Below are 57,671 nucleotides of genomic sequence, written 5' to 3' on the forward strand. Positions count from 1 at the left end.
GCTGATGTACATGATATTGGTTTGTATATCAACCGCGGCGCCACCCCACTCACCTCCGCCGTCAAAACCAGGAAATATCCAGCCGCCTTGTTTGCTTGGCGGTGTAAACATAATGCGGTTTTTAACCTGGTTATATTTATCCAGCATTTCTTTGTGCGCCTCGGGTGTGCGGTCGGTAACATCTTCGGGATTAAATATTTGCCGGGCAAAAGGCTGCGGCAACGTCGGAATTGGCTGTGTTGGCCATGGTGCCTCGCCGGGCAATCCCTTGGTTGGCACAGGGGTTTCCACTATCGGGAAAACTGGCTTTCCGTTTGTCCTGTCGAACATAAAAATATAGCCATGTTTGGTTATCTGGGCTACCGCGTCAATCTTTTTACCATCGTGCGTAATAGTCACCAAATTGGGGTTGGCCGGCAAGTCCCTGTCCCACAGGTCATGATGTACCACCTGGAAATGCCACTTAAGCTTGCCGGTAGCAGCATCTAAAGCCAATAGCGAGTTGGCAAACAGATTTTGCCCTTTACGGAAACCGCCATAAAAATCGCCGCCGACGGAACCTGTGGGGATATAAACCAGCCCCCGCTTTTCATCCAGCGCCATTCCCGACCAGCTATTAGCCCCACCGAACTTTTTATATGCGGCTGTATCCATCCACGTTTCGTAACCAGCCTCGCCGGGATGGGGTATGGTATGAAAAATCCAGCGTAATTTCCCTGTCCGCACATCGTAAGCCCTAACGTGACCCGGCGCGGCATCTGCCGATTCGGCTACACGCGTACCAACTATCAGCAAATCTTTATAAACTACACCCGGCGTTGTACCGGCCACAAATGATTTGGTATCCCTGTCGAGATTTTTCGTCAGGTCCAGGTAACCGTTTTTTCCAAAGGTCATAATGGGGCTGCCGGTTTCGGCGTCGATGGCAAAAGTTTTGGCACCAACGCTGTAAAACAGCCGTTTTTCGCCGCCACTCTTGTTTTGCCAGTAAATAACTCCCCTGCTCACTTTGTAGTAAGCCATCGGGTCGCCGTTGTTGGTGGTGTCGGCCTTGGCCGGGTCAAAAAGCCATTTTTGTTCGCCCGTTGCCGCATCCAATGCAAACAACTTTAATTTGGGGCTGGTGCCATATAAAATACCATCAACCATAATGGGGTTACACTGATTTTGGCTGCGGTTGGCCGAGTCTTTATCGTTAGTGCTGTATCGCCAAATCTCTTTTAGCTTGCTTACATTAGCTAAATTAATTTCTTCATTTGATGAATACCTGTTGCCTTCTTTTGATCCCGCGTAGGTGCCCCAGCCACTATTTGGCCGCCCTGGTTTTACGTTATGGCTGGGCTTTGGATTTTTACACGACACATAAGTGCAGGTTGCAATTAAAAGGGCTATCAAAAATCGGGACTTCATTGCTATAATGGGTTAATGGTATTATTATAATGGGCATGCTGAGCTGTAAAACTTTGCGAAGCACTGAAGGGTGTTACGTGAATCGCAGGGCAGCGAAGACTCAACCGAATGTTTTTGTCCTTACTTCCCTGCCATTCTATTCCAAAAATCGGCCTGCATTTTAGTCGCATCAACGGTTTTGTAAACCGATATCTCGCGTGCGTCGTTTTCTGGCGGCACGGGTGCGCTTATCTTTTCGGCCTTGGCAGGATCAAGGTAGGCCATTACCAGGGCAAGGTCCCACATAATCCAGGTTTGGCCGGCTTCTACAAAATCCCAGCGGTTATACAACAGCTGCCCTAATTTGCCCTTATTTTTTAAATTATCGCGGCAAACCGTACGGTCGAATTTTAAGGCAATAGCGGTATTAATGGGCATAATTGTTAAGTCCAAGCCTTTGCAGTTCAGCAGCAGATCGAAGGCGTTCAGATCGTTACGCACATTAAATTCGCTTTTGTCCCAAACCTTGCGGTCGCTAAAATAGCGGGCAGCCAGCAGGTACACTCTTATGTGCGGGATAATGGAGGTATCGGCCTGTATAGCCGATGCCAGGTTTGATGCCGCGCCTATGCACAAAACATCCAGCTTTTCGCCCGCTTTAAGCTGATGTACGGTAGCTATAATACCCTTTTCGGCTGCCGAAAGCACCAGTTCTTTGCCGCCCCAGGCGTGGCCTATGGTTCCGCGGCCGCCCAACGGGTGCGGTATATCGGTGCGGCCCATAAGTTTCAACATCTCCTCGTTTAAATCCTGGCTTAGCTGTACCGTATTGATGTTTTTGGTAGGGTAATAATGCCATTTTTCGCCAACAAGCATATCAGCATTATTAAAATGGGCCGAACTTAGGCCAACTACGTTTACACCTGCATCTTTAAGCAGGTAAGTAAGGGCGTACAAATCGTCCATCTCATTGGCCGTATCAGAATCAAGCCAAACTATTCGTTTTTGCGCATAGCAGCAACTGGCTAATAATATAGCCGCAAGGCAAACAGGGACAACTTTTTTAAACATAGCGGTTTACTTTTGGAGCAACTGGTCGGGGCCGACCTCATTGCTCAGCAAGTTACCAAAAAGCTCCCATCGTTTTGCAGGATTTTTAGCAGTACCGCCATTTTTTTCGATATAATTTTTTACCAGGTCTTGTCCGTAGTTATAGTTGATAACATAGCTGCGGTATTTTTTTATAAAGCTGATGGATTTGGCCGCTGTCTCGTCATTCATCAGGCAATATTTAGTGAGGTAAGTGGTGGCTTTATCTCTCGACATCGTATTGTTTACCAAACCTCTTGCCGCCTCATTGCGGGCATAATTCAAATTGCCTTTAATGGCCAGTGCTTTAAAATACAGGTCAATACCGGCGGTGTCTAAACCGGCCAGGGGCAGCAATACATTTTTGGCGAATTTCACTTTATCCTCGCCGGGGAATGCCACCTCAATACCATAATTGGCGCTCCCTTCGGCTATTAAACTTTGCGGACTAAACAATGGGTAAAGCGAAATCTCTACCCAGCCTTTATCATGATACAGGTGTTTCTCCAACAGCATATTGTATACATGATGGCCCGGATAACTTTCGTGGCTCCCTACATCAATGGCGCGGTCAATAAAAATCTTCAGGTCGGTATTAATTTGCACCGTGCTTTTATAATTACCTTTATACCAGTTGTAGCCGCTCCAGGGCTTATCGGTTACATATTCCAGCGTAAAAGCCTCGCCGGCCGGTAAGCCATAATGCGCCAGTGTACGTTTGCGGGCTTCGGCAATTGCGGCCTTAATAACGGGGTCTAATTTGTCCCTTGGGATAATGAATTTATTGGCCAGTTTTTGAAAACGCTCGCTTACCCTGCCTTTGCCCGGCAAAATACTATCCAGCAAAGCTATCTGCGCTTTAAAATGATCCTCGTCATATACAGGCGCCGATACGCCGAAAAGTTCTTTCGACTCTTCATCAAAGGGCCGCTCCTCACCCGAGTAGATCCTGATGCGCCGGCCAAATGCCACCAGTTGATTGATCATCCAATCTGCCCGCATTTTATTACTGTCAACTTGCGCATTGGTCGAAATTATTTTCAACTCGTTCATCAAAATATTAGTATTGGCCAGCAAACTATCCTTCGGAAACTCTTTTGCAGGCGGCAATTTTGGCTTTAACGAGTCGGGGCCGTAATAGGCATCCACAAAATCAGTATCATACTGTCCAATGTTAAGGCCAAGCCTAACATATTCAGTAGCAAGGGTGTTAAGTTTCTTATTCTCGTCCAGCTGTGCCGGTCCATGTCCGCATGATAACATAAAAAACAGGGGTAAATAGAGCAGTATTTTCTTCATAGTCAAGTATCCGGTTCGATGTAAATGTGGAACAAGATAATAATTACATTGTTTACAGAAGGAATGTTTGTCTGAATCAGAATTTACAGGATTTTTGAATTAGCAGAATGAAGATAGTGTATTTCGGCAACCTATATGTTATCGACTGTCCTTTCAAAAGTCTTAATTCTTGAGTCTTGACTCTCTTTTTAGCGTTGCCTGCGGCCCGGGCCAACCGCTCATACTGCACAGGCCTTATCCGCGAAGCGGGTATCCGCTTTTGTCCCTAACGCATTTTTCTGAACTCGAATTAAACGAATTTTTAGAATTTCCCGAATTTGCTTTTAAATTCTGTTAATTCTTTAATTCGTTTAATTCGAGTTCAGACAACTCCGCCCCGTCCAAAATCGAAAAACCTGTCCGATACCGAACACTTTTTCAAAATAAAAATTACATAAAATACTAATAACGAGCACTTTAATATTGGTATACCTCTTGCAAAACCCTGTGCAAATTATAGCACAATGGATAAGGAAATTACGCTCGAGGTAACATCGCAAAAAAGAAGAAAAGGCGCGGTGATTGTAGTGATCAGTATCACGGTATTAGTACTGCTGATTGTTGCTCTTCGGGGATTCATCAAATCATCGGTAAAAAAAGCAGAGATTACTACCGCCACCGTAGAAGTTGGCAATATAGAAAATACCCTTAACGCTACCGGCGAGGTTTTGCCCGAGTTTGAGGAGATCATCACCAGCCCGATAAATGCATCTATCAAAAGTGCGCTGATGGACGCGGGAAATAAAATTACTCCGGGCCAGTCTATATTAACCTTAGATAAATCGGCCACCCAAACAGAATTTGATAAGCTAAACTTCACCCTCGAATCAAAACGGAATGAGATTGCTAAACTAAAACTTGACCTTGCTAAAAGCTTTTACGATATCCAGTCCAACAACGACATTAAGCAACTGCGTATCAGCAGCCTGGCCGATGCCGTTGAAAATGCCAAACGCCTGTTTAAAGCGGGCGGCGGCACCCGCGAGGGGATTGAACAGGCCGAACTTAATCTTAAAGTTGCCCAACTGGAAAAAAAGCAGCTGGAAAACGAGATTAAAAACAAGCAGCAAACCATGCAGATAGAGATTAAAGAGGCCCAGATTGCTGCCGCCATACAGGAAAACGATTTGAAGGCCCTGCAACGCAAGCTTGCACTGGCCAATGTGGTGGCTACCCGCACAGGTGTTATTACCTATGTAAACAAAAACATAGGCGCCAACGTGCATGAGGGCGAAACCCTTGCCCGTATTGCCAACCTGGGCAGCTTTAAAGTATCGGGCAGTATATCGGATAATTCGATGGACCAACTGCACAGCGGAATTCCGGTAATTATCCGTATTAACGATACGCAACTGCGCGGGCATGTTACCAATGTTTCGCCATCGATACAAAACAGCATAATATCCTTCGATATCCAGCTGGATGACCGTGCCAACAAACAACTTCGCCCAAATATGAAAGTGGATGTGTTTTTGGTAACTGCCACCCACAGCAAGATAATGCGGGTAGCCAACGGCCCGGCATTTAAAGGCCCGACCGTACAGGACATTTTTGTAATTAACAATGGCAAAGCCGAACGGCGCACCGTTCACATTGGCCTTACCAATTTTGACTATGTGGAGATTGAGGATGGTGTTAAACCCGGGGATGTGGTCATTACATCAGATATGACCGAGTTTAAGAACTCAAAGGAAGTAACGATAAGCCCCCTCTAAATCTCCCCCTGAAGGGGGAGACTTTTAAAGCCCCGTCCAACCAGAGACTTAGCAGTAGCCCTTTGTCGACTATTAACAATTGAAGCAAATGAAATTTTTATACACCATATTATTACTAACCATTGTTTCACGGGCATTTGCCGCGGGCAGTAGCGATACGCTTCGGCTAACCCTGCAGCAGGTGGTTGAGATGGCTAAGGCCAACTCCATAGCTGCCAAGCAGGCTGCTACGGTGCGCGAAACAAAATACTGGGAATACCGCACCTATAAATCAAATTACCAGCCGCAGCTATCACTCAGCGGCATTTTACCGGGATATACCAAAACGTTTACCCAGGTACAACAACCCGACGGCACCATACAGTTTCAGCCGATACATAACGATAACTCGTCGCTGGCGCTTAATTTTAGCCAGAGCATTACCGCCACCGGCGGAACGATTTACGGAACCACGCAATTGCAGCGTTTTGATGATTTCGACAGGCATAACGTGCTTTACAATGGCATCCCCTATGGCATCGGGTATACCCAGCCCCTATTTCAGTTTAATAGTTTAAAGTGGGATAAACGCATTGAGCCTTTAAAATATAACGAGAGTAAGCAGGCCTACATTGAAGCACAGGAAAAAATAGCCATAGATGTAGAAGGTTTCTTTTTCGATTTACTACTGGCCCAGGTTAACCTTAAAATAGCCGAAACCAATTATGCTAATACCCAAAAAATCATGAGCATTGCCAATACAAAATTTGAACTGGGCAAAGTTTCAAAAAACGAAATACTGCAATTGCAACTGGAACAAATAAACGCCAAAAAGGCCGTAGGCACCGCCAAACGCGACATGGAAATTGCCACCCTTAACCTGCGCAGCTATACCGGGCAGGAAGGCGAAGAGAAAATTGTACTGGTAGTTCCCGAACAGATAAGCCAGATGCAGGTATCGGCAGATAAAGTTTTGGCCGAGGCGTTCTCCAACCGATCGGATGCCATTGCGTTTTTACGCCGCGTGGCCGAGGCTAAGCGGGATGTGGCAAAAGCAAAAGGCCAGAATGGTTTAACCGCTACATTGAATGCCAATTTGGGTTACTCAAATACATCAAGCAGTATACCGGGGGTTTATAAAAACCCGCAAAACCAGCAGGTGTTACAGGTTCAGTTAGCAGTGCCGATTTTGGATTGGGGTCGCTCTAAATCCCGCACCAAAACGGCCCTGGCCAACCAGCAGTTTACCGAGTATGCGGTTGAACAAGACAAGCAAACTTTTAAACAGCAAATTATAACCCAGGTATCGCTTTTTAATGTAATGAAAGAACAGCTGGTATACACCGCCGAGGCCGACAGTATAGCCTCTGAAAAGTACCAGATAGCCCGCGAACGCTACGTTTTAGGCGACCTGAGCATCACCGACCTTGGCATAGCCTTCCGCGAAAATGACCAGGCCAAACGGGACTATGTGGCATCGCTCCGCGATTTCTGGGGCGCTTACTACCAGTTACGCTACCTATCGTTATATGATTTTGAAACCAACAGGAAAATCAACTACCAGTAGAGAAAGTCAAAAGTAAAAATTCAAAAAACTCGTCGCTTCAATAATTAAAAAATACAAATTCAATAATTCAGTCATTCAATAATTCAATAATTAACCAACCACTCACTATTCACCATTCACAACTCACCAATATGATCCGTTTACAAAACATCGAAAAAGTGTATCGTACCGACACTATAGAAACCCTGGCCCTGAACAGCATAAGCCTTGACGTTGCCAAGGGCGAATTTTTATCAATCATGGGGCCATCGGGCTGCGGCAAAAGCACGTTGCTTAACATTATGGGCCTGCTGGATGCGCCATCAAAAGGAGATATTAAAATTGCCGATAAAACAACTGCCAACCTAAACGATAAACAGCTGGCGCAGTTTCGCAATAAAACGCTGGGCTTTATTTTTCAAAGCTATCACCTGATTAACGATTTGCAGGTGCTTGACAACGTAGAGCTACCCCTACTGTACCGCGATACCACGGCAAAAGAACGCCGCACATTGGCAACCGAAGCATTGGAAAAAGTTGGTTTGGCCAACCGCATCAAACACTTCCCTACCCAGCTATCGGGCGGGCAACGCCAACGTGTAGCCATAGCCAGGGCGATTGTGGGCAGGCCTGATATTATTTTGGCCGATGAGCCAACCGGTAACCTGGATAGCGCCATGGGTAACGAGATTATGGACATCCTCATTAACCTTAACCGTAACGAGGGTACCACCATTGTAATGGTTACACATGATGAAAATATGGCCCACAAAACGCACCGTTTGGTACGCCTGTTTGATGGTTCGCAAGTTCAGTAATTAACCGCTTAAACAATCAATCATGCTTAAAAATTATTTTAAAATAGCCATTGCGGTGTTAAGACGAAGGAAGTTTTTCACCTTCATCAGCTTGTTTGGTATCAGCTTTACCCTTACCATACTGCTTGTACTTACCGCCTTTATAGATAAAATTGCCGGCGACAGCTATCCCGACAGAAAACGCGACCGCTCACTATACGTTTCAAGAATGCAGGAGGTAAACAAAACCGGCGGGCAAAGCTCGGGTCCTTTATCGTACTATTTTTTGAGCCATTATGCGGGTAGTTTAAAAACGCCGGTTAAGGTGGGGATTTCCTCCATATTCAGCGGGACAAATACCTATGTTAACAATAAAAAGATTGCTGTAAACTATAAATACACCAACGATGCCTACTGGGATATTATGGAATACGATTTTATTGAGGGCAAGGCTTTCAATAAACAACAGGTTGATAATGCCGATAAAGTAGTGATCATATCAGAGGATATGAAACAGCAATACTTCGGCGATGTACCCTCGGTTGTAGGCAAGTACTTCGAGGCCGATAACGTAAAATACAGGGTAACCGGCGTGGTAAAAAATGTACCTATAACCAGCTACATGACCTATGGCGACATCTATCTGCCTTATACCGTATCAAAATCTGATGTGCGTAAAGACAAAAGTTACCGCGGTGGTTTCTTTGGCGTACTGCTGGCAAAATCAACCGCCGATGTAGCCCGTATGCATGATGAATATCAAAGTATGGTTGCCCGGTTACCAATGGAAAGCAAGGAATTTGATAAAATATTCAGCCATGCCGATCCTTATATTGTAAGCTACGTTGATACCGGCAACGAAAATACATCGGGGGTTATGATCGTATTAACAACCATTGGCATATTTGCCTTACTGGTAATGTTGCTGCCAACGCTTAACCTGGTCAACATCAATATCACCCGTATTATGGAGCGCTCGTCAGAGATTGGCGTACGCAAGGCCTTCGGGGCGTCATCGGTCACGTTGGTTTACCAGTTCATCGTCGAAAATATTATCCTTACGCTATTAGGAGGTTTCATCGGGGTAATATTATCCTTCATAGCCATCCAGGTATTAAATGGCATGAACCTTATCCCTAACCTGGTATTATCCATCAATTTTACTGTTTTGGCAATTGGTCTGCTTATTTGTTTCCTGTTTGGCTTACTATCGGGTGTTTACCCTGCCTGGCGCATGTCAAAACTAAATGTGGTAACGGCACTAAAAGCTTCATAACAATTATTCACCCTTTAAATTAAGATATTATGTTTAAGCATTTATTTAAACTCATCTGGAATAAAAAGAAGCAAAACTTTTTACTGATGTCCGAGATGCTATTCTCGTTCCTGGTGCTATTCGCGGTATTTAGCCTGTTGGTTTATTACTATAACAATTATAAGAAGCCAATGGGGATGAATTACCAAAACGTATGGGTTGTTAGTTACAATAACGCCCTGCAAACAAAAAACACCGATTCGCTGGATACTTATTACGAAACATTGCGTAATTCCATCAAGGCGATGCCCGAGATAAGCGAAATCAGCTTTTGCAGCGACAATGTCCCGTTTTCGGCAAACACCTGGACAGGACTGGCGGGTTATAACAAACACAACTACAGCAATGTAAATATGTATAATGCCGAGGATAGCTATCTGAAAACTTTAAACGGGCAGTTACTGGAAGGCCGTTGGTTTAATAAAAACGATATGGCTACCAAAATACCATCCGTAGTTATCAATAACGAATTGCGTGAGAAGCTGTTTGGCAAAGGCGAAGCGATAGGAAAAATCATTGATGAGAGTGAAGATGGCAAAAATAAGAAAAGAGTTGTGGGCGTAATACAGGCCATTAAAGCCAAAGGCGACTATGCGGCTGCGGGCGATGCCGTATACCACAGAATTGATACCGGTACGTTTAGGTGGCTTGGTAAAATAATGATACAGGTTACGCCTGCCGCTAACGCGGCCTTTGAAGCCCGATTGTATAAAACCCTGGCCAACTACATGAAAAATTCAAACGTGGAGATTGAGCACCTGGTAAACAAACGGAAGGATATCAATTATTTTACTTTAGTACCCATGATCGTGCTAAGTATTGTAGGCTGTTTTTTAGTTATTAATGTGGCGCTTGGGCTGTTTGGAGTGCTTTGGTACAACATTAATAAACGCCGTGGCGAAATTGGTTTACGCCGGGCGGTTGGCGCCACCGGTAGCTCGGTATCTAACCAACTCATTATGGAATCAATGATACTGGCTACCTTCTCACTTATCATTGGGTCGTTTTTTGCTATACAATTCCCGTTGCTCAACGTGTTTGATCTTTCGGCAGGGATTTACCTGGTGGCTATCCTGTTTTCAATCATATTTATTTACCTGCTGGTATTTTTATGTTCGTTATACCCGGGCAGGCAGGCGGCGGCCATTTATCCCGCTGTTGCTTTACACGAAGAATAGCATATGGGCATCATAAAAATAACTCAAAACTCACCACTCAATACCTTTAACTAATTACGATATTGACCTGCAATTATGATACTGGTTATTGATGATGATATTGCTGTACGCACCTCGCTTTTGCTATTACTCAAAAGCGAGGGTTATGATGCTGTGAGCGCCGAAGAGCCCGCCGAGGCTATAAAGATCATAAAGAAAAAAAATCCTGAACTGATTATTCTCGACCTTAATTTTTCTATTGATACATCGGGCCGTGAAGGGATGAGCCTGCTTGAAAACATAAAGCAGCTTAACAGCGCTATACCAGTAATATTAATTACAGGTTGGGGCAGCATCCAACTTGCCGTACAAGGCATGAAACTGGGCGCCAACGATTTTATCAATAAACCCTGGAATAACGAACACCTTATACAAACCGTTAAAACACTGTTAGATTTAAAGGATAAAAAAACAGAGCACCATACCCGTAAACAATTAGATAAAAGCTACCATTTTCAAAGCATTATTGGCCAGGACCCTCAAATGTTGGATATCCTGGAAACCATAGGCCGGGTGGCAACCACAGATGCATCGATACTGATTATGGGCGAAAGCGGCACCGGCAAGGAGCTGATAGCCGAAGCCATCCATCAAAACAGCCTGCGCCGCAATAAACCATTTATCAAAGTTAATCTTGGTGGTATCTCTACTTCGTTGTTTGAAAGCGAAATGTTTGGCCATATCCGGGGGGCTTTTACTGATGCCCGTTTTGACCGCATTGGTCGTTTTGAAATGGCGCACAAGGGAACCATATTTTTAGACGAAATTGGCGACCTGGACGCCAGCAGCCAGGTAAAGCTGTTAAGGGTATTGCAGGACCGTACTTACGAAATGCTGGGAAGCAGCCGTACCAAAACATTAGATACGCGGGTGGTTTGCGCCACCAATAAAAACCTTAACGAAATGGTATCGCGCGGTACTTTTCGTGAGGATTTGTTATACCGCATCAACCTGATCACCGTTTACCTGCCCGCCCTGCGCGAGCGGCCGAAGGATATACCCCTACTGGTCGATTTTTTTATTAATAACCTAAAAGATATCTACAACCGGCCCCAATTATCGGTATCTGCCGCCGCCATGAAGTGGTTGCAGCAACTGCCATTGCCCGGCAATATCAGGCAGCTTAAAAACCTGGTAGAGCGATCAATACTGGTAAGCCGGAAAGACGAGCTGGGTATTGACGATTTCCGGTCGCAGTTGGAATTATCGCCTGTAAAAAAAGGAAACATGCAATTACCCGGCGTAGGTACCCTAACTTTGGAAGAGGTGGAGGTGGAGATGATAAAACGTGCCATGGACCACCACAAAAACAAAATAAGCCGGGCAGCGGCAGCCCTTGGGCTCACGCGGAGTGCGCTTTACCGCCGGCTTGATAAATACCAGATACCATACGATGAAGCTGAGGACTAAATATGTTTTATTTGTTGTAACACTGCACCTGGTAACACTGGTGCTCACTTATTTCATTTTTGAGCAAAACAAGGTTTACTTCATCGCCTCTGAGGTATTTGTACTAATTTCTGTAATAGTATCGGTACAGCTTTACCGCCAACTCATAAACCCTTTAAAATTATTGATGCAGGGGCTTGATGCTATAAAAGACAAGGATTTTAACGTGAAATTTTTATCAACCGGCAGGCACGAGGTTGATACATTAATTGATGTATATAATCATATGATGGACGAGTTAAGAACAGAACGTACAAGGCAGGAACAGCAACATTTCTTTTTGGAAAAACTGATTTATACCTCGCCTACCGGCATCGTTATATTGGATTTTGATGATCGCATTCAGCAAATAAACCCAAAAGCCCTGCAATTATTGGCGATACCGGATGATAAGTTACAAGGTAATTCCATTTATGAGCTGGATCATCCGCTATTTGTGCAGATGAGATTGCTTAAATCCGGCGAAACCGCAGTGGTAAAACCAGACGGGATAAATTCCTTCAAACTTCAGAAATCGCACTTTGTTGACCGCGGTTTTTCCCGCCATTTTATTATGATAGAGGATTTAACTGCCGAGATATTGGCGGCCGAGAAAAAGGTATACGGCAAAGTTATCCGGATGATGGCACACGAAGTGAACAACACCATCGGGCCGGTAAATTCCATCATGCAATCGGCCATGAAAACAGACCAGTTATGGGCCGGCCACGAGTTTGATAGCCTGAAAGATGCCTTACAGATAGCCATGGACCGCAACCAAAACCTCAACCTGTTTATGCGCAACTTTGCCGACTTAGTGAAGCTTCCGCCTGCCAATAAACAGCCTGTTTTACTTCAAAAACTTGTTCGGTCGGTAACCGTCCTTATGCAGGCAAAAGCCAAAGGAAAAGGCGTCGAATTTGAATTTAACCTGCCTGATGAAGCCTTAAGCATCATGGCTGATGAGCAACAGTTAGAGCAGGCGCTTATAAATATCGTTAAAAATGCCATTGAAGCTATTGAAGATGAAGGCCTGGTAAAATTCGCACTCATTTCCAAGGAGCGGAAACTCATCGTTACCGATACGGGCAAGGGCATCACCGCCGAACAAAACAACAATCTGTTTTCGCCATTCTTCAGCACAAAAAAAGACGGACAAGGTATAGGGCTTACTTTAACACGCGAGATACTCCTGAACCATGGTTTTGAATTTAGTTTAAAAACTGTGGCTGCGGGGCAAACCGAGTTTTCCATTTGGTTTTAGCGCTCATAAAAACTGGCTTTAGTCGTTTTAGTATCAATAAATTGCAACATTTCATTTTAAATCACTAAATGCTTTTAGTAATGTTGTACATCCAATTCAGAACATTATTATGCAAAGACGAAATTTCCTGAAACTGACGGCAACAACCGGCGCCGCCGTATTGTTTAGCCGCCTAACTTATGCTACATCAGCCCAAACAGCAACTATGAATGCACCTGACGAGGTTTGGGCGCAATCCGGTGAAGAATGGGTTAAGCTAAAAGGCATCAACGGTACAAAATTCACTTATAAGGATATCGAGGTAATCATTAAAACTAACGGCAATGCTAAAGCCACCTACGTACAGTCGCCAACACAACAGTTAAACGCCATTAGGTTGCGCTGGAAACACAATACGCCATCATCGGCAAAATACCTTGGCGACCATTGGGAACGCTCCTATGGCGACTTAAAATGGAAATCTGGCTTTGACGGAAGTAAAAGCCCATGGTATATATTAATAAATGACGGGAAACAAACTGCCTGCTTTGGTGTAAAAACCGGTGCGGGCAGTATTTGCTGGTGGGGATTGGACCAAAACAACCTTGACCTTAACCTGGATACACACTCGGGCGGCAATGGTGTATTGCTGGGTAACAGAACCCTGCATGCGGCTGATATTGTAACCACACACAGCAAACCGGGCGAAAACGCTTTTCATACCGATCATCGCTTTTGTGGTATGATGTGCGAAAAACCGCGACTACCCAAACAACCTATTTATGGCATCAACGATTGGTATTTTGCCTATGGCAACAACAATTTCGACCTGATAAAACAAACCACCGCCATGATGAGCGAGCTGGTTACCGATACCAATAACAAACCATTTTCGGTAATTGACGCGGGCTGGGCAACATATTCGCCCCTATTGCCGGGAGATGGCGGCTGGAACGATGATTTTAGCAAGCCAAACGATAAATTTAAGGACATGCACCTGTTAGGTGACGAGATTAAGAAACTGGGCATGCGTCCGGGTTTATGGATGCGTCCGTTATGTGCCCGCCATGATGAAAAGACGAGCTTGCTTGCACCAAAAATTCCCGGCCGGGACGATCCTAAAAACCCTACGCTCGACCCTACCATCCCCGAAAACCGGGAGCGTATTAAGCGCAATTTTACCTTTTACAAGCAATGGGGATACGAGATGGTTAAACACGACTTTACCACTTACGATATCACAGGCCGTTGGGGGTTTGACATGAAAGACAGCATTACGGCGCCCAACTGGAATTATCACGACCGGAGTAAAACTACAGCCGAAATCATTCTTGATTTGTACCGCGATATTCGCGAAGCAGCAGGCGATGGAATATATGTAATAGGCTGTAACACCATGAGCCATTTAAGCGCGGGCATTTTCGAGATGTGCCGCATAGGCGATGACACCAGCGGTAACGAATGGGAGCGCACTCGCAAAATGGGCGTAAACACACTTGCTTTCCGCCTGCCGCAGCACAATAAATTCTATGCTGTAGATGGTGATTGCGTAGGTATAACTACTAAAATAGCATGGGGCCGCAATAAGCAATGGCTGGAATTATTGGCCGGTAGTGGTGCGCCCCTATTTGTATCTGGCCAACCGGAAGCTATGGGCGCCGAACAAAAGGCTGCCGTTAAAAATGCTTTTTCCAGTGCAGCCAAAGTGCTCCCATTGGGTGAACCTATAGATTGGATGGAAACGATGCTACCTCAAAAATGGAAACTCGACGGAAAAGTAGTGGATTTTGATTGGACTTAACCAATAATATTGCAGATACCTGTATCCTCTGTTAATAGTACGATGTACCGCCTGTTAATAGAGGAATTTTTACTTATAACAGTCGCTTTATTTTCCCCAAAAGGTCATCAATTTCAAAGGGTTTGGCCAGGAAATCATCGGCACCTGCTTCGTACGCAGAACGTTCGATATCGCGGCTGGCAGATATCATAATAATGGGAATTGCCCTGGTATCCAACCGGTGTTTAAGTTCGCGGCAAATATCGCGGCCATCTGAGCCAGACATCCATATATCAAGCAAAAGTAAGTCGGGAAATTCTGTTTTCATATCCAACACCGTAGCACCATTAACGGTCGACGAAACCTCGTATCCTTCAAAATCCAGTATAATCTCTACCGCGTCCACAATAGCCGGATCATCGTCCGCTATCATGATTTTTTTTAAATTTCCCACTTATACAATTTTCATAGCAAAAATCAAGCCTACGTTAGCAGTTTTAGGAATATTTCTTATTAAATTTCACTTACAATCATTTTAACTTTTTTGCACCGGAAGGGCAAAATAAAAAGTAGAGCCTTTACCCTCTGCACTATTAACCCAAATACGACCACCCTCACGTTTTATAATTTCTGAAGATATGTATAAACCAAGCCCCAAACCGGGGAAAGTATGCTGTTTTACGCCGCTAACGCGATAAAATTGCTCAAAAACCCGCTCTTGTTTTTCTTTGGAGATACCAATGCCAAAATCCTGTACGCCCACTAACACCTCGTCATTTTCTTTTCGTGTACTAATAATAATTTCCTTAGTGTGAGGCGAGTATTTGATAGCATTGGTAATTAAATTGACCAATACCTGGCTTACCCTTTCACGATCGGCATACACTTTTCCTGTTTGCTGCATATCTTCAATAAGTGTATGTTTTTGTGTAGTGCGTTGTAAATCCTCTACAACTTCGGCTATCAATTGATTAAAATCAAACCAGGTATAGTTAAATTGCAGCCTGCCCGAGTTTATTTTGGTAACATCAAGCAAATCGGCAATAAGGCTGGTGAGACGGTTTAACTGGGCGTCCATTTTACCAATCATCGCGGCTTCACGCGTATCACCTTTTTGAGTCAGCATGCGCTCAAGCACCTGCGTATAAGCTTTAATACTGGTTACCGGCGTTTTGAGTTCATGACTGGCAATGCCAATAAATTCGTCTTTTTGCTGTTGCAGCAGTTTTTGCTCAGTAATGTCAAAAGTAACCCCTACCATAATTGTAGCACGGCCAACTTCGTCATACCTGGCCTTGCCCGATGCATTTATCCAATGAGTTGATCCATCGGGCCATTGCACCTGGTATTCTATATTGTATACATTATGATTTGTAATGGCATCATCCATCTTTTGTTTAACGCCATCGCGGTATTGAGGCAGAATTAAAGTAATAAGATCTTCAAACTCAAACTCAGCTTCGTTATTTAAACCATAATTGGCTTTAAATTGTGCTGTGCAGGTCATTAAACCTGTATCTATAACCAGTTCATATGACCCCAACCTACCAGCTTCCAAAGCAATCTCCAGGCGCTGGTTAATTTTCAACAACTCCTCGCTATATTCTTTTTCCTGGGTTACATCAAGCACTGTACCCAGCAAACGCACTGGCTTGTTATCTTCATCAAAATAAACCTTGCCTTCCGTTTGAATCCAGCGAACGCTGCCGTCATCCCAAATTAGCCTGCTTTCATAATACAGGTGGCMTGTTTTTAAGGCTTCTTCAAATGCCCTAAGCCTTACCTGTTGATCATCTGCTTTAAGCTTTCTCAAATAATCCTCATGCTCAGGAACTCCTTGCAACCCAAATATCGCATTAAGGCGATCCGACCCTATAATTTGCTTTGTGACCAGGTTATAGTCAAAACTGCCCATCTCGGCCGCATCAAGGGCAAGCCGGGCCCGCTCCTCGGCGTCTTCAATCTTACGCTTGGCAATTACCTGTTCTGTAACTTCCGAAGCCACACCAATTACACCAGTTATACCGTTGTTATCGCGCAATGGCTCATAAAAAAAATTAATGTAGGTTACCTCAACCTTTCCATTACGCGGCAGCATTACCAGGTGTTCCCGGGCCTCAAATCTTTCGCCCTTGAGGTATACGTTTTCCAATAGTATTTCTAAACCTTGTCCCTGCGCTTCCGGCAGACTCTCAAATATGGGCTTCCCCATAATTTGGTCGCGTCCCCTGCCCCAAAGCTGGTACATGGGCTCGTTTGCTACCTCAACAACAAAATGCGGCCCTTTAAATACGGCTATTGCTACCGGCGCCTGCAATATCAAAGCCCGAAATTGCTGCTCGCTTCGTGTAAGTTCTATCCGGGCCACTACCTCTTCCGTTATATCCTGCAGCGTGCCGTTTAAACGTACGGCCGTACCATTTTCATCAAAAAGTGCTTTTCCTTTGGCCCTTACTATCCGTTCTGTTTTTGTTTCGGGGTGGATAATGGTATATTCTGTATCATATTTGCCGCCTGACGATGGTTGCAAAGCTTCCTCAATAGCGCTTGCTACCCTGTAGCGGTCTTTATCGGCTATTACCTTCAAGGCCAGGGATAGGTCTATTTCGGCTTCGGGCTTAATCCCAAACCAGCTTTTAAGCCGGTTATTGCCTATAAACTTATTGTTATATGGGTTAAGGTCCCAGGTACCTAATTCGGCTGCATCTATTGCAAACTCCAATTCCTGTTTGCTTTCGCGAATCTGGTTTAGGCCAAGCACCTTTTCGGTTGTTTCGGTACATGCTACTATAATGCCGCCCGGATTACCGGTTTCATCTAAAACAGGGCTGTAGCTAAATGTCCAATAAATATCTTCGGTGGTACCGTTACGGTAAAACGGTATCAATTGATCTTCATGCCAGGTTGCCCCGCCGCCCGATAATACCTGCTGAATAAGCGGTTCGAGAACATGCCATATATCAGACCAGAATACTTTTGCAGGCTGACCTAAAAATTGTGGATGTTTGCCATTTACACCTAAACTGGGGCGATAGGCATCATTATAAAAACAAACCAATTCCGGCCCCCAGTACATGAACATCGGGAACCGGGAATTTAAAACTATACCAATGGTTGTTAGCAGGCTAACCGGCCATTTATCAGGCGTACCTATGGATGTTTGCGACCAATCATGCTCCCTGATCAGGGTAGCCATTTCGCCACTGCCTTCTAAAAATTTGTAATTATGGTGTAGCATCAACCGGAATTGCTGTAAATTTTTACCAACAACTAATATAATTTTTTATAACAAAAAATATATTAGCAATTAAATTCCATTTACAACCATATAGTGCACCTTTTGTTTGCCGGATGGATATTAATAATCTGAGTAGTCTGTCGGAAAAAGAAAGAAAATATCGGCTTTCGATACATTGTGCTGGTACTCGGCTTTTGCCGAAAGGGTTTTCCAGTACGCATCGCTGCCAAACGCCGCCCAGTGCTTTTCTCTTTCTTCTTTATTTTCAAAAGTAGTCATGTACATCAGGTTGGGCATATGCGAGCCCGATACTACCTCCGAGTAAAAAACCGCGTTAAAACCAAGGCGTTTAAACAGCCCGATTTCGTCGCCGTCATTAAACATGCGTACTTTATTGTAGTTATATTTTTCTGTAGGACTTTCATAGCTTCTGAGTTCGTAAACCCTGTCTGCTTTATTACCTGTAAGCAGGGGAACAGAGGGCGCCGGCATACCGGGGAACGCGTGCAGTATCATAATTTCGATATGTGAATAAGGGGCATCTTTATAATCGGCGTTCATGTACTCCTCGCCATCGGTAAAATATTGGGTATCGCCCTGTAATTTTTTATCAATACCTGTAAGTTTATCTAAGCTGGTAAACGGGGTGTAAACATAAATACGCCTATCCGCAGTGTCCTGTTTTACGGGTTTAAATACACCAACATTGGGTATACCTGCCCTGTGCAGCGCCGGCAAATAAGCATCCTTTAAATAATGCTCAATTTTAGCCTCCTGATCCACTGTTTTATAGTGGTAAACTTTAAGCTCATAATAATACCTTTTTGGAGAGGCAGATAAGCTAAAAGCCAAAAGCAGGAAGCCAAAAGCCAAGGTAAGTGTACGGGTAAGTTGTGTTTTCATGAATACTTAAAATTTCGTAAATATAGATTCAAACTTTTAATTTCCGGGCATTTTATTGATGTATTTACCCCATTTTTCCAGCATATCCATAATATCCAAAAGCTTCATAGGTTTGCTCAAATAATCATCCATACCTGCCTCAAGGCAGGCAGCCCTGTCTTCGGGCAGTGCATTTGCCGTCATGGCTATAATAAGTGGTTGTGTGGCCATATTCTGCCGTATGAAGCGGGTGGTCTCAAGCCCATCCATGCCGGGCATTTGCACATCCATCAGTATCACATCATAATCTTTAGCCATTAACGCGTTAACTGCCTCATGTCCATTCTCGGCCAGGTCCGGGGTAAATCCCATTTTGTTTAAAATATGGATTGCCAGCCGTTGGTTAATAACATTATCCTCGGCAATTAAAATACGCATGGGGTACCGCTTTGCAAACTCTTCCGAAAACTGGGAGTGGGTAAGTTGTGCATCTTTTTTTTGAGGCGTAAGCTTCTTTAATTGTTCTGTAACCAATTTGTGCAGCACATGGTGTTTTACGGGTTTGGTCAATACGGCGTCAAATAGGTTTGCTTCGTTTTTTTGATGCTCGCCACCTACCGAGCTTACCAGGATTACAGGTAATACCGGCCATTGCTTTTTAATTTCTTTTGCTACCTGTGCGCCATCCATGCCCGGCATCTTCATATCTGTTATTACCAGGTCGACAGCGGCAGCATGCGTCAATAGTTTAATAGCTTCGGCACCCGATGATGCCATCACTGGCTCATATTTCCATTGGCGCAGCAGCGTTTCCATAATCTCGCGATTGGTTAAATTATCATCAATAACCATGATGCGCTTATTCTCCAGTTCGGCAAGATTCTGGTACACATAATTGCGTTTGGCCTTGTTACCTATTTTTGTTTTAATGCTGAAGGCAAAGGTTGTGCCTATACCAACCTCGCTTTTTACAGTGATCTCGCCACCCATTATTTTAACAAGCTTTTCGCTAATGGCCAGCCCCAGTCCCGAACCGCCATATTTTCGGGTGGTGCTTGAATCAACCTGGGAAAAGGCTTTAAACAGGCGCTCCATCTTATCCTCGGGAATACCGATACCCGTATCGCGTACTTTAAACAGCAATTCTAGTACGTCGTCCTGGTTGCTTTTAATTGATACGCTGATGAATACTTCGCCCTGCGTGGTGAATTTAATAGCGTTACCCACCAGGTTTATCAATATCTGCCGCAAGCGTAACGAATCGGAAACTATTTGAGCCGGTACATCGTGCTGCACCTGGTATACCAAATCGAGATTCGAGCGCGATGATTTCTCGGCAAAAACGTCCAATACGCTTTCTATACATTCGCGCAAATCAAAATCTTCCTCCTCAATTTCCATGTTTCCGGATTCGATTTTAGAAAAATCCAGGATGTCGTTAATCACCGTCAACAGGGCATCGCCGCTTGTTTTTATTGTTTCGGTATATTCTTCCTGCTCTGGAGTAAGGCTCGTGCTGGCCAGCAGCGATGCCATGCCAATTACGCCATTCATAGGCGTACGGATTTCATGGCTCATAGTAGCCAGAAAAACGCTTTTTGCCTTGTTGGCAGCTTCAGCATCCTCTTTTGCTTTTTCAGCCTCCTCGCGGGCATTTTCGGCGGCCTCGCGCGAAATCCGTTCGTCGATGGTCATTTTGGTCAGGCTATCGGTTCGTTCTTCAACCAAACGTTCCAATACCACTTTTTGCTTTTTTTCGAACATAATACGATACCTGAAAAAGACATCAACCAGGCCGATGATACCTAAAAGTCCCAGTAGCTTAAACCACCAGGTTAACCAGAAAGGGGGCACTATGGTAATCTGCAAACCAAGTGTAACCGGCGACCAGTTACCCGCCGTGTTTTTGTATTTTAATTTAAACTGATAGTGCCCGGGAGGTAAATTGGTATATGAGGCTGTATTGCGGCTGCCCACATTATTCCATTCCTTATCAAAATTTTCCAGGATATAACTGTACTGATTTTTATCGGCCGATGCATAATCAAGCGCAGCATAACGCATAGTTATTACCGACTGACGATAGGATAATGTAATGGATTTAGTATCCACAATTTCCTGCTTAAGCGGCGAGGGATCCTGGGCATTGCGCGCTATCGTCAACGATTTATTAAACAGCTGAAAATCGGTAATTACGAGGGGCGAAAAGCCCGCGGGCTTTAAAATTTGCCCTGGCTTAAATCCGTTAAACCCGTTAATGCCGCCAAAGTATAATTTACCATCGTTGGTTTGCAATGCCGAATGCGATTTAAACTCATCTTCCTGCAACCCATCCTCCACAGTATAATTTTTAAAGGTGCGTTTAACAGGGTCAAAATTAGAAAGGCCATTGTTGGTACTCACCCACAGCGTCCCTTTTTTATCCTCCCTCACCGCATAAATAATATCGCTGGGCAGGCCATCTTTGGTATTGAAAACGGTAAAGCGCCCGGTTACAGGGTCAAAAAGGTCTAAGCCTAACAGGGTGCTTATCCATAGCCGCCCCTTGCTATCTTCAAAAATATCCGGGACACCGTTATTGCTGATGCTGTTTGTTTTTTCATCGTGTATAAACCGCGTGAAGGAGTTTGTTGCAGGGTTATATTTATTCAGGCCGCCATCAAAGGTACCAATCCAGAGGTTTCCTTTGCTGTCTTCAAATAGCGAGTATATCCGGTCGCTGCTCACGCTACCGGCATCATGGGCGTCAAACCTAAAGGTTTTAAACAATTTCGTTTTGCTGTCAAACCTGTTAAGCCCGCCATTATAGGTACCTATCCAGGCATTGCCGTCGCCGGTATGTATTAGCGCGTATATATTGTTATTGCTTAAGCTATTGGGGTTAGCAGGATCATTTAAATAATGCCTGAACTTCCCTGTGCCTTTATTAAAAACAGAAATGCCCCCCGACCATGTGCCTATCCAATAGTCGCCCTGGTGGTCCTGGTTGATGGTGAGCACATAATTGGCCGAAATACTATTTTCATCGCCGGGTTGCTTGATGTATTGTTTTACGCTGCCATTTTTGTTAAAAACGGTGATCCCCCCGCCATCGCTGCCTACCCAAAGATTTTTATCATTATCCTCATAAAGCGACAGCACAAAATTATTTGACAAACTCGCCGGCGATGCTGTGTGGCGGTAATGATCAAAGCTTTGTGTACTGCGCTTAAACAAGTTAACACCTCCGCTAAAAGCGCCAAGCCACATATTGCCTAATCTATCACGGCAGATGCTGTAAATGGTATTGCCATTGATGCTGTTTTTATCAATATCATCATGAGCGTGGGTGTTGATTGCCCCCATTTGAAAGTTGAAGATGCTAAGCCCCGCATTTTCAGATCCTACCCAAAGGTTGTTGTTCAAATCCATCCCGATGCTCAGGATTGTATTGCCGGCTATTGTACCAGCCTGTTTATCGCTATGCAGATAGTGCTTAAACGTACCTCCATCGCTGTCAAATAAATTAAGACCGGCATCCATAGTACCTACCCAAATTCTTTGGCTATTATCTTCAAAAATAGCGGTGACGTTATTTTGGGAAATCGAAGTGTTATCCGTATCTGAATGCCGGTATGATTTGAACGAATTACGCTTTCTATCAAACAGGTTTAATCCCCCGGCTGATGTAGCTACCCAAAGTTTGTGTTTTGAATCTTCCAGTACAATAGCCACATTATCATTACTCAATGATGTGCTATCGGTTTCTGAATGGCGATAATGTGTAAATTTATTTTTTTTAATATCGAAGAAGTCGAGGCCCCCCTTTTGCATCCCTATCCACAAATTGCCTTCATGATCAATGGCCAGGTCATTGATGGTATTATATGATAAGCTGTTAACGTTTTTATTATCGTACTGATAACGTGAAAACCGCCCGGATTTGAAATCGTACTTATTTAACCCGATAGAAGTGCCTATCCAAAGATTGCCTTGTTTATCTTCAACCACATCGGTTACAACATTACTGCTTAAGCTGTTGTTATCGATGGCGCTATATTTGTAATTTATAAAGCTGTAGCCATCGTAACGGTTAAGGCCATCGCGTGTGCCTATCCACATAAAACCGCGACTATCCTGCATAATACAACTCACGTTAACCTGCGACAAGCCCTCGCGGGTTCCAAAGTGCTCAAATTTAAGGTTGGCCTGCTGCGAAAAACTTTCTAAAACAAAAAGCTGCAGCAGTACACTTAAAAATAAATACTTGTAAATATTCAAATCGATAGCGTATTGATAATTAATTGGTTAGATTAAATCAATTAAGGTGAGGGGGCACCATAACTGGTTTTTAGCTTTTTATTTAGATACTAATAAGTCAGTATGGAATAAAAAGTTCAATATAAGTATTTTTATGAGAATAAAGCGGAGAGATTTTTACCGAGGCCTTGAATGGTAAAATGACTTTTTGCGTGGAAGGATTTTGTGCGCGATTATAAACTTAAAAAGCCCATCCAAATAAATCTGGATGAGCTTTTTAAATAATAAAATATCAGTTACTTATAACTCTCTTACCCAGATATTGCGGAAACTAAGTGGCTCGCTTTTATCGCCATGAGCTTGCAGCTTTATTGGCGACGCGCCATGGGCTTTACCTTCGTAAGATGGCTTGCCAATGTATTGGGTTGGGCCAAGTAATTCAAAGTTATTTTCAACAAGTACGCCGTTAAAGAAAACAGTTGCCCTTGCGGCAGATTTTAGTGTACCATCCTGGTTAAATACAGGGGCTGTCCAAACAACGTCATACACGTTCCACTCACCCGGTTTGCGGCCTGGGTTTGCCAGTGGGATCACCTGTTTGTACAAGCTGCCTGCCATGCCGTTTACATAGGTTTTGTTGTTGTATGAATCTAAAACCTGTAATTCGTAACCGGCATCGCCTTTACCTAATGAAGCTAAAAACACGCCGCTATTGCCGCGGGCCTGGCCGCTGCCGGTAATGCTTGCAGGCACACGCCACTCAATATGTAATTGATAATTAGTAAATTTTTTCTTGGTTTCGATATTACCGGTGGCTTTGTTCACCGTAAGGATATCGCCTTTTACTGTCCATTTAGCGGGTGTTTGGGTTTCTACATCTACCCATTCATCAAGGCCTTTGCCATCAAATAAAATAACGGCATCAGATGGTGCATCGCCTAAAACTTTGCCAGGTACTACGGCTTTTGGAATTGGTTCCCAAATTTCGGTATCCTCGGGTTTAGCATTTTGCGCGTTGGCCATAAAAAAACTTCCGGCTAAAATGGTTGTTAATATTATTGAATATCTCATGTTATAATTGGTTTATTATATGTGAAGCGTGTTTTTCAGGTAGGCAGCGCTTTGGGCAATGCTTACATAAGGATCAATATTGGTGTAGTTTTCCTGCTCAACAATAAAGTGTTTTACACCGCCCTGTTTTGCTTTGCTCAATATTTTTACAAAATCAATATCGCCCGTACCTATTTCTGTATTCAGGTTGCCATTGGTTTTATCCCTGTCTTTAATGTGCACAAAAGTAAAACGTCCGGGATGTTTCTCAAAAATGGCCAAAGGATCCTGCCCTGCACGTACCACCCAGTATAAATCCATTTCCATGTTAACCAGTTTGGGGTCGGTATTGTTTAGTACTACATCGTAAAATGTGGTATCGCCAACAGGTGCCCATTCAAAGTTATGGTTGTGGTAACCTAATTTTAAACCCGAAGCCTTGCATATCTCGGCGGCTTTATTCATTTTTTCGGCCACGCCTTTGCAGTCGTCAACCGTTTTTATGAAATTATGGTTTAATGAGGGTACTATGATATAAGTTTGACCAATGGTGTTGGCCACTTCCATATACATTTTTAAATCGTCGGTTTTTCCTTCGCCAAAAAACGAATCTAAACCGTAGTGACCGCTTGGGCTGCTCAGTCCGTTATCTTTTAATAGCGTTCCAAAATCTTTGCTTGGCAGTCCCCAATAGCCTTTTTCCTTGTTGTATCCAAAGGTTTCAACTTCTTTGTAACCAGCTTTGGCCACTTTACCTATAACACCTTTTACATCGGCAGGTAACTCATTGCGCAGGCTATATAATTGCAGCCCTGCACCATTCTTCTCTTTTGCCGATAATAAAGACGGCGCTAACATTGCACCTGCCGAAAGTAGACCGGCCTGTGCTAAAAATGTTCTTCTGGTTGTCATGTATTTCTGTTTGGTTAATGTACAGTTGGAGTGTGTTTACACCATAAGGTTTAAACGTCGCAAATGTGTACCGCTTTACGCAGTGAAGCCACCTTGTCTTTTTGTTTCGGAATAAATTCCTGCGCAACAAAACCTTTATGGCCGGTTTCTACAATAGCTTTCATTATTGCAGGGTAGTAAAGTTCCTGTGTTTCGTCAATCTCGTTACGGCCGGGTACGCCGCCGGTATGGTAATGATTGATATATGGATGGTATTGACGGATGTTACGAATCACGTCGCCTTCATCAATTTGCATGTGGTAAATATCAAACAACAATTTAAAATGCTCTGATCCCAACCTTTTGGCAAGTTCGGCACCCCACTCTACCCTATCGCATTGGTAATCTTTGTGGTCAATTTTGCTGTTTAGTAGTTCCATTACCAGCACGATATTGTGCTTTTCAGCCAGCTCAACCATTGGTTTCAAACCCTCAACACAATTATTCCAACCTGTTTCATTGTCTTTTCCGCGACGGCTGCCACTAAAACAAATCAGGTTTTTATAACCGGCAGCAGCAACCTTGGGTATCATTTCGCTGTAGTTTTTATGCAGCTGGGCATGAAATTGCGTATCGCCAAAACCATCGGTCAGGTTAATTTCGGCACCATTACACATGGACGAGTACAGGCCATACTTTTGAAGTGTAGGCCAGTCTGCCGGGCCAACCAGGTCGATGCCCTTTATGCCAATATCTTTGGCGGCGGCGCAAAGTTGTTCAACTGTCATGTCGCCATAGCACCAGCGGCATACGGCGTGGTTAATATTACCTTTTAACGCAGTATCAACTACCATTTCTTTTTCTCCGGGTTTAAATGACGATAACATACCCGCCGCGGTAATGGCTGCGGTACCGGTAACTATATTTTTTATAGCCGACCGCCTGTTTTGATTTGATTCCATGGTTGTATATCGGTTTGTTCCAGGAAGTATTAATCCCGGATTATAATTGGTTACGCGCGGTTAATAATTTATAAAACAGAACAAAAGTTACCGGCAATTGCTTGCCGGCTTATTAAATGATCAGCCTGATTTTTTAAAACTTATTGCCCTGATAAATTATCCGGGTTATTTTTTTTGTGCAAGAATATATTTTACTATTTCTTTTGCATCGCTTTCGGCAAGTGCGGCATGCGGCGTCATGGCCATTGTACCCCAGTTACCGCTACCTCCGGAAATTACTTTTTTGGCCAGCATATCAATGTTGGCTTCAGAAGCATCATATTTTTTTGCGATATCCTGGAAGGATGGGCCAATAACTTTTGTGTCAACTTTATGACAAGTTCCGCAATCATTAGCTGCTAACAGTTTCTCGCCTGCGCTTGAGCCTGCCGAGCCACCTGCACCTTCGGTACCGGTTTTTGTAGCATTGGTATCAGCGTCAGAATTAGTTGCCTTAGCAGTTTGATTTGCAGCAGCGGTGCTATCGCTACCACCTTTACTTGCCGAATTGCCACCACAGGCAGATACTACCGCACAGATACCAAGAATAAAAAAAGCCTTTTTCATTGAGTTAGTTTGTTTTTTTAGGGTAACGGGGTTTTAACCCCATTGATTTTGTTTTTTAATTAAATATAAAGCATCAACACCGGGTAGGTTTTACCTATAATTTTGATGCTTTATACTGTTTTTAATTTTATTTATTAATTGTGCCGAAAAATACAATTTTTATCCTAAAAATATGGTTTGTTAAACAGTTACCTGGCTTAAAGGAGCTGTTTTTTTCTTTGTACGCATATAAAACACCAAACCGGTAAAGGCTACAATTAAAACCAGGGGTATGGCAAGCGTAAAATGTAACACATCGGGCCCGGCAAGGCTTTTTGCAGTTTCCAGAGCCTTTGCAGGATCGGTACCGGCGGGCAATGCGGCCATTTTTGAAGCTACGATATTATCATAGTATTTACCCATGATTATAGTCCAGATAGAAACCGCGAACATTCCGGCCCCACCCATAAGATTTAAACCAAGCGCACCTGATTTTGGAATGTTTTCTGAAACAAAACCCAGCATTGTTGGCCAAAAGAAACAAACTCCCATACCAAATATAATTGCCGCCAGGAATATGATATCCCCCGTCATAGTGCTCAACATAAAAAGACCGATTGATGCTACTATTGTCGACATCAGGATTACTACCTGGGGCGAGAATAACTTTAGCACCGGCTTAGCAAAAGCCCGACCCAATACCATTACACCTGTTTCTAAAGTCAGCAAAAGCAATGCATTGTCGGTTACGTTTTTCAATAATACATCAATCCATTGCCCTGTAAACAACTCGGTTATTGCTGTACCAAACATGCAGATAAACATAAAAATAAACAGCGGCGATGCCACAGCTTTGTACATACCGGCTGTTGAAACACCTGATGCAACCCGTTCTGTTACCGGGAAATCGAGTTTTGAAAACAAGTATCCGTAAATAGCTGTAGGTATAAGCATTACACCTACCTGCACCTGCCAATTAAGGCCGATAAGCTTAAACAGCGTAACTATTAATGTACCTATTACGATACCACCTGGAAACCATAAGTGAAAGTGGCTGAGCTTAGTTGTTTTGTTTTCGGTATATAACGAGGTTACCAAAGGATTACAGGCAGCCTCAACAGTGCCATTGGCAATACCAATAACTAATGTAGAGAAAAATAGTGTCCAGTAACCAGTGGCAAAAATGGTAAGTAAAATACCGGCAAGGTGAAATATAAATGCCAGTAACAGCAAACGTTTCATACCAATGATATCTACCACAATACCTCCAATAACTACAGCAAGAGGAAAGCCCCAGAATGCAGTGGCTGTTATAGTTCCTAATTGCGAGGCATTGAGCGCGAATTTTGTTCCGAGTTCGCCAAGGATACCGGCACGGATACCGAATGATAGTGATGTTACCAACAGGGATAAGCAACTGGCCCTGAATAGTTGTGTGCGGTTAATGGTTTGCATTTAAATATATTAAGTTTAATTAATTGGTTAATTGGCTATTTCAAATGTACTGATTTTTATATTCCCAACGTCTTCCTGTTCAGCGCATCGTCGGTGCCTGATGCAGCAAAATCATCAAACGCGCGTTCGGTTACTCGAATGATATGATTTTTGATGAACTCTGCACCTTCACGGGCACCGTCTTCGGGATGTTTAAGCGCGCATTCCCATTCCAGCACGGCCCATCCGGGGAAATCGTATTGCGTCAGCTTACTAAATATCGCTTTAAAATCAACCTGGCCATCGCCCAGTGAGCGGAAACGGCCTGCACGATCTACCCAGTTTTGGTAACCTCCATACACGCCTTGTCTACCTGTAGGATTAAACTCGGCATCCTTAACGTGAAACATTTTTATACGGTCGTGATACAGGTCGATATATTCTAAATAATCCAGGCATTGTAAAACAAAATGCGACGGATCATACAATAAATTGGCACGTTTGTGTCCTTTTACCTTATCTAAAAACATCTCGAAGGTAATACCATCGTGCAGGTCTTCGCCCGGATGCACTTCGTAACATAGATCGATGCCATTATCCTCGTAAACATCAAGAATAGGTGTCCAGCGTTTTGCTAATTCTTCAAAAGCGGTTTCTACAATACCTGCAGGGCGTTGCGGCCATGGGTATACCATAGGCCAAAGCAGCGCACCGCTGAAAGTAACAGATGCCTGCAAACCTAAATTTTTTGAAGCCTGCGCAGCATATTTAAGTTGCTGTACGGCCCATTTTTGCCTTTCAGCAGGATTTTTACGGTATTGCTCGGGAGCAAACCCATCAAACAGTTCGTCGTAAACGGGGTTTACCGCTACCAGCTGCCCTTGCAGGTGGGTTGATAATTCAGTAATCTCCAATCCGTGGCTGTTTACTACACCTTTTACTTCCTCGGCATAAGTTTTGCTTTCGGCAGCCTTTTGCAGGTCAATGAAACGGGCATCCAGCGTTGGCAGTTGTACGCCTTTGTAGCCAAGCCCGGCTGCCCATTGGCAAATAGAATCAAGGCTGTTAAAAGGGGCATTGTCGCCTATAAATTGAGCTATAAATATTGCAGGTCCTTTAATGGTTTTCATAGTTTTTTGTTAGATCGTAAACTCAGTCCACTTTTTATCTGATTTGCCCGAAGCAATCACATTTTCGATGAATGCCATACCGCGTACACCTTCATCAATACCGGGATAATCCAGCTCTTCAGGAGTCGCTTCCCTGCCCTCCAAACCTGCTTTCACCGTTAAAGCAAAATTGCGGTACAAATTGGCAAAAGCTTCCAGGTAACCTTCCGGGTGGCCGGCCGGTGTGCGGGTGTTATGTTGCGCAAACGAGCTGGTGTACCCACCTCCTGTGCGCCATACTTCCATCGGTTTATCGGTATACATCAGGGTTAATGAGTTAGCATCGCTCTGGTGCCATTCAAGGCCGCCTTTTTCGCCGTAAACCCTAATCTTTATGTTATTTTCTTCACCGGCAGCGATTTGAGTTGCCGTAAGCACACCGCTTGCGCCGTTATCAAATTTTAATAGTGCTGCTCCGTCATCGTCAAGCTTGCGGCCCGGTACAACAACGTTAATATCGGCACATATTTTTGTTACCTGCAGCCCGGTTACGTATTCAGCAAGGTTAAAAGCATGAGTACCAATATCACCCATGGCACCGGCTATCCCGCTTTTACCAGGATCGGTACGCCATGAAGCTTGTTTGTTGTCGTCCCCTTCTAAAAAGCTGCTTAGCCACCCTTGCGGATACTCAACATAAATTTTTCGGATTGTGCCCAGTTTACCGGCTTTTATCAGTTGCCTGGCTTCCTTTACCATAGGATAGCCGGTGTAAGTATGTGTTAAGCAAAATAACTTGCCGCTTGATTTCACTACTTTTTCCAGTTCTTTAGCCTCGGCCAATGAAAATGTCATTGGCTTATCTAACACAACATGGAAGCCATTTTCCAATGCAGCTTTAGATGGATCAAAGTGTACATGGTTGGGCGTAACTATGCTAATTACCTGAACACGTTGGTCTTCAGGCAGTTGTTTTTCTTTTTCAATAAGTTCTGTATATGAACTGTAAACACGGTCTTCGGGCAAACCCAGCAAAACGCCGCTTGCTTTTGATTTTTCGGCATTGCTGCTAAATGCACCGCAAACAAGCTCGTATTCGCCATCAATGCGGGCGGCAATCCTGTGCACGGCGCCAATAAACGCACCTTGCCCGCCGCCAATCATTCCTAATCTTAGTTTCATTGTTTATGTTTTGTTGAGTTGGATTCAGTTGATTAAGGTAGTTTGAGTTGATTAATTAAATTAGAATACAATCGATTGAATGGGGTAAATTTGGTTAATTGAGTTGATTTTTCAAAACATTGCTGTTCATATATTTCCAACTTAGTAAACCATTTACTTAACTCAATCAATCCAACCTAATCAACTCAGTCCAACTTAATCAACCACAAACCAATTATCATTAAGTGAGTGGTTGATTGGGTTGATTAGGTTGGATTGTATTGATTGAGTTAGATTATGTTAGCCAGGTTGATAGGATTAAAACCCATTAACTCAATCAACCGTCGTCTTATTCAACTCAATCAACCACTCACCTAATCAACCCAATCAACTACAAACCAACCCCTTAGGTAGCCCAGGCTTTATCGCCTTTTTTGTATGGGAAATTACCATCGTATTTGCCTGGYACAGCTATGTAACGCAAAGCCTCGGTTGCACCAGGTTTTGAAGTAAAGAAACCTAACAAGGTTAATTCCTTCATCATCCTGAAATAATGGTTAGGGTCTTCAGGTTTTTTAGTTTTAGTGTAGGATTTTTGCTCGGCATCAAGTTCGGTAAGCAATTCTGTGCGTTGTTTGGCATCTGCTTCCATGAATTTTTTACCAAACTTTTTATCGCTTGCACTGTCAATATCAGAAATACCTTTTAAAAATATTTTCTGATCATCTGCTGTATAGCAATCGGTTACCATTACGCCCATAAACTTACCTATTTCGGCTGCTTTAGCGCCGGGAGAAGTTGTAGCCGGTAAAATGGTTTCACCAACCTCATCAAGGAAGGCAATAATTTCTGGTTTAGACAGGTCGGCTACGCCCGATGCGGATGTAGACGATTTACAGCCCGAAATGAAAAACTCGGCTCCTATAACCGCTCCTCCAAGTAACAAGCCCACCCTGCCAATTGCGTCTCTTCTATTCATTGGTTTTATAATTATTTATTTATCGAATTAATGAATTATTGAATTATTGAATTATTGAATTATTGAATTATTGAATTATTGAATTATTGAATTATTGAATTATTAAGTTTTTACTTTCCTAATTGATCGAATTAATGAATATGCGACTATTTATTGGCGAATTCATTCATTCTTCAATCAATAATTCAGTAAATCAATAATTCAATAATTAAACTAAGCTTTCAGCTCAAAACCTTCGCGGTAAGTGCGCTTAATGTATTGGTTAACCGGGTCAAAGTTTGTAACCTTCATAGCCTCGTTATCCCAAACCAGTTTTACACGGCCACCTTGTAATTCATGACCACGTACTGCAAGGTTTGCCATTAACAAAGCCTCGGTAAGCGGACCTGCCTTATCAAAAGATGAACTTAACTCTGTTTTACCATAACCGGCCAAACATCCCTCTACCCATTGTGCGTAGTGACCATTTGCCCCACCCTGTACACGTGCCCATTTCTGAGGTGCTTTTGCATCCTTGGTAAGCGCGGTCGGCAACAGCGTTGGCGCGTCGGAATAGGTACTTGCGTACATTTTTCCTTTTGTACCTATGAATAGTGTTCCGTTACCTTCTTCGCCGCCAAATTTTTCGCTTGGCAATAACTCTTCAGGTCTTTCGGGTTGTATACCACCGTCCATCCAGTGCAGTTTAACATCGCCCTTAGTTTTATCAGTTTTAGGGAATGTTAACGTAATGTGGCTTGACGGAGGGCAGCTTTCAGGGAAATGGCCTTCTTTAAACTCATCTACATACACACTGCCAACACTGGCCTGTACATCTTTTGCATACTGGATACCCAATACCCTGAAAGGAGCCTCAACAAGGTGGCAGCCCATATCGCCCAGGGCGCCTGTGCCGTAATCCCACCATCCGCGCCAGTTAAACGGCACCAATTTATCAACGTAATCTTTTTTAGGCGCAGTACCCAGCCACAGATCCCAATCCAATTCTTTTGGGATATTAGGATTGGCTGCCGGCCATTGAATACCTTGCGGCCATACGGGGCGGTTTGTCCAGCAGTAAACGGTATGTACATCGCCAATCAAATCGGCATCATACCATTCAGATAATAAACGGGTGCCATCATTTGATGATCCCTGGTTACCCATCTGGGTTACAACTTTATATTTTTTTGCAGCTTCGGTTAGTAAACGGGCTTCCCAAATATCATGTGTCATTGGCTTTTGCACGTAAACGTGTTTACCCATTTGCATGGCCTTATAAGTTATAATGGCATGATTATGATCCGGGGTGGATATTGATACAGCATCAAAGTGTTTGTGCTCCTTATCATACATCTCGCGCCAGTCTTTATAATACTTGGCTTTAGGGAAATCGGCGCGTGATCTTGCCGCACGCCTGTCATCTACATCGCAAAGGAAAGCAATCTCGGCTTTTCCGCTTTTGTAAAAATTGGCAATGTCGCTTTGGCCTTTACCGCCCGCACCAACGCCGGCTATCAAAAGCTTGTCGCTTGGCGCTATATAACCCTTTCCGCCCAATACAAAGCGCGGAACGATCATGAAGCTTGCGGCAGCTACGGTAGTAGATTTAATAAAATCCCGCCTCGATGGATTGGGAGTAACTTTCTCTTTTTCTTCAGACATAGGTATTGTATTATGATGTTTTTGTTAGATCTCGTTTTTCTTTAATGCTTCAACTGCGTAGTTGGCTGCACGGGCTGTCAGCGCCATGTAAGTAAGCGATGGATTTTGGCATGCGGCAGATGTCATACAAGAACCATCGGTAACAAATACGTTTTTTGCATCCCAAACCTGGTTCCACTGGTTAAGTACGGATGTTTTAGGATCGCGGCCCATACGTGCGGTACCCATTTCGTGAATACCACGGCCCAGGAATGGGTTTGTGCTATGAGTTTGCACGTCTTTAACACCTGCGGCTTCCAACATTGCCTTGCCTTCGGCTTCCATGGCAATACGCATCTTTTTCTCGTTATCTTTCAGCTCGGCATCAATAGCAACCACATTGAGGCCCCATTTATCTTTTTTGGTTTTATCAAGGGTTACTTTATTTTCATGATATGGAAGCGTTTCGCCAAAGCCTCCCATACCTACCTGCCATGTACCTGGTTCGGTAATAGCATTTTTATAAGCGCTGCCAATGTTCATTTCTGCAATATCCCTGCTCCAGCCTTCGCGGCTCGCGCTGCCCTGGTAACCAAAACCGCGAATAAAATCGCGTTTATCGCCGCCAAGGTTTGCAAAGCGAGGAATATAAAATCCGTTTGCACGGCGGCCAAAGTAATATTTATCTTCAAAACCTTCATATCTGCCAGATGCACCAACACCTAAGTGATGATCCATCAGGTTGTGGCCAAGTTCGCCGCTGCTGCTGCCCAAACCGCCATCCCAAACGTCAGTTGCCGAATTCATCAAAATCCAGGCTGAGTTAATTGTTGATGCATTTACAAAAACAATTTTTGCAAAATACTCATAGGTTTGGTTGGTTTCGGCATCCAGTACTTCAACACCTTTGGCTTTTTTGCTATCCTTATCGTACAGAATTTTTGTAACAATAGACCATGGCCTTACAGTTAAATTACCTGTAGCCATAGCGGCCGGTAACGTAGCCGATTGTGTGCTAAAGTAGGCACCAAACGGGCAACCCAACCAGCATTTGTTACGGTACTGGCAATTAGTACGGGCATTATGCGGTACAGTGATATTGGCGGTACGGCCAATGATCATATCCCGGGCCTCTTTATAATGATCTTTTAATCTTTTAGCAACGTCTTTTTCAACCACATTTAGCTCCATTGGCGGCATAAAATCGCCATCCGGAAGAATTGCAAGGCCATCTTTGTTACCAGATATACCTGCAAATTGCTCGGCATAGCTATACCATGGCGCTATATCTTTATAACGGATAGGCCAGTCAACAGCAATACCATCTTTCAAGTTGGCTTCAAAATCAACATCGGCCCAGCGGTATGATTGCCTGCCCCACATTAATGAACGGCCGCCTACATGATAGCCACGAAACCAGTCGAATCTTTTGGTTTCTGTGTAAGGGCTGTCTTTATCGCTGGCCCAATAATCAAGGTTAACCTCGTTTAGTGGATAATCGCGTTTTAAAACAGGGTAATCGTCAATCATTTTTTGTGTACGGCCACCACGGTGGGTAAACTCCCATGGGTCTTTAGTAGCGTTCACATAATCTTTTATATGTTTGATATCGCGCCCGCGTTCAAGCATAATGGTTTTTAAACCCTTTTGTGTCAGTTCTTTGGCAGCCCACCCACCAGATATCCCCGAGCCGATGACAATAGCGTCATAAGTATTTGCAGACATACAATTATATTAGGTTGTTAAATTTTGTTTATTACTTGGTTATTCCGTTTAAATGTATGAATAAAAATTATTTTACAAATAAATTTTCATTGTGTTTTTTTTACACATTGAGGCCTCACCCTGCCCTCTCCAAAGGAGAGGGTTCTGAAACGCCTAAATAAAGATCATCAAAACACTTACCTAGATAATCAAAAGTCCTCTCCTTTGGAGAGGACTTAGGTGAGGCTTCTTATATGTTCCCCTTTTTCATTTCACTCACTGCATAATCAGCTGCCCGTGCGGTAAAGGCCATGTAGGTAAGCGATGGATTTTGGCATGAGGTTGAGGTCATGCAGGCTCCATCGGTTACAAATACGTTTTTTACCGCATGCATTTGGTTCCATTTATTAAGCACCGATGTTTTGGGGTCGTTACCCATCCTGGCGCCGCCCATTTCGTGAATATCAAGTCCTGGCGCGCGGTTATCGGTACTGGCTTTTATATTGGTAAAACCTGCAGAGGTAAACATTTCTGTCAACTGCTCTACATAGTCTTTCTTCATCTTCTCGTCGTTATCATCATAGTCAACCGATATTTTCAGTTGCGGTATCCCCCATTGGTCTTTTAACGTTTTATCAAGAGCTACATAGTTGCTTTCTTTGGGTATAGTTTCGCCCATCATATGCGATCCTACTTTCCAGCCGCTCAGGTTATCCTTAACCAGGTTATCCTTCAGGCCGTTACCAACACCGTCCCATGGGCGCTGCTGGTAACGGTACGCGCTGAAGCCAGAAGCATACCCGCGTAAAAAATTAGTTTCCTGCTTATAAACGTTACGGAAACGTGGAATATAACCACCACCGGCCGGGTTACGACCATCGGTTGTCCATTCCTTTTCGCCATCATACTCGGCCCCAATGTGTGCCGAATAATTGTGGAAGGCAACGTATTTGCCCAATACCCCACTATCATTACCCAAGCCGTTAGGGAACCGATGCGAAGTTGAATTTAATAATACCAGGTTGGTATTTAAAGCCGCTGCATTTACAAAAATGATATCTGCAAAATATTCAATCGCTTCTTTTGTATTGGTATCGATTATGCGAACGCCACTTGCCTTACCTTTTTTCTCGTCGTAAATAATCTCCTGCACAACAGAAAATGGACGTAAAGTAGCATGACCTGATTTTAATGCCCATGGAATAGTAGAAGCATTTGCGCTAAAGTAACCGCCAAACGGGCAGCCACGCTGGCACAAAATGCGCTCCTGGCATTGCACCCGGCCCTGATCTAAATGAATTTGGTTTGGCTTAGATAAATGGGCGCAACGTGCACTTATTACATGCCGGTTACTGTATTTACTTTTCACATGCTTGCTAAAGTAAGTTTCAACCGCATTTAAGGGGAAAGCAGGCAAAAACTCGCCATCGGGCAATTCTGCAAGGCCATCCATGTTACCAGAAATACCTGCAAATTTTTCAACGTAACTATACCATGGGGCAATATCCTTATACCGGATGGGCCAATCAACAGCAAAACCATCACGGGCCGGGCCCTCAAAATCAAATTCGCTCCAGCGCTGTGTCTGGCGGGCCCAAAGCAGCGATTTACCGCCTACCTGGTAACCACGGATCCAATCAAACGGTTTCTCCTGTACATAAGGGTGATCGTTATCCTTTACAAAAAAGTGAGCGGCATCTTCGCCAAAAGCATAACAGCGGTTTACTATAGGGTTGGCTTCTTTTATGGCCACCGGCAGTTCGCCGCGGTGCTCAAACTCCCAGGGGTACATATTGGTAGTGGGGTAATCTTTAATATGCTTTACATCGCGGCCCCGTTCCAGTATCAGCGTTTTAAGGCCCTTGTCTGTAAGTTCTTTAGCAGCCCAGCCACCACTCATCCCCGAGCCAATCACTATTGCATCAAATGTTCTGTCTTTAACGCTATCTATATTTAAATTAGCCATTATTTATGCTGATTGCTTTTGTTTGTATGGAAAACGGGCATTATAACGACCCGGTACAAGTTCATACACTACTTGTTTGGTCATGAAATATTTAGACGTTACATAACCATTTACAGTTTGCCTTTTTATGATCCCGTAAAATGATTTGAGCTCTTTTGAATTTGCCGTACTTTTCTCGTCCTTATCATTTTCGATGCTCAATAACACGTCTTCGCGCTGTTTTTGGCTTAAATCCGAAAAAGGTTTATCATATTTATTTTTGACAGCATCCGTAAACTGCCCCATACCAGTCACGAATGCCTGCTGATCTTCTTTTTTGTAGCAATCATCCAGCATCTTGAATACGAATAAATGCAGATTCAGATCCCTTGCACCAGGTGTTGTTGTTTTTGGTATAATAGTTTCAGCAATGCCGCCCACCAGCTTTTCCTGATCGGCGCTGATTTCAACATTTTTAAGCGTTAAAGAGGCCTTTCCTTCCGTTCGGCGGCATGCAGGAAGCAGTACAGCGCCGCCTATTACCAAAGCCAAATTTTTTATTACAGTACGCCTGTGCATGTTAAGTAAATTGTTTTAGCAGTCTCAATTTATTCACCTTAAGTATGGTGGGCAATCAAAACTCATCTGTGTATTTATTTATAAACGGTTGTCAAACTTAATAATTTTAGCATCTAAAATTAACCGCCTCAAAAATTAAATCCGTTGGTGGTGGTAAGTTACCCTTATACTATCAATAACCCCATTTTTTCATGATTTGTAAATCAATTTTTACACTCTCTACCGGATCTTTGCCCTGATAGGCCTCCTGCTCGATAATAAAAAGCGAAGTGCCACCTTTTTTGCTGCCAGCCTTTACAATCTCTTTTACCGGCATAATACCCTGGCCTAAAATACAGCTCTCGGTATCGTCGCCGCCATGTGGGGCTACCTTTATTTCATCTTTAACGTGCATCGACTCAAACCTGCCGGGATATTTATTAATAAAATCAAGAGCGTGCCCGCCCGTAGTTAACATATTGCCGATATCTATTTGTTGCGCAACCAGGGCGGCATCGGTATTTTGAATGATATAATCATACAGGGTAATATCACCAACTTTGGTGCTGATCTCGAAATTATGGTTATGATAACCAAATTTCATCGACGATTTTTGGCACAGCTCACCGCATTTGTTAAACTGCTCCATGGCGCGTTTCAGGGCATCCATATCCGTACGCACTTTTTCATCAAGCCATGGACTTATTACAAATTTTTGTCCCATCGTGGCTGCATCTTCTACTGTATATTTCCAGGCATCGGTAAAATCTTTTTTTGATTCGTCCCAGTGTTGCGCTGTCATTACGGTATGGCCGCTTGGCATTTTTAGCGTTAAATCTTCCAATATCTTTTTAAACTCCTTTGCCGGGAAGCCATAAAACTTTCGGTCGATGTAATTAGCATGCTCTACATGATGATATCCCGCATCTGCAATCTTCTTCAACGTCCCCTTGGGGTCAAGCTTCATAGCGTCACGTACACTGTAAAGCTGCACACCTACCCTTTCGAGTTTTTTGGGTGCGGCAAATAAACTTTCGGGTAAAAGGGTAGCGCCGGCAACTGCCAGGGCGCCTGTTTTTAAAAATAATCTGCGTGTAGTCATAGTTTTTGGGTTAGAATCAAGAGACAAGAATCAAGAGTCAAGATAGAAGTAATTCGGTCTAAATTGAAATCTCTTTCTATATTCTAATCTCCGGGTTCAAATTAATAATTTATAATTTCTTGAATCTTAACTCTTGATTCTTCTTATTTACCTATCGGGAATACGGGGAACAATAAATCTGAATTGCTTACAAAAGCAAGATGTTTGCTATCCGGCGCCCATGATGGGGTGTTGATAGTACCTTGCCCGCCGTATAAGTATGCTACAACTTTTGACGGACCACCAGCTGCCGGCATTACCCTTAAAAATACATGCTTATAAAAGGGATGATCACCGGGGGCTACCTCGTTTTTAAGGAAAGTTATATACACAATCCACTTGCCATCGGGCGAAATATGCGGAAACCAATTGTTGTAATCGTCATTGGTAATTTGCGTTTGTTCGCTACCGTCGGCTTTCATACGCCAAACCTGCATCAGCCCGCTGCGTACCGAATTAAAGTAGATGTATTTTCCATCCGGGGTATACTCGGGGCCATCATCCAAACCGGGGGTATTAGTCAACCGTTCTTCGGGGCCTCCGGCCGACGGGATGCGGTACACATCGTACTCTTTGTTTCTTTCGCCGCAAAACACGATATACTTACCATCGGGCGACCAGCCATGCATATAGCTTGCGCCAACGCCGGTAGCAGTAATCCGTTTTGCCTGGCCTCCTGTTACAGGTACGGTATACCCTATAGAAGGGCCGCCATCGCCACTGCTTATCACCAATTGCCTGCCATCAAATGAAAGTACGTGATCATTATTGTTGTTTTTTGCCGGCGCAGTATTTAATGCAATTGGCATATTGGTTTTAAGATCATATTTATAAAGCGAGCCTTCACTGTTGTAGATTAACGATTTGCCATCCTTCATCCAGTTGGGTGCCTGCAATGAGCGCGGCGACTGGTAAATGATGGTACTATTTTGCGTATCCAAATCCAGCAGCTCTATACTGCTGCCAAGGTATTGTTTGTAAGGCACCAATGTTGCCGGCGCCGGAACTACAATCCGCACGTTACTAAAAGTGGCTTTTTCGGTAACATCTGCATTGTGCGAGCAAATGAAAATGCCTACATAAACATCGTCGCCCAGGTCAAGATCGCTTACTTCTTCGGTGACAAATAAGTCGCCTTTACGGGCTACCGACATGGTGTATGTATGGCCCTTACGCTCTAACTGGATAACATCTGCCGCAGTGATACTTGCTTTTTTCTCCTCGGTAATGCCGCTAACCGTTTTGCGATACTGCAACGAGGTAAGGCCATCGCCGTGAACAACCGCATTAATGTGCTTTGAGTTACTATCGAGCGTGCTACGTACCATAAGGCCCACCTTACGGTGCAGTTCAACACCTTTACCAATGAAGGCAGCATTGGTGCGCAGTATAAAATCGCCTTTCAGACGTTTCCATACAAAATGAAAATCATCATGCTTGGCCCAGATGTTTTGGCCCGATCCGCTAAGCTGATATTGCTGGGTTTTAACATCATATTGCGCGCCGCCGGGATGTTTAATGGTACCTACATCGGTTTGATTATCGAATATGCCGAGCCCCTGAGCCTGAACTTTTTGATTGAAAAAGGCAAGGCACAACAAAAACGCTGCGGAACAGAAGATCTTACTTAGCATTAGTTTGGTGTTTAAGTTACACTATTAATTGGCTTTACTAAGGTATGAAAATCGTTTGCATTTTCAATAATGCTATTTTACCATTAAGGTATTTTTTTAGTATCGGGAAATAAGAAAGGGATTACCACTATTGTTGCCCGCTCGCAGCATTATACGAGCGCCCGGACATACGGCGGCTCATTATACATTGACAGTTTCCGACTGGGTTGTAATGTCTTTCAGAATCACGGATTCTATTGCAAAATCCGACAAGCAAATTTACTTTGAATCACTGTTAACATAAGTTTACACATTCCCCCACCCCAACGCCAGCACATCGGCCAGGTGAATTGTACGGATAGGTAAGCTGTTTTTATCGATGTAGGTTTGCAGCTGCATCAGGCATGAAGCATCTGTCGAGATGATATATTCCGCACCGGCCGCTAAAGCATTGTCTACTTTTTGTTGCGCCATAGCTGTAGATATAGCTTCAAACTTAACGGCAAATGTGCCGCCGAAGCCACAACAGGTTTCGTTATCTTTTAGTTCGAGCAGCTCCAGGCCTAACACTTTGGAGAGTAATTGCCGCGGCTCGGTCCTGATCTTGCACTCGCGCAGGGCTGCACAACTATCGTGGTATACGGCTTTGCCATCCAGCTCGGCGCCGAAGTAGTCAAACTGGAGGATGTTTACCAGGAAATCCGACAGCTCGTAAATATTCCCCTGTATGGCCCGGCATTTGTTGTGCAGGGCCGTATTGGTAAATAAATCGTTATAGTAATTTTTTACCATGCCCGTGCACGATGCGGATGGTGTAACGATGACGCTATCTTCCGAAAAATCATTCAGGAATTTACTGCCTACTGCTTTGGCATCGTCCCAAAAACCGGCGTTAAATGCAGGTTGCCCACAGCAGGTTTGGTTAGGGTTAAAACTCACCTTACAGCCTGCCTTTTCCAGCACTTTTATAGTATTAAAAGCAGTATCAGGAAATAATTGATCTACAAAACATGGTACAAACAGCTCTATCTTCATCGGCACAAATTATTCGGCGCTAAATTCCGCATTTTTTTGAATGCTTTTTTCGGCTTTCAGCAAAGAAAACAATAAAATCAATCCAACTATAAAAAATATAGCTAATACCAACACCGAATTGCGCGGACTGCCCGTTATTTCTTCAAAAAAACCGAAGCTGAATAAACCACCAACTATAGCCAACTTCTCAGTAACATCATAAAAGCTAAAGAAAGATGCGGTATCTGGAATATTTTCGGGCAGGTATTTGGAATACGTTGACCGCGACATGGATTGAATGCCCCCCATTACCAGACCTACAATTACTGCAATAACATAAAACTGGCTATGGGTTTTGGTGTAATAAGCGGCAATACAAACCATTATCCAAATGATAACCGTACCAATCAAAACCCTGACGTTGCCATATTTACCAGATAATCTTGACATTAGCGTTGCGCCGGCAATGGCAACAAGCTGGATAATGAGGATAATGGTAATTAAAGCTGATGTATCCATTTTTAATTCCTTGGCTGCAAAGCCTGTTGCCACCAGCATAATTGTTTGTACCCCCATCGAGTAAAAGAAAAATGCCGGCAAAAACCTTTTGAGTAACGGCATCTCTTTTACTTTTTTCCAAACGTTGCCTAACTCAATAAAGCCGCCTTTGATTATATTATGATTATGTGGCACCGCATTGGGGCTTCCTTTGGGTAACACCACAAACGGTATAATGGCAAAGCCCATCCACCATAAACCAACCAGCAAAAACGATAAGCGGGGCGCAAAACTACCATCGGTAATCCCAAACCATTCTGGCTTTTTCACAAATACAAAACAAACTATCTGAAGCAATACACTACCGATATAGCCATAAGTAAAACCCTTTGCGCTTACTTTATCCTGCATATCAACGGTTGCAATTTCGGGCAGATATGAATTGTAAAATACAAAGCCTCCGCTATAACCAATTGCCGCAAGGGCAAATGCAATAATACTTGCTTCAATAGGCTCATGAGGTTTAAAATAAAACAAATAACAGCACGACAACGAACCTAGAGCTGTAAAAAATTGCATAAAAAGTTTTTTATTACCCTTGTAATCGGCTATCGACGACAATATAGGTAATAATAAAACCATGATCATGTAGGCCGTTGCCAAAGCATAATCTGATAATGCCGTGTTTATAAAACTTTTGCCAAAAAAGGTAACCCTGTTTCCGTTGGCCGGATTGGCGGTTATAGCCACATAATACGCCGGAAAAATTGTTGAGGTGATGACCAGGTTATAGGCCGAATTGGCCCAATCAAAAAATGCCCAGGCCCGGATGGTTTTCTTGTTATTCTTGGTTTCCATTGATACTTTAAAAGTAGGAAAAAGATTCAAGAGTCAAGAATCAAGAGTCAAGACAGGATTTTATTGTAGCAAATGCAAGTAAACATGTCATTGCGGGCTTAACGTCCACAATGACATGCAAAAATGGTTTTGGTCTTGATTCTTGACTCTTGGCTCTTAACTCTATTTCACCGTCGGTTTCCACTTTTCCTGTAGCTCTTTGATAAAGTATCCGCCTACAACGCTGCGTGCCTGGAAACCTACCTGTTTACCATCAGTAGTTTCGTGCCAATCGCTTAGCGGTACGCGGGTTGGGGTTTCCATAGCGTATTTGTAAACAGGGGCAACAAGGGTTTTAAAATCATCGTTGCTTTTGGCCAGGGTGGCTGTCCATATGATCCAATCGCTTTTGGTATAAGTTTTACGGCTATCCAGTGGTAAGCCAAATTCGTTTTGTTTGGTAAGATAAAATTTAACCTCGCGGTCATAAACCGATTGCGGGAACAGGTTTAAGCCCAGGATTTTATCCCATACAATATTATATTTCTGGCTCCAGGTTTCCGGCTTTTCAAAAACCAGCGAGTAATGATCACCGGCATCGGCAAGTTTCATCCATTTGGCAACCATTTCTTTGGCTATAACCCTGTATTTGGCGCCTGTGGCTTTATCGCCCATTAAATCGGCAAGGTGAGCGTAACAGCCTACTCCTACTATGGCTTTGGCAGATAAGTTTGCATTGCGTGCCAGGTGACCGGCAAAATCATCGGTACACAACTGGTTGGCCGGATCGCCGCCTTCACGAACCAGGTAGTTAGTCCATGCGGTTAAAGTTTTCCAATGTTTTTTAGCATAAGCCGGGTTATTGCCATTTGCTTTGACAATGGCCGCTGTAAGCGCCAGCATATTGCCCGACTCTTCAACCGGCATACCTTCGCCATAAGTTTGGCCATTTGCCAGCGGATAAGTACCTAAGTCATGCGCCGCAAAATCATGCGGAAACTTCCCGGTTTCGCTGAAATAGAAAATCCCATTCAGCATGCCTTCCATCAGTTTTGGATTGTAGATGAGGAATAATGGCGCCGATGGATAAGTTACGTCAACTGTGTTAATAGATCCGTTGCTGAAATTCTCTTTCGATAAAAATAAGATTTCGCCCTGCGGGCTTTTTACCAATATATGAGCGCTTATTGCCTGGCGATAAGCCAACACACAAAGTTTAGCATATTTATCGCCACCTGCTTTTAAAGCATCGTGATACATCAGTGCGTTAAAAGCCGCGCAGTTTTTAGTAATCACGGGGTAATCGGTAGCTGCTTTGGCCAGTAACTGATCAATAGTTTTGATTTGCTCGTTTTGCCAGTATGGTTTTAAGTTTACATGAAAGTACTGAACGGGCGTAATATCATCGTAGCCCAATTCAACAAAATGTTCAACCGCTGTTTTACCTACTTTACCAAAAGGCACCACCGTATTCAGTACTACGTCTGTACCTTCTTTAACGGTTGATTTACTATCGTTTTTAAAAAACGAGGTCACGGCTTCGTCACCTGTGCTGATGTACTGTGTGRCAGCAGCCGATTTTGGCGCCGCAACATACATGTATCCCCAGTCTATCCGTAAATCGTCGCCGCGTTTTTGTAAAATGGGCTGCTCAACAGTTCCTGCTTTTAACACCGTCAAAGTGCTTGTTTCATACTTTTGAGTTGTAACCGGCTGTGATGGTTTGTTACGGGCAATATCCGCAGATGCGCCTAAATAAACTTGTACGTTATGTGCCTGGCCGTTATTTGATTTTACACTGTAAGTAATGTACGATATTGGCCGTGCCATCAAATCAAGGTTATTCATTAACAAAGGTGATGTAAACGTTACCTGCAAATCAATTTTGCCGCATTTAAATGCGTACATGGTTTGGGTTGCCGTAACCTCAACATGGGTTTGTTTAGCTATCTGAATATCGGCATGTTGTGTAGGTTTTAGTTCATCTGCAAAACCGGCATCAAGGGCAGCACCGCCACCGGTATTGGTGCAATGTAAAGCCAATATGTTTTCGCCCTCTTTCAGTTTACCGGCTACATCATTCTTAAGCGCCATCATTTGCAAATCGCCATTGGCGCCGCTGCTTACGTTTATTTTTTCGCCGTTAAGGTATACTTCGGCTTCATCATCATGGTGAAGTTTCAGGAACAGTTTATTAATGTCTGCTTTATGGAAGGTAAACACGCGGCGCACCCAAATATCGCGGCTTGTCCATACTGTTTTACCTTGTTTGGGGTCGTCGCTAAAAGGGGCTGTACCTATTTTCCATGCTGCATCGTCAAATTTTTCATCGGCCCAGTTATCTGACGGTTTCGTTTCGGTATACTTTACTTCGTAAGGTTTTTCATCGCCGCCGGCTACCAGGGTTTTGTAGTGTACCGGCTCTTTACCCATAAAACGGTAAACCTCGCCATCCACCTTTATCAGGCCCAATAGTGATTGATCTTTTCCTGTCCAGTGGTGAGTTGTTGATTCATTTAAATCATCAGTAGACGACCAGATGCTGAAGTACGGATTGTGCGTAATAAGCGGATAAGCCGGTGCCTTAACATCCTGCGCCCGGGCAAACAGCCCCAAAATTGAAATACAAACGGTTAATGGAAACCTCTTCATGTGTTTTAGTAGTGTTATTATATAGATTGATAAGTACCAACGGTAAATATTTGGTTTTCTTTTCAATTAATAACCGCTTTTAAAAAAAAGCGTCAAATAGACGATTAATTGATACGAATTGTAGAAAGTGGGCTTCGGATGGGCTTCGGATGTGCAGATGGGCTACGGATGTGCAGATTTCAAATTCCAGATGTGCAGATGAAAGATTGTCAGAGTCAGAATTTTCAGAATTTAAGAATTAACAGAATTTAATCCGTCATTTAATATCATCCCCTCATCTGAAATTTGAAATCTGCACATTTGAAATCTGAAATCTGCCCTACCACCTACTTAAACAAATCGAAGCTATAACTTGCGGTGCTCCAGAAATCATCTAAGGCGATGATCCTGGGCTTAAAAAAGGAGATTAGGGCGGGCCAGTCGTTTTGATTAAATACGCTTACGTTGGGCAGCGTTTTGATGATGCGGCTTACCGTTTTGTTATTATCGTCGGTAGTGTGCAGCAGCCAGTCCCATTCCTCGCCTATGCTGGCGTCAAATACTAATTTAAGTTCTTTAAACTGATCAAAAACCAGTTCTTGTATGCCCAAATCGGGGTTCGAAATTTCGATACCTATAAATGCCGACCTTTTATCGGCCTGCATTTTAAAATGCAGGTGCTTGATGCCGGTTTTATAATTAACCCAGTTAATGCGTAAACCATCGGCCGATGGTTGCGGCGCAATATACTGGCCAAAAGCCGTCCAGAATGCCTGTTTAATTTGTGATGCCTGATCGCGCGAGTACAATAGTTGTTATATTTATTACGCAGCGAATTTATAGATTATTTTGTGCTTTGTATAAACGCTACCACCTGCGCCTGTTCATTTGCCGAAAGGGGCCCGCCGGTATAATCCCACTTTAATTTGTTGTTATCGTAGGTCAGTCTCCCTAAAAAAGCCGGGTTAAGTACATCTTCTACCAGCGGAAGGCTGTCCCCTATTTCGGGCGCTATCTCCTGCAGCTCCAGTAAGTGGGCCACGCCATGGCTGTCGCCTTTATACAAGGCATAAACGCCCGTAAAATCAAGGCTGTTGTTTGATGACTGGGTTTGTACCGGTTCAATGATAATGTTTACTTGATTTCCGTTGTCTTTATTAATTTGATAGCTTACTGTGCGTGGCATAGTTTAGTTTTTTTTATAGTTGTATTACAAGTTAGCGCGGAAATTGTTCGTGCCGGTAACTCATCAAAAGAAACTAAATTGGGGTACCTGCCGCTTTTTTTATTGGTGATATTAATTTAACAACAAAGTAATGAGGCAGATAAACAAAAAACTGAAATTATGTTTTATAATTTAGCTTAAAACACTATCTTTGCGACCTGTTAAAAATCCTAATGCGGAAGTGGCGTAATTGGTAGCCGCACCAGACTTAGGATCTGGCGCCGCGAGGCGTGGGGGTTCGAGTCCCTTCTTCCGCACAACAGTTAAAAGCCCGATCAATTTGATCGGGTTTTTTGTTTAAATATTAAAAACCCACCGCCCTATAATCTGTTAACTCACAAGCTATTCAACATTGAACAGCCTTAATACAGATTATGAAATTGTTTAAATGTACCAACTGTAGTCAGCTATTATATTTTGAAAACAGTATATGCGAATGTTGCAAAAGTCCTCTGGGTTTTATTGCCGGCGATCTGAACCTGGCCACGCTTGTTCAGGATAACAATGCTGTTTACCGTTTGCACAGCAATAAAAAGCCGTTATTGGGCGGCCTAATGAGCAATAAAAAGCAATTGTTTAAATATTGCAAAAACCATGAGTTTGATGTTTGCAACTGGCTGATACCGGCTGATAGCCCCAATATATTTTGCCGCGCATGTGAATTAAACCACATTGTGCCCAATTTGGCCGACCCCGATCATTTAAGACAGTGGCGATTGATAGAATTTGCCAAGCACAGGCTTATTTATACCTTACTGCAAATGAAACTTCCCCTGGTAAGTAAAATTCAGGATGCAGTAAAAGGCCTGAGTTTTGATTTCCTTACAGAGGCCGATGCCGCTCAACAGGTTTTAACAGGGCATGAAGATGGCCTAATTACGCTGAATGTTGATGAAGCTGATGATGATAAACGCGAGTTATCGCGCAAACAAATGAACGAGCCTTATCGTACTTTATTGGGCCATTTCAGGCACGAAGTGGGGCATTACTACTGGGACAGGCTAATAGATAACAGTGCATTTATTGACGAATACCGCCAATTATTTGGCGATGAACGCCAGGATTACGCCCAGGCACTTGAACGGAATTACAGCCAGGGCCCACCCGCTGATTGGAACTTAAACTTCATTAGTACGTACGCAAGTTCGCACCCATGGGAAGACTGGGCCGAAACCTGGGCACATTACCTGCACATTATGGATACGCTTGAAACCGCCGATGCCTTCGGGATGACGGTATCTCCCCGCCTTGCCGATAAAAAAAGCAATTTAAAGGCTATCATCAATGTGAGCCCCTATCAGCAACAAAGTTTTGAAACCTTGCTTAATTTATGGCTACCATTAACCTTTGCCATGAACAGCATGAACCGCAGCATGGGCAACAAGGATTTGTACCCTTTTGTAATTCCGCCAAAGGTTGTAGAAAAACTAAGTTTTATACATAAGATTTGCTATGCATCAAAGGTAAGTTATTAAAGGAGATCACTTTAAAACACTGCTGAATCAAATCAACTTACAAGATAAAAGCTTAATTTTGAAGGATTTGAAGTAATTAGATTTTCCATCGACACCAATGGGTTGGCAAATATTCAAGCCATGGTGTCGATGGTTTGCGTATTTTTGCTCATTGCATCAATAAACGGCAAACGCGGTTCTTTCTCAAACTTCTATTTAAACATGCTAAAGAGTACCCAAATTAAAAGTTGTACCGTGAGCCCCATAAGTAAAGTAGCCACGCTGTATACCTTCAATGTGGAAGCAGTGTCCAGGTTAGAAAAACGGCTGATTACCCAGAAATAGGCGTCGTTGGCATGACTTATCACCATGCTTCCTGCCCCCATGCTCAATATAGTTAGTGTAAGCCCCATTGGCGACGATAAACCTAAATTTGAAAGTAACGGTGTAACCAGCGAAGATGCGGTAATAACAGCAACTGTTGACGATCCCTGGGCTGTTTTTAAAATGGCAGCAATCAGGAATGGAAAGAAAATACCTAAGGACAGTCCGCTCAACATGCCGCCCAGGTTTTTTCCCATCCCGGTAGCCTGCAACATTTCGCCGAACATACCGCCGGCCGCAATAATAGCCAGAATCATGCCCGCCTTGTCTACCCCCTCTGTAAGCCAATGATTCAAATCTTTCTTAAATGGTTTTTGAACAAGTTTAAAAGAGGCAACAATTCCAATAGCCAGCGCCATAACCGGTTCGCCCACAAACGAAATCATTTGCAGGTAACCGTTTTGAACCATCAACGCAGGTGCAATAAAAATTGGCATTACCGATTTACAAGCGATTAAGACAATTGGTAAAAGCACAGGCAGGAAAGAAAATGATACGGGCGGCAGCTGTTTTGTCTCAACGGGAATAACTTCGGGCTCGATGTATTCATATTCAACTTTGCTCCCGCGCCGCACACTCCAGATATACCCAACGAATGCGGCTGGTATAGCAACTAAAATACCCCAGAGCATCACTTTGCCCAAATCGCCACCTGCTGTACCTAATGCTGCCGTAATACCCGGATGCGGCGGCACCAGGCAGTGCACCGCGTACAGCGACGTTGCCAAAGCAGCAGCCATAACCGGCATCCTGTTGTGAGCTTTTTTTACAAGCGAATCGTTTAAACCGCTCAAAATGATAAAAGCACTATCACAAAAAATAGGGAAGCCGATTATAATACCGGTAAGTGTAATTGCGATTGGTGCATTTTCCTCTTTAACTACCCGTAAAATATAATTCGCCATGCTCATGGTTGCGCCGGTTTTCTCCAGTATTACGCCCAAGGTGGTACCCAGGATAATAAGCAACCCTATTTTTTCCATGGTATACCCAAAACCGGTTTTAAGCGCAGTTACTATTTCTATCAGCGGTAAGCCGCTGAATAAACCAACCCCTAAGGCGGCTATTAATAGCGTAAAAAAGGCGTTTACTTTTTTATAAGCCGTAAACCATATAATAAAACCAATGCTGGCAATAAGAAGAAAAAACAGATAGTACGTATTTATCATCATACTTTATTTTACAATGGCTATCATAATATCCATTACATTGGTTTGTGTTGGCCCGGTTATGATTAAACTATTTGTTTGTTCAAAGAAGTGGTACGCATCATGTTTCTTTAAATATTCTTCTATCGGCAATCCACGGTACAAAACCAGGGTTAAAGTATCATTGTCAACAACCGCTCCTGTTGCATCGGTTGGCCCATCTGTTCCATCGGTGCCTCCGCTTAAAATGGTAATTTCATCAGAAATATTTTGTTGACGCAGCTTATTCAGCTCATTTAGTGCAGCCAATGCAAAATGCTGATTGCGGCCACCTTTTCCTGTGCCCGATACTTTAACGGTTGTTTCGCCGCCTTGTAATATACAAACCGGTTTCGGCCCTTTATATTGACGGACCAGTTCCACCAGTATTTTTGCTTCTATCTCTGCATCACCGGTTATCAAATGATCTACTATGTGTACATGATATCCTAATTTTTTTGCCATATTGGCTGCCTCCAGTACAGCCATTTTATTATTCCCGATAATCCGGTTGACTGTATTGAGAAAAAGAGGATCTCCTGGTTTAGGTGTATCCTTAATTATTCCTTTAATGCCATCCTCAATATGCTGTGTGATACTTTGCGGTAATATCGATAATAGCTTATACTTTTCCAGGATAGTTTTTGCTTCCTCAAAAGTGGAGGCATCGGGAACAGTGGGCCCGCTGGCAATTACCTCCAGGTCATCTCCCGGCACATCGCTTATAATGAACGAAAAAAACGCGGCTCCGCCACAAACTCTAACAAGTTGGCCACCTTTAAAGTTAGACAGATGTTTGCGAACCGTATTAATTTCATGGATAGCGGCCCCTGATTTTATTAACTGGTCAAACGTTGTTTGTACTTCCTTCAGCGTTGCTCCCGGCGGCAAATCGCACCATAAGGCCGATGCACCACCGCTTAACAGGCAAATCACCACGTCATCTTTTGTTGCTTTTTTAAGCAGTTTTATGGTTTGAGTAACAGCATTAACACAATTTTCATCCGGCACGGGGTGTGCCGCTTCAATAATTCTTATGTTAGAAGTGGGCAAGGCATGACCATACTTGGTTGTAACCAAACCCTCGCTAATGTACTCACCCAAAATCATTTCGGCTTCCACGGCCATCGCAGCCGCAGCTTTCCCTGCCCCTACCACATAAATATGAGGGATGGAGGTTTTGGGGAAGACCAGGCCTCCGATACTCAGCGAATCCTTGCTTACAGATAATTGTTGGCGTAACAGCTGCGCAGGCTGTACCGCGGATACAGCTGATCTGAAAATTTGAATCGCATGCTTTTCTTCAATCATAAAACATCTACCATGTAAAAAAACTCGCCCTTCTTAGGTATCAGAAGTTCTCCAAATTACGAAGCATTTTATTTTAAACGAAGGATTTATGGCATGGTGTTTATAAAATTTCAAACTCTTTTAAGCCATTAAAAAAACATTCCTGAACCTCCCTAAAATTAATGTTTAAATTGCAGGTAATGGAAAGAGCCGGGCACTACGGAAATAACAGCCGGGCTTTGCCCCGAAAGGGACAGCTTGACGACTGCTGTTTTTCGCTGACCAACGCTGTTTTCTGAACTGTGGGTATGAAAAACATAAAACAGTTCCCCATCTTTTGTGGTAAACAAGTCGCCGTGCCCGCTGCCGTTCCGCCCGGTGTTTTTCCTGCTCAGTACCGGGTTCCCCGCATATTTAGTCCATGGTCCGGTTGGGCTGGCAGATGTGGCATACCCTACCGCGTAATCAATGTTTCTAAAATCGTTAGCAGAATAAAACAGGTAATACAGGTTATTAATTTTAGTTACCGTCGGTCCTTCTGCAACCGGCCAGTTGGCAGCTGCAGTATTTTCCCACCCCTGGTCAGCATGAATACATTCCATCAGCGTCGAACTGTCAATATCACTCAAGTCATCCTTCAACCGTGCCACATAGATACGGTTACCCCTATCTAACCGGACATGATAGAGGTACAACTTTCCATCGGCATCTTTAAAAATAAACGGGTCGATCTGCTTCCCCGGCTCCGTGATTGGTTGATGCACACGCTGGATAAAAGGCCCGAGAGGGCTGTCGCTCACCGCAATGGCAATGTGCTCATCGGCGGCGTAAGCCATATAATATTTGCCGCGATACCTAAATACTTGCGGAGCCCAGAAGCTTTTTGAACCATAACTATCGCCCTTTAATAAAGCTGGTTTATCCGCTCGCTTCCAATTTTCAAGGTTCTTTGATGTATAAACCCCAAAGCCATCCGGGCTGCCTGTACCGTAGAGGTAATACGTGTGGTTGTCATAAAATACAGTTGGGTCGGCCAGCCTGATGGTATCCATCCGGCTTTGCGCGTTAGCAGTGCTGATTGCTCCCAGCAGCAAAAACATAAGCAATTGCTTTTTCATGCTCATCCAATTTTGTAACTACTATCCCAGCTACAAACCTTCTGACTGTACAATGCCTGGTTGGCCAGGTGCACGCTGATGGCGGTACGCGCGCCGGTGAATACATTACTATCGGGTAACTCTCTTCGCTTAATTTTCTGATAAAAATCGTTAAAGGCATAACAGGTTCCGTCTTTTGTGGCTTCCGGTAAAATGGGCGTCCCTCCTTCTTTGTTCCAGACGATGCGCGTTGCACCTGTCACACCGTCAACCGTTCCCTTTTCGCTCAGGAACTTTTTTTCCGGGTAAAACATTCCCTGGTCTGTGAGCAGAGATACGGTGCCCAGTGTACCTTTAATCTTAAAAAGATATCCATCATGCGCATTGCCGCACATAGCCCCGAAATTGCCTATCAGGCCCGGGTCCGGGTAGCGCAGCATAAGCTGTACGTTGTCATAGGTTTCCCGGCCATCTTTAAAAACATCGATCCCTCCTGTTGCGAAAAACTCTTGCGGATGGGTATCAAAGGCCCAGTTGATAAAATCTATCTGGTGAGAAAGCAATTCGGCTACCAGCCCGCCTGAATATTCCCGGTACATCCGCCAGTTGATGGCCCGCTCCAGCGCCGGGTTGGGTACCGGGCGCCGCCAGTTGCCATTACGGTCCCATCGGCAGTCAACCTGGGTCACCTTGCCCAGGTAGCCTTTATGAATCATTTCCTTCACCCGGTAATATAAAGGAGAATAACGGTACTGGTGACCCACCTGCAAAACTTGTTCATTACGGCCATGCATCAGTGTCACCAGATCCAGCGCCTGGTCAATTGTATAGGTCATCGTTTTTTCCAGGTATAAATGCCTGCCGGAACGAATCACATCTGCCGCTACCGGGTAATGCAGGTATAGCGGTACGGCTACAATAACCGCATCTACCTCTTTATCATCCAACAGTTTTTTATAGTCGATATAAGTTTTTACCGTACCGGTTTTAACCAGCTTTTGTGCAGCTGTCAATCTAAAATCGAGCACATCGCACAAAGCAGTTATCCGGAATTGCTCAGGCATCCCGTTAAGGATGTTCATAATGCCGGTACCGCGATCTCCACAACCTATTACTGCTATTTTAATGGGCTCCCCGGCGGGTTGCAGGGCGCTCAGTTTATTGCCAATCAACAGCCCGCCGCTCAGCAGGCCGGTATTTTTCAGGAACGTTCTTCTTTCCATCTATTCAGTTTTGTGTTGATATCCCTTAAAAAAAGTACTTACAGTATCTGCAATACGACCATCGGGCCGCCGGTAAACCATATAAGCGCCCATATCTTTCCGTATTGCTAAAAAAGCCAGGCTGCGCTGCAAACCCATTGCCATAAAACCATTATCATACCCATCGGCGGTGATCGCGTCCTTTGCGTAAACCGTCACGCTTATCATTTCGTTTTGAACAGGATAACCTGTAAGCGGGTCCATCAGGTGCGATACCTGTTTGCCCCCGGCCTCATGGTGCTTACGATAGTTACCCGAAGTGGTGATGGCGCCGTCGCCCGGCTCAATCACCTGTCGCATGGGCGCAGGATCCAAATCATCGCCGCTGATCCCCTCGATACCAACCCTAAATGGCTCGTTACCGGGTTTATGGCCTTTAATCCGCAGTTCGCCACCCAGTTCAACCAAATAGTCGTGGATATGATGCCGCTCCAGCAAATCGGCCAACAGATCAACCGAATACCCCTGGGCTATTCCATTCAAATCCAGCTGTACGCCGGGCACCGTCTTATATAAAAAATCCCCCTCCAGCCTTATTTTATTTGCACCCACCTGGCGCAGCAAATTTTTTACTTCTTCCTTGCCGGGCTCATGGTCGGATTTAAAAACACCAAAGCCCCAGGCGTCAACCAGCGGCTTTACAGTTGGATCAACCAGCCCGCCGGTAGCGTGGCTTATCTGCAAGGCGCGGCTTACAAGCACACGGAAAACATCATCAACGCGGATGCCTTTTTGCGAGCGGTTAAACCTGCAGATTAGCGATTGAGGCAGATAAAGCGATACCGATTTATCAAAACGTTGTAACAAGCTGTCCGTTTGCTGCTGACTGACCAGGCTATCAGGCGCATAATAAACAATACTATAGGTAGTACCCTGGGCGTAACCTTTTATTTCGAAAAGGCGCAACGATGGCTGTTTCCCGAAGGCACAACACAGCAACACCAAAACAACAATACCGGGTAGCCAATTATTTTTCATAGGTGCAGGCAAAGTTAAAAATTCCGGGTAAGGCTGCTGTAGCACCTCCATGTTTTATCCCCAAACCAATTCAATCAATAACTTGCTAAACGAGAATTTTTTTATCCTTCTTTGAATGAATTATTTCGCAAATTTCTCAGCTATCATATCAAGCTGTTTTGCACTAATCGTCTGCCCGCCATTCTCAATAACAACCCGATATTTAAAAGTCACCGACTCCCCTTTATTCAAATGCAAATTCTTCGATGATTTACCGTTGGTGAAAATCTTTTCACCCAGAGGATTAGCAGCAAATAACCCATACCCCCTCGCATGCCAAAAAGTAGGATAATTGGGGTTTTGGGGATGATCTATAATGGCAATACTTACCGAGTCGGCGCCCATTTTACCGTAAATTTTGCACCATACACCGCGTGTGCTCCAGGCATCGTTGCCGGTTTTGCCGGCGCTGGTCAAATAATTGCCATTGGCCACTTTATCGGTACCAGCCTTCACTATCGTTACGTTGCCTTTGTCGTCGGTAAATTTTTGGTCTTCGGTGGCGGGCATTTGCAGGTCATGTGCCAGGCGCAGGCCAAGCAAGCCGTCTTTGGCATCCGTAAAAGTTGCGTCGACTATAGCCTTTAAAGTTGTAATACGGTCAATAATGCGCTGGTTACCTGTCCCGCTAAATTCAAACCGGGTGGTTTCTTCTAAAATAACGTCCTTCTGCTGGTTTGTCCAGTTTGCATGGTATGCCAATACGCCGGTTGCGCCGCTTTTGGTTTCCAACACCTTATCGGTACGAATCCAACCATACAAATTCTTTTTGTCTTGATGAATGGCGTAGGAGTTATTCCAAAAATCGAGCCCGTTCAGGTTTTCAAAATTAAACCAAAGGCCAATATGATGTGGATGATCTGTTGGGTCGCCTGGTTTAGGATCCAGCGGGAAACCACGGGTTACAACCGTGCCATTTGCTGCACGCAAAGGATACAGCACAGGTTTTTCCAGGCTATCAGGGTACAGGAAACTTGTAAACGGCTTGCCAGCGATAAAAACATCTACCTTATGCTCATTTTTTGACGCTACAACTTTTACCTGCTCGCTTTTCTGGGCCGCCGCGCTTGCAGCAAAAGCTATTGAGGCTATTACTAAACCTGTTTTTTTGAAGCTGTTCATGGTAATTGCCTTTAATATTTAAAAATCTTACCATTTGCCATTACCTCCTGGGTGCTTTCATCAAATGTAGCCTTAACACCAGTGTGTACGGCGGCATTGGTCATGATATTAGCGATAGAATGACTGTACCCTGCTTCAACCGGCGCATTGGGCTGCTTACGGCTGCGCACGCATTCCATCCAGTTGCGTACATGGTTGGAGGTAAGCACATCGCCGCCGGTGTTGGCCGATGCCACAACCTGCTGTGTATTTGCCAGGCTGATTTCGGGCAGCAGGTTGGCTTTCATGCCCATGGCAGCAGCCATTTTTTCTGTAAGCCCGCCATTCGGCGATACCTTATTGGTAATCAAGTTCAGTTCTCCACCGTTGGAGTAGTATATTTCGGCGGGGTGTTCATCCCCGTTATGCATGCGCGAGCCAAAGGTTACCTGGAAACCGGTTGACGGATCATCCAGCGGGCCATAATCAAATGCAGCCAGAATAGTATCCCAGTTACGGCGGCCATCCTTCCACATATAAATACCTCCATTGGCAACCACGCTGCGCGGATGTTTTAGCCCTGTAAACCAATGTACAGTATCAATCTGGTGGCTCATCCACTGGCCGGCTAAGCCGGATGAATATGGCCAAAACAAACGATACTCCAAATATTTGCGTGGGTCGAAGGCCTCATATGGCCGGTTCATGATGAAACGTTTCCAATCGGTATCTTCCTCTTTTAACTTACTTAGCAATTCGGGCCGGCGCCAGCGGCCTGGCTGGTTAACGTTCCAGGTAAGCTCAACCATGGTAATAGGGCCAAATTTACCCGAGCGGATAAAATCATTGGCAGCGTGGTAATTATCCCCGCTTCTGCGCTGCGATCCTATCTGTACTATTTTTCCGGATTCCTTAACGGCTTTTAATGCTGCGGAGTTATCCTCCATCGTTTCGGCAAAAGGCTTTTCAACATAAGCATCGCAGCCGGCCTTTACCGCCTCAATGGCGTGACGGGCATGCTGAAAATCGGCGGTACTGATGAATACTGCGTCAACCGTTTTGCTATCGTACAACTCCTCGTTGTTTCGGTATGCCTTTACATCATGCTGCATTTTTTCTTTCCAGGTAGCTGCCCCCTCCTCTCGCCGGTATTTCCAGATGTCGGATACGCCAACCACCTCGAAGTTCAGTTCTTTACAGTGGTTCATAAAGCTGGGGATGTGCGAGCTTTTATGCCTGTCGGAGAAGCCGACAACACCAACCCGAACGCGGTCATTAGCACCAATAATGCGTTTGTAGCTTTTGGCGCTCCACGCATTTTTAGTGATCAATACACCTGTCCCGGCTATCGCGGCCTGTTTTATAAACGTACGACGAGAGTTTTCCATACTATTAGGTTTACTTGTTTTTATAGTGTAGATAAAAATTGGTTTAAAACAGCGGCCTGGCACCGCTACCGTCAAATATCGAAGAAATCAGCTAAAAACCAGTATCCAGTTTGTAAGAAGCTTATTACAGAGCGAGACGGTACTTTAAAAATGGCGGGGATTATAGCCAGCCATTCGGAATTTGAATAAATTTATTATCAAAAAACCTTATATACCTGCCCCGTTTGCGCTCCCAAAACACTTTTAACATAAGCCTGCGCAACCCGCGACATAGTTACCGGGATATGGCCGGGGAAGTACGGAAAATAACCGGGCGAATCTTCTACAACGCCCGGGCTTATGGTGTTTATACGTACACCATTTTCCAGCTCAATAGCAGCTGCTTTGACAAAAGCTTCAAGCGCACCGTTTACCGCACTTAAATTAGATCCTAATACAATGGGATCTTCACTTAAAATACCCGATGTTAAGGTAAAAGAGCCTTTAGGATTAACGAAATGCTGACCAGTTAAAACCAGGTTTACCTGCCCCATTAGTTTGCTGTTAATACCTTTCATAAAATCGGCATAGGTCATGGTTGTTAGCGGTCCAAAATGCCCCTGGCCTGTGGTACTTACCAAGGCATCAAACCTACCGGTCTGCTCATAAAATTTTTCGATAGATTCGGGCGAGTTGATATCAACCTGTACGTCGCCGCTTTTGGAACCGGCAGTTATTATTTCATGATTGTTTTTTAAAGCTGCTGTAACGTGCTTGCCAAGTGTGCCACTGGCGCCCACAATGATTATTTTCATGATGATATTGTTTTGATATGTTAAAGATGACGAATATTTATGGCTGTAAACGATGGTACGATTGTAAAATCTATCTCATTTCTGCACGTTCTTAAAAAAGAATATATTTACGTTTAAACGTACACCTCCTTATGAAAAAACTGTTACTGCTTACAATTCTTTTAGCACCCGCGATAGTATTTGCCCAAAATGCCGACTCGGCCTGGTTTGTAAATAATTATATCAAAAAAGAAGTGCAAATACCGATGCGCGATGGGATAAAGCTTTTTACATCCGTTTATCAGCCTAAAGACCAGGCCGAAAAGCACCCGATACTGATAACCCGCACACCGTATTCCTGTGCGCCGTATGGCAAAGATTACCGCGGATACTGGCGAAATTTCATGATCAAATATTGCAAAGAAGGCTATATCATGGTGATCCAGGATATCAGGGGGCGCTGGATGAGCGAAGGAACTTTCGAAGTGGTACGTCCTTTCAATCCCAATAAAAAAACAAGTAAAGATATTGATGAGGCCAGCGATACCTATGATACTATAGAC

44 protein-coding genes, 1 tRNA gene and 1 pseudogene (2 of these 46 cut by a window edge) are annotated in these 57,671 nt (G+C 43.9%); 11 read left to right on the plus strand and 35 right to left on the minus strand.

The genetic code is table 11. The features are described 5' to 3' along the window. The 3 genes from AC1DV1_RS12620 to AC1DV1_RS12630 form a co-directional block, all read right to left on the minus strand. Positions 1-1,410, minus strand: the 5' portion of a protein-coding gene (locus tag AC1DV1_RS12620) for an outer membrane protein assembly factor BamB family protein (RefSeq protein WP_477359599.1). 807 nt of this gene lie to the left of the window's left edge; the window shows 1,410 of its 2,217 coding nt (coding positions 1-1,410); it begins with the start codon at positions 1,408-1,410; its stop codon lies off the left edge, out of view. Between the two features lie 120 nt (positions 1,411-1,530). Then, positions 1,531-2,460 carry a nucleoside hydrolase gene (locus tag AC1DV1_RS12625; protein ID WP_477359602.1) on the minus strand — a complete coding sequence of 310 codons (930 nt, stop codon included), beginning with the start codon at positions 2,458-2,460 and terminating at the stop codon, positions 1,531-1,533. Positions 2,461-2,466: 6 nt separating this feature from the next. Next, positions 2,467-3,777, minus strand: a complete 1,311-nt coding sequence (locus AC1DV1_RS12630) for a hypothetical protein (protein ID WP_477359606.1) — start codon at positions 3,775-3,777, stop codon at positions 2,467-2,469. Positions 3,778-4,280: 503 nt separating this feature from the next. Between AC1DV1_RS12630 and AC1DV1_RS12635 the strand changes: the two genes are divergently transcribed. The 8 genes from AC1DV1_RS12635 (at position 4,281) to AC1DV1_RS12670 (ending at position 14,857) form a co-directional block, all read left to right on the plus strand. Next, entirely contained in the window at positions 4,281-5,531 is a 1,251-nt protein-coding gene (locus tag AC1DV1_RS12635) for an efflux RND transporter periplasmic adaptor subunit (RefSeq protein WP_477359609.1), read from the plus strand. Positions 5,532-5,619: 88 nt separating this feature from the next. After that, positions 5,620-7,077 (plus strand): TolC family protein, encoded by a 1,458-nt coding sequence (locus tag AC1DV1_RS12640; RefSeq protein ID WP_477359612.1) that lies wholly within the window; start codon positions 5,620-5,622, stop codon positions 7,075-7,077. A gap of 131 nt (positions 7,078-7,208) precedes the next feature. Beyond that, complete coding sequence (locus AC1DV1_RS12645; protein WP_477359615.1) at positions 7,209-7,874, plus strand: ABC transporter ATP-binding protein; 666 nt, start codon at positions 7,209-7,211, stop codon at positions 7,872-7,874. A gap of 22 nt (positions 7,875-7,896) precedes the next feature. Beyond that, on the plus strand, positions 7,897-9,129 hold the full coding sequence (locus tag AC1DV1_RS12650; RefSeq protein ID WP_477359618.1) for an ABC transporter permease: 1,233 nt from the start codon (positions 7,897-7,899) through the stop codon (positions 9,127-9,129). 29 nt (positions 9,130-9,158) lie between these two features. Continuing rightward, entirely contained in the window at positions 9,159-10,346 is a 1,188-nt protein-coding gene (locus AC1DV1_RS12655; RefSeq protein WP_477359621.1) for an ABC transporter permease, read from the plus strand. A gap of 75 nt (positions 10,347-10,421) precedes the next feature. Beyond that, positions 10,422-11,795 (plus strand): sigma-54-dependent transcriptional regulator, encoded by a 1,374-nt coding sequence (locus AC1DV1_RS12660; protein WP_477359624.1) that lies wholly within the window; start codon positions 10,422-10,424, stop codon positions 11,793-11,795. Beyond that, positions 11,779-13,077 (plus strand): sensor histidine kinase, encoded by a 1,299-nt coding sequence (locus AC1DV1_RS12665; RefSeq protein ID WP_477359627.1) that lies wholly within the window; start codon positions 11,779-11,781, stop codon positions 13,075-13,077. Before AC1DV1_RS12660 ends, AC1DV1_RS12665 begins: the two co-directional genes overlap by 17 nt. A gap of 109 nt (positions 13,078-13,186) precedes the next feature. Then, positions 13,187-14,857, plus strand: coding sequence for an alpha-amylase family protein (locus AC1DV1_RS12670; protein WP_477359630.1), 1,671 nt, complete (start codon positions 13,187-13,189; stop codon positions 14,855-14,857). A gap of 73 nt (positions 14,858-14,930) precedes the next feature. Here AC1DV1_RS12670 and AC1DV1_RS12675 read toward each other — a convergent pair whose 3' ends face one another. From AC1DV1_RS12675 to AC1DV1_RS12790, 24 genes and pseudogenes are all read right to left on the minus strand, one after another. Further along, entirely contained in the window at positions 14,931-15,269 is a 339-nt protein-coding gene (locus AC1DV1_RS12675; RefSeq protein ID WP_477359633.1) for a response regulator, read from the minus strand. A 102-nt stretch (positions 15,270-15,371) separates the two neighbouring features. Continuing rightward, the gene (locus AC1DV1_RS12680) at positions 15,372-15,992 is read right to left on the minus strand and encodes a sensor histidine kinase (RefSeq protein WP_477359734.1); all 621 of its coding nucleotides are present in this window, start codon (positions 15,990-15,992) and stop codon (positions 15,372-15,374) included. Positions 15,993-16,061: 69 nt separating this feature from the next. Further along, a pseudogene (locus tag AC1DV1_RS12685) lies at positions 16,062-18,074 on the minus strand (PAS domain-containing protein); the annotation flags it as partial. 120 nt (positions 18,075-18,194) lie between these two features. Continuing rightward, positions 18,195-18,977, minus strand: a complete 783-nt coding sequence (locus AC1DV1_RS12690; RefSeq protein WP_477359636.1) for an NIPSNAP family protein — start codon at positions 18,975-18,977, stop codon at positions 18,195-18,197. Between the two features lie 36 nt (positions 18,978-19,013). Then, positions 19,014-23,216, minus strand: a complete 4,203-nt coding sequence (locus tag AC1DV1_RS12695) for a hybrid sensor histidine kinase/response regulator (protein ID WP_477359639.1) — start codon at positions 23,214-23,216, stop codon at positions 19,014-19,016. A 279-nt stretch (positions 23,217-23,495) separates the two neighbouring features. Beyond that, a complete protein-coding gene (locus tag AC1DV1_RS12700) occupies positions 23,496-24,266 on the minus strand; it encodes a 3-keto-disaccharide hydrolase (RefSeq protein ID WP_477359642.1) in 771 nt (256 codons plus the stop codon). 15 nt (positions 24,267-24,281) lie between these two features. Further along, the gene (locus tag AC1DV1_RS12705; protein WP_477359645.1) at positions 24,282-25,157 is read right to left on the minus strand and encodes a sugar phosphate isomerase/epimerase family protein; all 876 of its coding nucleotides are present in this window, start codon (positions 25,155-25,157) and stop codon (positions 24,282-24,284) included. Between the two features lie 50 nt (positions 25,158-25,207). Further along, positions 25,208-26,098, minus strand: a complete 891-nt coding sequence (locus tag AC1DV1_RS12710; RefSeq protein ID WP_477359648.1) for a hydroxypyruvate isomerase family protein — start codon at positions 26,096-26,098, stop codon at positions 25,208-25,210. A gap of 165 nt (positions 26,099-26,263) precedes the next feature. Then, a complete protein-coding gene (locus tag AC1DV1_RS12715; protein WP_477359651.1) occupies positions 26,264-26,704 on the minus strand; it encodes a c-type cytochrome in 441 nt (146 codons plus the stop codon). A 180-nt stretch (positions 26,705-26,884) separates the two neighbouring features. Next, positions 26,885-28,138 (minus strand): MFS transporter, encoded by a 1,254-nt coding sequence (locus AC1DV1_RS12720; protein ID WP_477359655.1) that lies wholly within the window; start codon positions 28,136-28,138, stop codon positions 26,885-26,887. Between the two features lie 56 nt (positions 28,139-28,194). Further along, positions 28,195-29,247, minus strand: a complete 1,053-nt coding sequence (locus AC1DV1_RS12725; RefSeq protein WP_477359658.1) for a sugar phosphate isomerase/epimerase family protein — start codon at positions 29,245-29,247, stop codon at positions 28,195-28,197. Between the two features lie 9 nt (positions 29,248-29,256). Continuing rightward, positions 29,257-30,408, minus strand: a complete 1,152-nt coding sequence (locus tag AC1DV1_RS12730) for a Gfo/Idh/MocA family protein (RefSeq protein WP_477359661.1) — start codon at positions 30,406-30,408, stop codon at positions 29,257-29,259. 385 nt (positions 30,409-30,793) lie between these two features. Continuing rightward, complete coding sequence (locus AC1DV1_RS12735; protein WP_477359664.1) at positions 30,794-31,366, minus strand: gluconate 2-dehydrogenase subunit 3 family protein; 573 nt, start codon at positions 31,364-31,366, stop codon at positions 30,794-30,796. Between the two features lie 213 nt (positions 31,367-31,579). Continuing rightward, complete coding sequence (locus AC1DV1_RS12740) at positions 31,580-33,010, minus strand: Gfo/Idh/MocA family protein (protein WP_477359667.1); 1,431 nt, start codon at positions 33,008-33,010, stop codon at positions 31,580-31,582. Positions 33,011-33,034: 24 nt separating this feature from the next. After that, positions 33,035-34,714 (minus strand): GMC oxidoreductase, encoded by a 1,680-nt coding sequence (locus AC1DV1_RS12745; protein WP_477359670.1) that lies wholly within the window; start codon positions 34,712-34,714, stop codon positions 33,035-33,037. A gap of 229 nt (positions 34,715-34,943) precedes the next feature. After that, positions 34,944-36,659: a GMC oxidoreductase gene (locus tag AC1DV1_RS12750; protein ID WP_477359673.1), complete on the minus strand. Its 1,716-nt coding sequence runs from the start codon at positions 36,657-36,659 to the stop codon at positions 34,944-34,946. A gap of 3 nt (positions 36,660-36,662) precedes the next feature. Then, complete coding sequence (locus AC1DV1_RS12755) at positions 36,663-37,217, minus strand: gluconate 2-dehydrogenase subunit 3 family protein (RefSeq protein WP_477359676.1); 555 nt, start codon at positions 37,215-37,217, stop codon at positions 36,663-36,665. Between the two features lie 172 nt (positions 37,218-37,389). Then, positions 37,390-38,298 (minus strand): sugar phosphate isomerase/epimerase family protein, encoded by a 909-nt coding sequence (locus AC1DV1_RS12760; protein ID WP_477359679.1) that lies wholly within the window; start codon positions 38,296-38,298, stop codon positions 37,390-37,392. A gap of 143 nt (positions 38,299-38,441) precedes the next feature. Then, positions 38,442-39,971 (minus strand): TolB family protein, encoded by a 1,530-nt coding sequence (locus tag AC1DV1_RS12765; protein ID WP_477359682.1) that lies wholly within the window; start codon positions 39,969-39,971, stop codon positions 38,442-38,444. Between the two features lie 285 nt (positions 39,972-40,256). Next, positions 40,257-40,985, minus strand: coding sequence for a (Fe-S)-binding protein (locus AC1DV1_RS12770; RefSeq protein WP_090647326.1), 729 nt, complete (start codon positions 40,983-40,985; stop codon positions 40,257-40,259). Between the two features lie 9 nt (positions 40,986-40,994). Further along, positions 40,995-42,320 carry an MFS transporter gene (locus AC1DV1_RS12775; RefSeq protein ID WP_477359685.1) on the minus strand — a complete coding sequence of 442 codons (1,326 nt, stop codon included), beginning with the start codon at positions 42,318-42,320 and terminating at the stop codon, positions 40,995-40,997. Between the two features lie 162 nt (positions 42,321-42,482). Further along, a complete protein-coding gene (locus AC1DV1_RS12780) occupies positions 42,483-44,951 on the minus strand; it encodes a glutaminase family protein (RefSeq protein ID WP_477359688.1) in 2,469 nt (822 codons plus the stop codon). Between the two features lie 326 nt (positions 44,952-45,277). Then, positions 45,278-45,739, minus strand: coding sequence for a DUF4268 domain-containing protein (locus AC1DV1_RS12785; protein ID WP_477359691.1), 462 nt, complete (start codon positions 45,737-45,739; stop codon positions 45,278-45,280). 35 nt (positions 45,740-45,774) lie between these two features. Continuing rightward, entirely contained in the window at positions 45,775-46,116 is a 342-nt protein-coding gene (locus AC1DV1_RS12790; RefSeq protein ID WP_477359694.1) for a hypothetical protein, read from the minus strand. A 214-nt stretch (positions 46,117-46,330) separates the two neighbouring features. Between AC1DV1_RS12790 and AC1DV1_RS12795 the strand changes: the two genes are divergently transcribed. Both AC1DV1_RS12795 and AC1DV1_RS12800 read left to right on the plus strand, forming a co-directional pair. After that, positions 46,331-46,412: transfer RNA gene (locus AC1DV1_RS12795), tRNA-Leu, on the plus strand. A gap of 117 nt (positions 46,413-46,529) precedes the next feature. Continuing rightward, complete coding sequence (locus tag AC1DV1_RS12800; protein WP_477359697.1) at positions 46,530-47,630, plus strand: zinc-binding metallopeptidase family protein; 1,101 nt, start codon at positions 46,530-46,532, stop codon at positions 47,628-47,630. Between the two features lie 191 nt (positions 47,631-47,821). On the opposite strand, the gene AC1DV1_RS12805 is transcribed toward AC1DV1_RS12800, so the two are convergent. The 8 genes from AC1DV1_RS12805 to AC1DV1_RS12840 form a co-directional block, all read right to left on the minus strand. Beyond that, the gene (locus tag AC1DV1_RS12805; protein WP_477359700.1) at positions 47,822-49,165 is read right to left on the minus strand and encodes a GntP family permease; all 1,344 of its coding nucleotides are present in this window, start codon (positions 49,163-49,165) and stop codon (positions 47,822-47,824) included. Positions 49,166-49,168: 3 nt separating this feature from the next. Next, positions 49,169-50,491: a glycerate kinase type-2 family protein gene (locus tag AC1DV1_RS12810; RefSeq protein ID WP_477359702.1), complete on the minus strand. Its 1,323-nt coding sequence runs from the start codon at positions 50,489-50,491 to the stop codon at positions 49,169-49,171. A 158-nt stretch (positions 50,492-50,649) separates the two neighbouring features. Further along, on the minus strand, positions 50,650-51,588 hold the full coding sequence (locus AC1DV1_RS12815; RefSeq protein WP_477359704.1) for a glycoside hydrolase family 43 protein: 939 nt from the start codon (positions 51,586-51,588) through the stop codon (positions 50,650-50,652). Positions 51,589-51,590: 2 nt separating this feature from the next. Further along, the gene (locus AC1DV1_RS12820; RefSeq protein WP_477359706.1) at positions 51,591-52,790 is read right to left on the minus strand and encodes a Gfo/Idh/MocA family protein; all 1,200 of its coding nucleotides are present in this window, start codon (positions 52,788-52,790) and stop codon (positions 51,591-51,593) included. Continuing rightward, positions 52,791-53,807: an FAD:protein FMN transferase gene (locus AC1DV1_RS12825; protein WP_477359708.1), complete on the minus strand. Its 1,017-nt coding sequence runs from the start codon at positions 53,805-53,807 to the stop codon at positions 52,791-52,793. Between the two features lie 120 nt (positions 53,808-53,927). Beyond that, on the minus strand, positions 53,928-54,968 hold the full coding sequence (locus AC1DV1_RS12830; protein WP_477359711.1) for a DUF6807 domain-containing protein: 1,041 nt from the start codon (positions 54,966-54,968) through the stop codon (positions 53,928-53,930). Between the two features lie 11 nt (positions 54,969-54,979). Continuing rightward, positions 54,980-56,335 (minus strand): Gfo/Idh/MocA family protein, encoded by a 1,356-nt coding sequence (locus AC1DV1_RS12835; RefSeq protein WP_477359712.1) that lies wholly within the window; start codon positions 56,333-56,335, stop codon positions 54,980-54,982. A 197-nt stretch (positions 56,336-56,532) separates the two neighbouring features. Next, positions 56,533-57,129, minus strand: coding sequence for a short chain dehydrogenase (locus tag AC1DV1_RS12840; RefSeq protein WP_477359714.1), 597 nt, complete (start codon positions 57,127-57,129; stop codon positions 56,533-56,535). A gap of 131 nt (positions 57,130-57,260) precedes the next feature. Here AC1DV1_RS12840 and AC1DV1_RS12845 point away from each other — a divergent pair, with 131 nt between their 5' ends. Next, a protein-coding gene (locus tag AC1DV1_RS12845) for a CocE/NonD family hydrolase (protein WP_477359716.1) crosses the window boundary here: on the plus strand, positions 57,261-57,671 show its 5' end (the start). 1,443 nt of this gene lie beyond the right edge of the window; only the first 411 of its 1,854 coding nucleotides appear in the window; its start codon is at positions 57,261-57,263; the stop codon falls past the right edge of the window.

It is taken from the genome of Mucilaginibacter sp. P4_D1 (assembly GCF_056401935.1).

Bases quoted from the DNA above. Each gene is read 5' to 3' on its own strand.
- AC1DV1_RS12730 (WP_477359661.1), bottom strand. From the start codon at position 30,408: ATGAAACTAAGATTAGGAATGATTGGCGGCGGGCAAGGTGCGTTTATT.
- AC1DV1_RS12700 (WP_477359642.1), bottom strand. From the start codon at position 24,266: ATGAGATATTCAATAATATTAACAACCATTTTAGCCGGAAGTTTTTTT.
- AC1DV1_RS12625 (WP_477359602.1), bottom strand. From the start codon at position 2,460: ATGTTTAAAAAAGTTGTCCCTGTTTGCCTTGCGGCTATATTATTAGCC.
- AC1DV1_RS12765 (WP_477359682.1), bottom strand. From the start codon at position 39,971: ATGCTAAGTAAGATCTTCTGTTCCGCAGCGTTTTTGTTGTGCCTTGCC.
- AC1DV1_RS12760 (WP_477359679.1), bottom strand. From the start codon at position 38,298: ATGACTACACGCAGATTATTTTTAAAAACAGGCGCCCTGGCAGTTGCC.
- AC1DV1_RS12710 (WP_477359648.1), bottom strand. From the start codon at position 26,098: ATGGAATCAAATCAAAACAGGCGGTCGGCTATAAAAAATATAGTTACC.
- AC1DV1_RS12750 (WP_477359673.1), bottom strand. From the start codon at position 36,659: ATGGCTAATTTAAATATAGATAGCGTTAAAGACAGAACATTTGATGCA.
- AC1DV1_RS12775 (WP_477359685.1), bottom strand. From the start codon at position 42,320: ATGGAAACCAAGAATAACAAGAAAACCATCCGGGCCTGGGCATTTTTT.
- AC1DV1_RS12800 (WP_477359697.1), top strand. From the start codon at position 46,530: ATGAAATTGTTTAAATGTACCAACTGTAGTCAGCTATTATATTTTGAA.
- AC1DV1_RS12790 (WP_477359694.1), bottom strand. From the start codon at position 46,116: ATGCCACGCACAGTAAGCTATCAAATTAATAAAGACAACGGAAATCAA.
- AC1DV1_RS12770 (WP_090647326.1), bottom strand. From the start codon at position 40,985: ATGAAGATAGAGCTGTTTGTACCATGTTTTGTAGATCAATTATTTCCT.
- AC1DV1_RS12745 (WP_477359670.1), bottom strand. From the start codon at position 34,714: ATGTCTGCAAATACTTATGACGCTATTGTCATCGGCTCGGGGATATCT.
- AC1DV1_RS12640 (WP_477359612.1), top strand. From the start codon at position 5,620: ATGAAATTTTTATACACCATATTATTACTAACCATTGTTTCACGGGCA.
- AC1DV1_RS12835 (WP_477359712.1), bottom strand. From the start codon at position 56,335: ATGGAAAACTCTCGTCGTACGTTTATAAAACAGGCCGCGATAGCCGGG.
- AC1DV1_RS12630 (WP_477359606.1), bottom strand. From the start codon at position 3,777: ATGAAGAAAATACTGCTCTATTTACCCCTGTTTTTTATGTTATCATGC.
- AC1DV1_RS12660 (WP_477359624.1), top strand. From the start codon at position 10,422: ATGATACTGGTTATTGATGATGATATTGCTGTACGCACCTCGCTTTTG.
- AC1DV1_RS12725 (WP_477359658.1), bottom strand. From the start codon at position 29,247: ATGAAAACCATTAAAGGACCTGCAATATTTATAGCTCAATTTATAGGC.
- AC1DV1_RS12755 (WP_477359676.1), bottom strand. From the start codon at position 37,217: ATGCACAGGCGTACTGTAATAAAAAATTTGGCTTTGGTAATAGGCGGC.
- AC1DV1_RS12670 (WP_477359630.1), top strand. From the start codon at position 13,187: ATGCAAAGACGAAATTTCCTGAAACTGACGGCAACAACCGGCGCCGCC.
- AC1DV1_RS12720 (WP_477359655.1), bottom strand. From the start codon at position 28,138: ATGCAAACCATTAACCGCACACAACTATTCAGGGCCAGTTGCTTATCC.
- AC1DV1_RS12740 (WP_477359667.1), bottom strand. From the start codon at position 33,010: ATGTCTGAAGAAAAAGAGAAAGTTACTCCCAATCCATCGAGGCGGGAT.
- AC1DV1_RS12805 (WP_477359700.1), bottom strand. From the start codon at position 49,165: ATGATGATAAATACGTACTATCTGTTTTTTCTTCTTATTGCCAGCATT.
- AC1DV1_RS12655 (WP_477359621.1), top strand. From the start codon at position 9,159: ATGTTTAAGCATTTATTTAAACTCATCTGGAATAAAAAGAAGCAAAAC.
- AC1DV1_RS12690 (WP_477359636.1), bottom strand. From the start codon at position 18,977: ATGAAAACACAACTTACCCGTACACTTACCTTGGCTTTTGGCTTCCTG.
- AC1DV1_RS12635 (WP_477359609.1), top strand. From the start codon at position 4,281: ATGGATAAGGAAATTACGCTCGAGGTAACATCGCAAAAAAGAAGAAAA.
- AC1DV1_RS12705 (WP_477359645.1), bottom strand. From the start codon at position 25,157: ATGACAACCAGAAGAACATTTTTAGCACAGGCCGGTCTACTTTCGGCA.
- AC1DV1_RS12820 (WP_477359706.1), bottom strand. From the start codon at position 52,790: ATGGAAAGAAGAACGTTCCTGAAAAATACCGGCCTGCTGAGCGGCGGG.
- AC1DV1_RS12650 (WP_477359618.1), top strand. From the start codon at position 7,897: ATGCTTAAAAATTATTTTAAAATAGCCATTGCGGTGTTAAGACGAAGG.
- AC1DV1_RS12675 (WP_477359633.1), bottom strand. From the start codon at position 15,269: ATGATAGCGGACGATGATCCGGCTATTGTGGACGCGGTAGAGATTATA.
- AC1DV1_RS12810 (WP_477359702.1), bottom strand. From the start codon at position 50,491: ATGATTGAAGAAAAGCATGCGATTCAAATTTTCAGATCAGCTGTATCC.
- AC1DV1_RS12825 (WP_477359708.1), bottom strand. From the start codon at position 53,807: ATGAAAAATAATTGGCTACCCGGTATTGTTGTTTTGGTGTTGCTGTGT.
- AC1DV1_RS12665 (WP_477359627.1), top strand. From the start codon at position 11,779: ATGAAGCTGAGGACTAAATATGTTTTATTTGTTGTAACACTGCACCTG.
- AC1DV1_RS12645 (WP_477359615.1), top strand. From the start codon at position 7,209: ATGATCCGTTTACAAAACATCGAAAAAGTGTATCGTACCGACACTATA.
- AC1DV1_RS12840 (WP_477359714.1), bottom strand. From the start codon at position 57,129: ATGAAAATAATCATTGTGGGCGCCAGTGGCACACTTGGCAAGCACGTT.
- AC1DV1_RS12815 (WP_477359704.1), bottom strand. From the start codon at position 51,588: ATGAAAAAGCAATTGCTTATGTTTTTGCTGCTGGGAGCAATCAGCACT.
- AC1DV1_RS12715 (WP_477359651.1), bottom strand. From the start codon at position 26,704: ATGAAAAAGGCTTTTTTTATTCTTGGTATCTGTGCGGTAGTATCTGCC.
- AC1DV1_RS12830 (WP_477359711.1), bottom strand. From the start codon at position 54,968: ATGAACAGCTTCAAAAAAACAGGTTTAGTAATAGCCTCAATAGCTTTT.